Source organism: Brevibacillus sp. NL20B1 (assembly GCF_018195675.1).
GTDB classification, from domain to species: domain Bacteria; phylum Bacillota; class Bacilli; order Brevibacillales; family Brevibacillaceae; genus Brevibacillus; species Brevibacillus aydinogluensis.
In genome coordinates this window covers 57,672-114,723 of record NZ_JAGTPT010000007.1, presented here as the reverse complement: position 1 = coordinate 114,723, position 57,052 = coordinate 57,672, and the positions used below count along the sequence as shown (strand labels likewise).

The 57,052-nt window shown below is 57.3% G+C and carries 58 protein-coding genes, 1 tRNA gene, 2 pseudogenes and 1 other annotated feature (2 of these 62 only partly in view); of the genes and pseudogenes, 34 read left to right on the top strand and 27 right to left on the bottom strand.

The window, feature by feature from the left end:
• Positions 1–14 (bottom strand): annotated as a pseudogene (locus tag KDN35_RS06985) (sigma-70 family RNA polymerase sigma factor); its annotated part reaches 361 nt to the left of the window's first position; the annotation flags it as partial.
• 95 nt (positions 15–109) lie between these two features.
• The gene (locus KDN35_RS06980) at positions 110–886 is read right to left on the bottom strand and encodes an IclR family transcriptional regulator (protein ID WP_171565396.1); all 777 of its coding nucleotides are present in this window, start codon (positions 884–886) and stop codon (positions 110–112) included.
• A gap of 367 nt (positions 887–1,253) precedes the next feature.
• Between KDN35_RS06980 and KDN35_RS06975 the strand changes: the two genes are divergently transcribed.
• Positions 1,254–2,753, top strand: coding sequence for a recombinase family protein (locus KDN35_RS06975; RefSeq protein WP_171565395.1), 1,500 nt, complete (start codon positions 1,254–1,256; stop codon positions 2,751–2,753).
• Here KDN35_RS06975 and KDN35_RS06970 read toward each other — a convergent pair.
• The 10 genes from KDN35_RS06970 to KDN35_RS06930 form a co-directional block, all read right to left on the bottom strand.
• The gene (locus KDN35_RS06970; protein WP_171565394.1) at positions 2,741–2,950 is read right to left on the bottom strand and encodes a sigma factor; all 210 of its coding nucleotides are present in this window, start codon (positions 2,948–2,950) and stop codon (positions 2,741–2,743) included. The genes KDN35_RS06975 and KDN35_RS06970 overlap by 13 nt on opposite strands.
• Positions 2,913–4,553 (bottom strand): recombinase family protein, encoded by a 1,641-nt coding sequence (locus KDN35_RS06965; protein ID WP_212132425.1) that lies wholly within the window; start codon positions 4,551–4,553, stop codon positions 2,913–2,915. The genes KDN35_RS06970 and KDN35_RS06965 overlap by 38 nt, the downstream gene beginning before the upstream one ends.
• Positions 4,554–4,625: 72 nt before the next feature.
• A complete protein-coding gene (locus tag KDN35_RS20065; protein ID WP_256379863.1) occupies positions 4,626–4,760 on the bottom strand; it encodes a hypothetical protein in 135 nt (44 codons plus the stop codon).
• 416 nt (positions 4,761–5,176) lie between these two features.
• Positions 5,177–6,328 (bottom strand): ABC transporter permease, encoded by a 1,152-nt coding sequence (locus KDN35_RS06960; RefSeq protein WP_171565392.1) that lies wholly within the window; start codon positions 6,326–6,328, stop codon positions 5,177–5,179.
• Between the two features lie 25 nt (positions 6,329–6,353).
• Entirely contained in the window at positions 6,354–7,277 is a 924-nt protein-coding gene (locus tag KDN35_RS06955) for an ABC transporter ATP-binding protein (protein ID WP_171565391.1), read from the bottom strand.
• Between the two features lie 12 nt (positions 7,278–7,289).
• Positions 7,290–8,024, bottom strand: coding sequence for an ABC transporter permease subunit (locus KDN35_RS06950; protein ID WP_171565390.1), 735 nt, complete (start codon positions 8,022–8,024; stop codon positions 7,290–7,292).
• 13 nt (positions 8,025–8,037) lie between these two features.
• Positions 8,038–8,739, bottom strand: coding sequence for an ABC transporter ATP-binding protein (locus KDN35_RS06945; RefSeq protein ID WP_249178962.1), 702 nt, complete (start codon positions 8,737–8,739; stop codon positions 8,038–8,040).
• Entirely contained in the window at positions 8,729–9,127 is a 399-nt protein-coding gene (locus KDN35_RS06940) for a GntR family transcriptional regulator (RefSeq protein WP_171565388.1), read from the bottom strand. The genes KDN35_RS06945 and KDN35_RS06940 overlap by 11 nt, the downstream gene beginning before the upstream one ends.
• A 436-nt stretch (positions 9,128–9,563) precedes the next feature.
• Positions 9,564–9,773: a hypothetical protein gene (locus KDN35_RS06935; RefSeq protein ID WP_230076744.1), complete on the bottom strand. Its 210-nt coding sequence runs from the start codon at positions 9,771–9,773 to the stop codon at positions 9,564–9,566.
• 194 nt (positions 9,774–9,967) lie between these two features.
• Positions 9,968–10,150, bottom strand: a complete 183-nt coding sequence (locus KDN35_RS06930; RefSeq protein ID WP_171565387.1) for a hypothetical protein — start codon at positions 10,148–10,150, stop codon at positions 9,968–9,970.
• Between the two features lie 199 nt (positions 10,151–10,349).
• On the opposite strand from KDN35_RS06930, the gene KDN35_RS06925 reads away from it, so the two are divergent.
• Complete coding sequence (locus KDN35_RS06925) at positions 10,350–11,024, top strand: NUDIX hydrolase (RefSeq protein ID WP_212132423.1); 675 nt, start codon at positions 10,350–10,352, stop codon at positions 11,022–11,024.
• Between the two features lie 116 nt (positions 11,025–11,140).
• On the opposite strand, the gene KDN35_RS06920 is transcribed toward KDN35_RS06925, so the two are convergent.
• Positions 11,141–11,722 carry an LOG family protein gene (locus tag KDN35_RS06920; RefSeq protein ID WP_212132422.1) on the bottom strand — a complete coding sequence of 194 codons (582 nt, stop codon included), beginning with the start codon at positions 11,720–11,722 and terminating at the stop codon, positions 11,141–11,143.
• Between the two features lie 87 nt (positions 11,723–11,809).
• Here KDN35_RS06920 and KDN35_RS06915 point away from each other — a divergent pair.
• Both KDN35_RS06915 and KDN35_RS06910 read left to right on the top strand, forming a co-directional pair.
• Positions 11,810–11,994 (top strand): annotated as a pseudogene (locus KDN35_RS06915) (MazG nucleotide pyrophosphohydrolase domain-containing protein); the annotation flags it as partial.
• Between the two features lie 188 nt (positions 11,995–12,182).
• Complete coding sequence (locus KDN35_RS06910; protein WP_212132421.1) at positions 12,183–13,805, top strand: alkaline phosphatase family protein; 1,623 nt, start codon at positions 12,183–12,185, stop codon at positions 13,803–13,805.
• A gap of 97 nt (positions 13,806–13,902) precedes the next feature.
• Here the strand turns inward: KDN35_RS06910 and KDN35_RS06905 are convergent, their stop codons facing one another.
• From KDN35_RS06905 to KDN35_RS06885, 5 genes are all read right to left on the bottom strand, one after another.
• Positions 13,903–14,340: a GreA/GreB family elongation factor gene (locus KDN35_RS06905; RefSeq protein WP_171565383.1), complete on the bottom strand. Its 438-nt coding sequence runs from the start codon at positions 14,338–14,340 to the stop codon at positions 13,903–13,905.
• A gap of 247 nt (positions 14,341–14,587) precedes the next feature.
• The gene (locus KDN35_RS06900; protein WP_212132420.1) at positions 14,588–15,376 is read right to left on the bottom strand and encodes a FixH family protein; all 789 of its coding nucleotides are present in this window, start codon (positions 15,374–15,376) and stop codon (positions 14,588–14,590) included.
• Between the two features lie 239 nt (positions 15,377–15,615).
• The gene (locus KDN35_RS06895) at positions 15,616–16,083 is read right to left on the bottom strand and encodes a thioredoxin family protein (protein WP_171565381.1); all 468 of its coding nucleotides are present in this window, start codon (positions 16,081–16,083) and stop codon (positions 15,616–15,618) included.
• A 3-nt stretch (positions 16,084–16,086) separates the two neighbouring features.
• Positions 16,087–16,515 (bottom strand): disulfide oxidoreductase, encoded by a 429-nt coding sequence (locus KDN35_RS06890; protein ID WP_171565380.1) that lies wholly within the window; start codon positions 16,513–16,515, stop codon positions 16,087–16,089.
• A gap of 205 nt (positions 16,516–16,720) precedes the next feature.
• Positions 16,721–17,509 (bottom strand): metallophosphoesterase family protein, encoded by a 789-nt coding sequence (locus KDN35_RS06885; protein ID WP_212132419.1) that lies wholly within the window; start codon positions 17,507–17,509, stop codon positions 16,721–16,723.
• An 85-nt stretch (positions 17,510–17,594) separates the two neighbouring features.
• Between KDN35_RS06885 and KDN35_RS06880 the strand changes: the two genes are divergently transcribed.
• Together KDN35_RS06880 and KDN35_RS06875 are read left to right on the top strand one after the other, a co-directional pair.
• Entirely contained in the window at positions 17,595–18,323 is a 729-nt protein-coding gene (locus KDN35_RS06880; protein ID WP_230076747.1) for an NAD-dependent deacylase, read from the top strand.
• Positions 18,324–18,450: 127 nt separating this feature from the next.
• Positions 18,451–18,525: transfer RNA gene (locus tag KDN35_RS06875), tRNA-Thr, on the top strand.
• A 71-nt stretch (positions 18,526–18,596) separates the two neighbouring features.
• Here KDN35_RS06875 and KDN35_RS06870 read toward each other — a convergent pair.
• Positions 18,597–18,734 carry a hypothetical protein gene (locus KDN35_RS06870; protein ID WP_171565378.1) on the bottom strand — a complete coding sequence of 46 codons (138 nt, stop codon included), beginning with the start codon at positions 18,732–18,734 and terminating at the stop codon, positions 18,597–18,599.
• A gap of 63 nt (positions 18,735–18,797) precedes the next feature.
• Here KDN35_RS06870 and KDN35_RS06865 point away from each other — a divergent pair, with 63 nt between their 5' ends.
• From KDN35_RS06865 to KDN35_RS06850, 4 genes are all read left to right on the top strand, one after another.
• Entirely contained in the window at positions 18,798–19,550 is a 753-nt protein-coding gene (locus KDN35_RS06865) for an arginase family protein (protein WP_326838917.1), read from the top strand.
• A 271-nt stretch (positions 19,551–19,821) separates the two neighbouring features.
• Complete coding sequence (locus KDN35_RS06860) at positions 19,822–20,304, top strand: hypothetical protein (protein ID WP_171565377.1); 483 nt, start codon at positions 19,822–19,824, stop codon at positions 20,302–20,304.
• A 269-nt stretch (positions 20,305–20,573) separates the two neighbouring features.
• Positions 20,574–22,508: an ABC-F family ATP-binding cassette domain-containing protein gene (locus tag KDN35_RS06855; protein WP_212132440.1), complete on the top strand. Its 1,935-nt coding sequence runs from the start codon at positions 20,574–20,576 to the stop codon at positions 22,506–22,508.
• Positions 22,509–22,753: 245 nt separating this feature from the next.
• Positions 22,754–23,824 carry a branched-chain amino acid aminotransferase gene (locus KDN35_RS06850; RefSeq protein ID WP_171565375.1) on the top strand — a complete coding sequence of 357 codons (1,071 nt, stop codon included), beginning with the start codon at positions 22,754–22,756 and terminating at the stop codon, positions 23,822–23,824.
• Positions 23,825–23,979: 155 nt separating this feature from the next.
• Here KDN35_RS06850 and KDN35_RS06845 read toward each other — a convergent pair whose 3' ends face one another.
• Together KDN35_RS06845 and KDN35_RS06840 are read right to left on the bottom strand one after the other, a co-directional pair.
• Positions 23,980–24,966, bottom strand: coding sequence for a P1 family peptidase (locus KDN35_RS06845; protein ID WP_212132418.1), 987 nt, complete (start codon positions 24,964–24,966; stop codon positions 23,980–23,982).
• Between the two features lie 175 nt (positions 24,967–25,141).
• Positions 25,142–25,366 (bottom strand): hypothetical protein, encoded by a 225-nt coding sequence (locus tag KDN35_RS06840; RefSeq protein ID WP_171565373.1) that lies wholly within the window; start codon positions 25,364–25,366, stop codon positions 25,142–25,144.
• 313 nt (positions 25,367–25,679) lie between these two features.
• Here KDN35_RS06840 and KDN35_RS06835 point away from each other — a divergent pair, with 313 nt between their 5' ends.
• Both KDN35_RS06835 and KDN35_RS06830 read left to right on the top strand, forming a co-directional pair.
• Positions 25,680–26,822, top strand: a complete 1,143-nt coding sequence (locus KDN35_RS06835) for a virulence factor (protein WP_171565372.1) — start codon at positions 25,680–25,682, stop codon at positions 26,820–26,822.
• A 268-nt stretch (positions 26,823–27,090) separates the two neighbouring features.
• Positions 27,091–28,383: a phytoene desaturase family protein gene (locus KDN35_RS06830; protein WP_171565371.1), complete on the top strand. Its 1,293-nt coding sequence runs from the start codon at positions 27,091–27,093 to the stop codon at positions 28,381–28,383.
• Between the two features lie 80 nt (positions 28,384–28,463).
• Here the strand turns inward: KDN35_RS06830 and KDN35_RS06825 are convergent, their stop codons facing one another.
• On the bottom strand, positions 28,464–29,276 hold the full coding sequence (locus KDN35_RS06825; RefSeq protein WP_171565370.1) for a serine hydrolase: 813 nt from the start codon (positions 29,274–29,276) through the stop codon (positions 28,464–28,466).
• Positions 29,277–29,400: 124 nt separating this feature from the next.
• Here KDN35_RS06825 and KDN35_RS06820 point away from each other — a divergent pair, with 124 nt between their 5' ends.
• The 12 genes from KDN35_RS06820 (at position 29,401) to leuS (ending at position 41,171) form a co-directional block, all read left to right on the top strand.
• Positions 29,401–31,032, top strand: coding sequence for a peptide ABC transporter substrate-binding protein (locus tag KDN35_RS06820; protein WP_212132417.1), 1,632 nt, complete (start codon positions 29,401–29,403; stop codon positions 31,030–31,032).
• A 26-nt stretch (positions 31,033–31,058) separates the two neighbouring features.
• Positions 31,059–31,793, top strand: a complete 735-nt coding sequence (locus KDN35_RS06815) for a gamma-glutamyl-gamma-aminobutyrate hydrolase family protein (RefSeq protein WP_212132416.1) — start codon at positions 31,059–31,061, stop codon at positions 31,791–31,793.
• A 224-nt stretch (positions 31,794–32,017) separates the two neighbouring features.
• Positions 32,018–33,100, top strand: coding sequence for a DNA polymerase IV (locus KDN35_RS06810; RefSeq protein WP_212132415.1), 1,083 nt, complete (start codon positions 32,018–32,020; stop codon positions 33,098–33,100).
• Positions 33,101–33,231: 131 nt separating this feature from the next.
• Positions 33,232–33,756 (top strand): YqeG family HAD IIIA-type phosphatase, encoded by a 525-nt coding sequence (locus tag KDN35_RS06805; protein ID WP_171565366.1) that lies wholly within the window; start codon positions 33,232–33,234, stop codon positions 33,754–33,756.
• Positions 33,753–34,871 (top strand): ribosome biogenesis GTPase YqeH, encoded by a 1,119-nt coding sequence (yqeH, locus tag KDN35_RS06800; RefSeq protein ID WP_171565365.1) that lies wholly within the window; start codon positions 33,753–33,755, stop codon positions 34,869–34,871. Before KDN35_RS06805 ends, yqeH begins: the two co-directional genes overlap by 4 nt.
• Before the next feature lie 76 nt (positions 34,872–34,947).
• Positions 34,948–35,802, top strand: coding sequence for a shikimate dehydrogenase (locus KDN35_RS06795; protein ID WP_171565364.1), 855 nt, complete (start codon positions 34,948–34,950; stop codon positions 35,800–35,802).
• Positions 35,803–35,831: 29 nt separating this feature from the next.
• The gene (gene yhbY, locus KDN35_RS06790) at positions 35,832–36,122 is read left to right on the top strand and encodes a ribosome assembly RNA-binding protein YhbY (protein ID WP_171565512.1); all 291 of its coding nucleotides are present in this window, start codon (positions 35,832–35,834) and stop codon (positions 36,120–36,122) included.
• 3 nt (positions 36,123–36,125) lie between these two features.
• The gene (locus KDN35_RS06785; RefSeq protein ID WP_171565363.1) at positions 36,126–36,722 is read left to right on the top strand and encodes a nicotinate-nucleotide adenylyltransferase; all 597 of its coding nucleotides are present in this window, start codon (positions 36,126–36,128) and stop codon (positions 36,720–36,722) included.
• A complete protein-coding gene (gene yqeK / locus KDN35_RS06780; protein WP_171565362.1) occupies positions 36,706–37,296 on the top strand; it encodes a bis(5'-nucleosyl)-tetraphosphatase (symmetrical) YqeK in 591 nt (196 codons plus the stop codon). The genes KDN35_RS06785 and yqeK overlap by 17 nt, the downstream gene beginning before the upstream one ends.
• A complete protein-coding gene (rsfS, locus tag KDN35_RS06775; protein ID WP_171565361.1) occupies positions 37,296–37,652 on the top strand; it encodes a ribosome silencing factor in 357 nt (118 codons plus the stop codon). Before yqeK ends, rsfS begins: the two co-directional genes overlap by 1 nt.
• Positions 37,653–37,657: 5 nt before the next feature.
• Complete coding sequence (locus tag KDN35_RS06770; RefSeq protein ID WP_212132414.1) at positions 37,658–38,401, top strand: class I SAM-dependent DNA methyltransferase; 744 nt, start codon at positions 37,658–37,660, stop codon at positions 38,399–38,401.
• A gap of 46 nt (positions 38,402–38,447) precedes the next feature.
• Positions 38,448–38,687, top strand: a binding site (T-box leader).
• 66 nt (positions 38,688–38,753) lie between these two features.
• Positions 38,754–41,171 (top strand): leucine--tRNA ligase, encoded by a 2,418-nt coding sequence (gene leuS, locus KDN35_RS06765; RefSeq protein WP_171565359.1) that lies wholly within the window; start codon positions 38,754–38,756, stop codon positions 41,169–41,171.
• Between the two features lie 109 nt (positions 41,172–41,280).
• On the opposite strand, the gene comER is transcribed toward leuS, so the two are convergent.
• The 4 genes from comER to KDN35_RS06745 form a co-directional block, all read right to left on the bottom strand.
• Positions 41,281–42,114 (bottom strand): late competence protein ComER, encoded by an 834-nt coding sequence (gene comER / locus KDN35_RS06760; RefSeq protein WP_212132413.1) that lies wholly within the window; start codon positions 42,112–42,114, stop codon positions 41,281–41,283.
• A gap of 65 nt (positions 42,115–42,179) precedes the next feature.
• Positions 42,180–43,004, bottom strand: coding sequence for a helix-hairpin-helix domain-containing protein (locus KDN35_RS06755; RefSeq protein WP_212132412.1), 825 nt, complete (start codon positions 43,002–43,004; stop codon positions 42,180–42,182).
• A 166-nt stretch (positions 43,005–43,170) separates the two neighbouring features.
• Entirely contained in the window at positions 43,171–45,096 is a 1,926-nt protein-coding gene (gene asnB / locus KDN35_RS06750; RefSeq protein WP_171565356.1) for an asparagine synthase (glutamine-hydrolyzing), read from the bottom strand.
• Positions 45,097–45,320: 224 nt separating this feature from the next.
• Positions 45,321–45,752 carry a deoxycytidylate deaminase gene (locus KDN35_RS06745; protein ID WP_171565355.1) on the bottom strand — a complete coding sequence of 144 codons (432 nt, stop codon included), beginning with the start codon at positions 45,750–45,752 and terminating at the stop codon, positions 45,321–45,323.
• A 128-nt stretch (positions 45,753–45,880) separates the two neighbouring features.
• Here KDN35_RS06745 and KDN35_RS06740 point away from each other — a divergent pair, with 128 nt between their 5' ends.
• The 4 genes from KDN35_RS06740 (at position 45,881) to holA (ending at position 51,113) form a co-directional block, all read left to right on the top strand.
• Positions 45,881–48,265 carry a DNA internalization-related competence protein ComEC/Rec2 gene (locus KDN35_RS06740; protein WP_349290958.1) on the top strand — a complete coding sequence of 795 codons (2,385 nt, stop codon included), beginning with the start codon at positions 45,881–45,883 and terminating at the stop codon, positions 48,263–48,265.
• Between the two features lie 52 nt (positions 48,266–48,317).
• Entirely contained in the window at positions 48,318–48,866 is a 549-nt protein-coding gene (locus KDN35_RS06735) for an RNA polymerase sigma factor (protein WP_171565353.1), read from the top strand.
• On the top strand, positions 48,863–49,717 hold the full coding sequence (locus KDN35_RS06730) for a hypothetical protein (RefSeq protein WP_171565352.1): 855 nt from the start codon (positions 48,863–48,865) through the stop codon (positions 49,715–49,717). The genes KDN35_RS06735 and KDN35_RS06730 overlap by 4 nt, the downstream gene beginning before the upstream one ends.
• Before the next feature lie 349 nt (positions 49,718–50,066).
• Positions 50,067–51,113 (top strand): DNA polymerase III subunit delta, encoded by a 1,047-nt coding sequence (holA, locus tag KDN35_RS06725; RefSeq protein ID WP_171565351.1) that lies wholly within the window; start codon positions 50,067–50,069, stop codon positions 51,111–51,113.
• A 39-nt stretch (positions 51,114–51,152) separates the two neighbouring features.
• Here the strand turns inward: holA and rpsT are convergent, their stop codons facing one another.
• Entirely contained in the window at positions 51,153–51,428 is a 276-nt protein-coding gene (gene rpsT / locus KDN35_RS06720; protein WP_171565350.1) for a 30S ribosomal protein S20, read from the bottom strand.
• A 157-nt stretch (positions 51,429–51,585) separates the two neighbouring features.
• Between rpsT and gpr the strand changes: the two genes are divergently transcribed.
• From gpr to KDN35_RS06685, 6 genes are all read left to right on the top strand, one after another.
• A complete protein-coding gene (gene gpr / locus KDN35_RS06715) occupies positions 51,586–52,686 on the top strand; it encodes a GPR endopeptidase (RefSeq protein WP_171565349.1) in 1,101 nt (366 codons plus the stop codon).
• Between the two features lie 187 nt (positions 52,687–52,873).
• Positions 52,874–54,055, top strand: coding sequence for a stage II sporulation protein P (gene spoIIP / locus KDN35_RS06710; RefSeq protein ID WP_171565348.1), 1,182 nt, complete (start codon positions 52,874–52,876; stop codon positions 54,053–54,055).
• Between the two features lie 6 nt (positions 54,056–54,061).
• Entirely contained in the window at positions 54,062–54,370 is a 309-nt protein-coding gene (locus KDN35_RS06705; protein WP_212132410.1) for a DUF3679 domain-containing protein, read from the top strand.
• Between the two features lie 236 nt (positions 54,371–54,606).
• Complete coding sequence (locus KDN35_RS06695; protein WP_171565346.1) at positions 54,607–55,575, top strand: ABC transporter ATP-binding protein; 969 nt, start codon at positions 54,607–54,609, stop codon at positions 55,573–55,575.
• Positions 55,576–55,593: 18 nt separating this feature from the next.
• Positions 55,594–56,565 (top strand): ABC transporter ATP-binding protein, encoded by a 972-nt coding sequence (locus tag KDN35_RS06690; protein WP_304414454.1) that lies wholly within the window; start codon positions 55,594–55,596, stop codon positions 56,563–56,565.
• A 156-nt stretch (positions 56,566–56,721) separates the two neighbouring features.
• Positions 56,722–57,052: the beginning of an ABC transporter substrate-binding protein gene (locus tag KDN35_RS06685; protein ID WP_171565344.1), read on the top strand. 1,319 nt of this gene lie beyond the right edge of the window; only the first 331 of its 1,650 coding nucleotides appear in the window; its start codon is at positions 56,722–56,724; its stop codon lies beyond the right edge, outside the window.

The window sequence follows — 57,052 nt, the reverse complement described above, 5'->3', positions numbered from 1 at the left end:
TGCATCAGAATCTCGAGTTTACTGTCAAACGTATGCGGACCGTCGTATGTGGCAGCGGCGGGTGCCGCTTGTTGGCGTGCAATCCGTGACTGGTGTGTCTGTGTTGTGCTTATCTCCTCAACGTCACATTCTCTCGCCAGCCGAGCTCGTACGAAATCCGTCTGACAGTCTCCTTAAGCACCTGGATTAATTCAGGCAGCCGCTCGTCGCCGAATCGAACATCCGGACCGGCAATGCTTAATCCGGCACAGATGCGGCCGAGATGGTCAAAAATGGGCGCCGCCACCGCCGCGGTGTTTTCCTCCAGTTCCGAATAGCTGACGGTATAGCCGTTTTTCCGCGCTTCGGCGAGTACGTCCCGGAGCCGCTGCTTGTCCGTAATGGTTCCGGAAGCGTATGGAACCAGCGTGGTCGCGTTTATATACTGTTCACGTTCCTGTTCGTCCAGAAAGGCGAGGATGATGCGGGAACAGGCTCCCGCGTAGAGTGGGGATCTTCTGCCAATTTTCGTATAAAGCCGGACCGGATGCAGTGTGTCCAACTTCTCAATATACATGGCCTGGTCCCCGTCGCGAACGATCAGATTGACAGCCTCGTCCACCTGATCCCGCAAGGTTTTCATCAATGGCAACGCGATTTGGCGGATATCCAATCGCTCGGCCACCAATTGGCCGAACTGCAGGAATGTCAACCCCAGCGAGTAGCTGCCGTCTTCGTTTTTCTGTAAGAATCCCATCTCTTCCAGCGACCCTGTCATGCGGTGAATGGACGTTTTGGGCATGCCCGACAGTTCTACCATCTCATTGAGGCTTAGTTTCGCGTGTTGGAGAAACAGATTCAGCACTTCCATCGATTTGACAAGTGTCTTGTTCTTGTGTTGTACCATGAGCCCCTTGATCCTCCCCAGCCAATCAAAAGATGGACCCCAACGACTACGGGTGAAGATTTGGTCATGCACAGACCGCCGCAGAGTGGTGTTCCGTATTTCAGAACATTCATTTCAAAATTGTTACTATTATGATAGTATTTCGTAAATGAGAAAATCAACATGTACATTTTGAAAATGGACGAGGGCTGGCAGTCCAATTTCGCTTTGTTTGCCAATCCGCTACTTTTGACAAGCCCAAGCCGCATACCTTCTGACAGGGAGGGATGTGCGGTGCGTGTACAGCTCATACCTGGAGATTCTGCTCACAGTCTCCGATCCGCCTGTTATCAGTACTTGTCAGGAAAATACAGGAGGGAGAAGCTGAATGGTCGGGATTTACGCCAGGGTGAGTACGGAGGAACAAGCGAAAAGCGGATTCAGCCTCAACGACCAAATCAGGGAGTGCCGGAAGAAAGCGGGGACCTGCGAGGTGGTCGAATACGTCGATGACGTATCGGGTGAGTTTCTCGACCGGCCTGCCCTCACCAAACTGCGGCATGATGTAAAAGAAGGCTTGATTACAAAAGTAATCTGCCTGGACCCGGACCGGCTTTCGCGCAAGCTGATGAACCAGCTGATCATCACGGATGAATTTGACAAACGCGGGGTTGAGCTGGTGTTTGTCAATGGAGAGTACGCCAAAACGCCGGAAGGGCAGCTGTTTTACAGCATGCGCGGGGCCATCGCGGAATTTGAAAAAGCCAAGATCAATGAGCGGATGAGCCGGGGACGGAGGGAAAAGGCGCGGCAAGGTCGAGTGCTGCGGGATTTTAAAATCTACGGATACGGCTATGATCCCGCCACCGAGCAATTGGTGGTGAAAGAGGACGAGGCCGTGGTGATCCGGCTCATCTTTGATCTTTTCACACAGCCCAACGGCCTGGTGCAGGGCATCAATGGAATTGCAAAGTACCTGACGGACAAGGGAGTGCCGACAAAACGGGGAGCGAAAGTGTGGCACCGGCAAGTGGTTCGGCAGATTCTGATGAACGAAGCGTACATCGGGAAATTTTATCAAAATCGCTGGAATACGGAGGGGATGCTGGGAAACAGGTTTCGTTCGCCCGAGGAGAAAGTCCGGATGAGACAGCGGCCAAAAGAAGAGTGGATTTTACTCCCGTGCCCTGCGATTGTCGATGAATCCACCTTTGCGCTGGCACAAAAAATGCTGAAGGAAGCACGGAGGCGATGGGCCGGCAGACGGCTTCATTCCTATTTGTTAAGCGGGTTGGTCCGCTGCGGCGACTGCGGCAATACGATGACCGGGCGAAAGACAAAGCATTGGGGGAGGGACGTCTACGAGTACACGGACATCAAAAACACGGCGGGAGCCAAACACCGCGGCTGCGGGCGGCGCGTGAAGTGCGACGAGCTGGACCGGGAAGTGTGGGAAACCATCCGAACCTGGCTGAATCAGCCGGAGGAAATGGCGGCAGCCGTTGAGCAGCGCGACGAACCCTCGTTTGAGCAAGCTGAAATGGACCGGCTGACGAAAGAGTTGAACAAAACCAGAGTCGGCCGCAAGCGGTTGCTGAAGCTGTTTGCGTCAGGGGAAGATGCACTGGGAGAAGAGGAGCTTCGCCAGGAACTGCAAGAGCTGAAGAACAAAGAAGAGCGATTGGTGCAGCAGCTTGCAGAATGGCAGGAGCGGGTGAAACGCATGGAGGAAACGGGGGAGAACCGGAATGTCCTTTGGGAAGCGGCCAACTACTACTTGTCCAAGGCGCCTGAGGAGCTTACGTTTGAAGATAAACGGGAACTGATTCGCCATGTCGTACGCGAGGTCAAGGTCTTTCAGGATCACATCGCCGTCTACACCTTCTGATTCAGATGCATCCCGATTGACAGTAGGAGATCATTTTCAATGCAGCGGGCGGCATACGTCGCCAGTTTGGTCCCTTTTTCTACCTGGTAGCTCTCGATGGCTTTGATCAGTCCGATCGTCCCGATGGAAATCAGGTCTTCGCTGTCTTCGCCGGTGTTTTCAAACTTTTTGAGGATGTGAACACAATTCGATGCCATTTCCAGATGAAAGGAACTGCTGCCGCTTCAACTCGTCAAGGGCGCCGACGGCCGTGACTTGCACTTCGTCGCCATCAAAGCGGATCAGGATCTCATCAACCAACGTTTCCACGATATGGCGCTTATCCGCAAAGCTGAGTTGATCGCCGCCGCTCTCTACAAACGTTCGAATCGTTTGCGTCAGCTGAGCCGCTTGGGTGGCGGAAAGCTTTCTTTCCAACACTTCGGACAGTTGCTTTTCATAGCCGGAGAGTTCTTGCTTTAGCGACGTTAACCCGGCGTTGATGTGCCGCATTTCGTTGAGCATCTCTTGTTCGTCGATGACTTCTCGCTTGAACATGAGTTTAATCTTTTCTTTTTCCTTTTCTTTCTGCTCGATTTGCCGTTTGATATTCTCCGCAGCAGACTGCAGCTCCATATGAAGCTCTGTCGATCGGTTTTGCAACCGTTCGATGTAATCAGCGGGATTGGACAGCGTTTCCAGGACTAACCGCCATACGAAATCGTCGAGCATATCGGCGCGCAGCGTTCGGGTTGGACACTTTTCGACGCCTTCGCCATACCGCTTTGGAGTTTTGTTTGGACAACGATAACACGTGTAACGGATCTTTTCCCCTGTCTCTTTATGAGTTCGCCCGCTATACGTCGTTGCCTGCCACATCCGGCCGCAATGTCCGCAACGGATCATGGATTTTAACAAGTAATCATATTTGACGTTTCCCGATTTCTTTTTGTTTTTCTCTCTCCGCGACTGCGCCAGGGCGAAAACCTGCGGGTCAATGATGGGAGGAACCTCGACCAGAATCCAGTCATTTTCATCGCGGAACGTAACCGTTTTTTTGGGGTTCCCGTTCTTCGTTTTTTCTCCGCGGATTTTGCGTGTTTCCCGCCGATTGTAATAAAACCTGCCGATATACACTTCCGACGTTAACACGCGCCGAATGGAACTGGCACTCCAGTTCCGGCTTTCACCGCGTTTCGGCACGGCTCCGAGCGAATACAGACGTTCCCCGATCTCCCGCAGCGTATAATGATCATAGACATACCAGTGATACATTTTGCGGACAAATTCTGCTTCCTCCTCATTGATCACCAACGTATGCCCGCTCAGGTCATAACCGTACGGAGCCGTCCGCATCGGCATAATTTTTTTCTCTTTCTCCACCGCTTTGAGTCGGCCGCGCACCGTCCGTTTTTTAATCAACGACAACTCGTACTGGGCAATGGAGCTCATGAGATTGAAAAAGAGCTGTCCCTCCGGAGTGTTTCGGTACTCCGTATCCACGAAGATGATCTCAACATCGCTTCTCTCCAATTCTCGGCAGAGGATTAATTTATCGGTCAAATCTCTGGTCAATCGGTCGGGATGTGTAACAATCAATCGATTGATGATTCCCTGCGCGACATCCTGCCTTAAGTCATTCATCGCCGGTCGGTCGATGTCCTCGCCCGTAAAACCTTCTTCACGATATACCTTCAGCATATTTTCTGAAAGCCCCATGTCTCTCGCTTTTCGAATGCAAATCTCAACTTGCGCATCAAGACTGGTTCCCTCAGACGCCTGCATGCCCGTTGAAACCCTTGAGTAGATTGCGGTGTACATAATGAAACAGGCTCCCTTCAATTTTTGCTAATACAACCAATGACACCCGAAGCAACAAAAAAACCGGCTTATTCAGTCGGTTTTAAAAATCAATCGTTTTAAGATATAGTCGATAACTGCGTATTTGGCCTCGTTGGCGGATAAGGCGCTCGAGGGGGGGGGAACCGCAAAAGGCTGCGGCACATATACGATTTTGATGGTCGACATTCGTCCCATGCTCCTCACCTCAATACACCTTATTCCGCCGGTCGATTGTCCTAACACAACCGATCGATGTTTTCGACAAAGGTGCATTGCTCTTTCCTCAATAGGTCAGGGGAGCGGAGTTGCCGCGGATGGCGTTATCGGACGGAATGTCACAAACCTGTGCCTGTGTTGTGATAGCCGGAAAAAAGCTGCGCGTTGAGAATCTCATCCGCCAGGAGAAGATCACGGAAGCGTATCTGATCCGCCTGGTGGATGAAGTTTGCTGCCGGTTTTTTCGAGAAGAGCGCAAACGACATGCCAGTGTGGCAGAGGTGAACGGCAGGTGGGCAACGTTATTGGACTGGCTCCGCTCATGGTATAAAAAACCGGTAACACTCGTTTTTCGCGAGTTGTCACCGGTTTTTTCAAGGCACCGATTATCCGAGCGCCGTTTTCAGGAAAGCTTTAAATCGCAGCAGCGCTACCGCAAGTCCCGCCAACGCGACAGCCGCCAGTACGAGCAGCGATTGCCATATGTCTGCGGTGTGCATGCCGCGAACGATGATGTCCTGGAACGCCTTCTGCGCCCAGAATTGCGGCGTGAAATGACCGATCGCGCGCATCGTGGACGGCATAAGGTCGATCGGGAACCAGAGACCGCCGAGCACAGCCCCGCCCATCGTCAACAACTGCGTGAGTGCCATTCCCTGGTTTTCGCTCCTGACCAGCATTGACAGTGCGAGGCCAAGCCCCGTTCCGCACAGCGCAAGCGCGAACACCAGCAAGGCGATTGCAGTGATGTCGCCGAGCTGCAAGCCGTAAACCCAGTGTCCGAACAACAGCAGCACCGTGCATTGGATCAGCGCCACCGCGAGATAGGCCAGCCACATGCCCGCCAGGTAGCTGATCGGCTTGATCGTCGTGCTGCGCATACGCGCGATCATGCCCGATTCCTTGTCGCTCATAAACCGCCGAATCATCGAAATGATGACGAAGAAGACGAACATGACGGTATAGCCGGGTACATATTGCGAAATACTGCTGTTGGTCAAAGCGTTTTCCGGTCTGTCGTCGATGCGGAACGGCGCGGCCATGACCTGCTCCTGCCACGACTTGGACCGCCCCGTCGCCTGGAGAGCGGCTTTCACCTTGTTGTCCCGATAACCGTTCGCCAGGTTTTCAAGAATGGCGAGCAGGGGGCCGGCAGCAGCTTCGGCCGCGGCGTCGCGATAGACCGTTACCGATGTCTGCTTTCCTTCTTGGGACTCGATCCCTTGCCCGAATTTTCTTGGAATGACGAGCAGCACCGTTTCCTTGCCGTCGCGGATTTGTTGAATTTTGTCCGCCATCTCGCTCTCGACCGCCTCAACCATCTTGTAGCCGCCGGCGTCTTCGATTGCCTGAATGAACGCCCTGGAGGCGGTTGTCTGATCAAGGTCAATGTAGGATATCTTGAGGGACGTATTGCCGGCGCCGTTGAAGATGGTGCCAAACAATACGATAAAGGCAATCGGCAGTACGATCAGCCAGAAAAACAACCCTTTCTCTTTAAGCAGCAGCTTCCATTCTTTGCGTGCTACATTCCACATTGTAAGATCTCCTTTCAGGTTCCACTCAGGAATCGCGCAGCGTCGTTCCGGTCAACGCCAGAAACACGGTCTCCAACGATGGACGGACGACTTCCAGCCGTTTGACGTTGAGCGATCGCTCTTTGCATGCGGAAGCCCAGCAGGCGAGCGCATCGAGCGGCGCCGCCGTTTCCAGCAGCCAGCCGCGCCCTTGCGCCGCCGGTTCGTCGAAGCCCGGAAGCGCCGGCGGCCGTTCGCCTTCCGCCAGTTCCAGGTAGACGGCCTGTGATCCAAATCGGTCGAGCACCTCGTTCAATTCACCTTGGGCGATGACGCTGCCGTGGTCGATGATGGCCAAGCGATCGCACAATGCTTCAACTTCTTCCATATAGTGAGTGGAGTACAGCACCGTTACGCCCTCCCGCTTCAAAGAGCGAATCATTTCAAAAATGTGGTTCCGTGATTGCGGGTCGATGCCTACGGTCGGTTCGTCCATAATGATCAGCTTCGGTTTGTGCAGCAGTGCGGCGGCGATGTTGATCCGGCGTTTCATCCCGCCGGAGAAGGAAGCGATCGGATCTTTTGCCCGGTCTGCCAGGCCGACTTGCTCCAGAACCTCACGAATCCGTTTCTTCAGTTCGCCGCCCCGAACCCCGTACATTTCCCCGAAATAGGTCAGGTTGTCCAGCGAGTTCAACTTCTCGTACAACGTAATCGATTGCGGCACATATCCGAGCTTTGCCTTGATCCGGTCGCCGGAACGGCGAATGTCTTCGCCGAGCACCTTCACACCTCCCGCGTCGAATTCGAGCAGACCAGCCAAAATTTTCATCGTCGTCGATTTGCCGGCGCCGTTTGGACCGAGGAGACCGAAGCAGCTTCCTTCCCGGACGGTGAACGAAATGTCTTTGAGCGCCATTTTGCTGCCGTATGATTTACCGAGACCGTGTATTTCAATTGCAGGTTTCAAAGGAATTCCTCCTTAAAATCGTAAATGTCGGGAAACGATGCGAATTGCACCCGTTAAAGTCAGCCCTGCCAACGCCCAGACGAGCGGAATCGCCGGGTAGATCCATCCGGGCAAAACTGCTGACACCCAAGCATCCGGTTGCTTGGAGAGCACGTTTCCGGCCACCCATGTCAGCGTGTTGGCTGACAGACCGAACAGGATCCACAGAAGCGGCGTCAACACTACCCAGCGTGAATGGGCGACTGCCGCCGTCAGCAGGCCAAGCGCCAGCATGAACGGGGCCAAGCCCAACAGAACGGTCGCGAAGACTGCTTCACCAGCGAACAAGTTGTGCAGCGGCGCGGTTCCAAGCCCGTGAACCGCTGCGTTGTAAAGGACAAGAAGCGTCAGGCTTCCGAAAAACAGCACGTAGACGAGCAGCATGTGCAGGAATGCGGCGCCAAATTTGGCCAGCAGCAGTGTGGAGCGGGAATAGGGCAGCGTAATCCACCAGCCGACAGTCCCGTTTTTCCACTCCCGCAGCAGCACCCGGAACGAAATCATGAAGGTCAGGTAAGGAAGCATATAGGCCAAATACAACAAATACTCCGTCCGAAAACCTCCTCGTTCTTTCCAGACAGTCAATGCCGCCGCCAACAGCAGGACGATGACTCCGCCATACTTCGCCATCCATTTCTTCTGGAAAAACTTTCGCAATTCCAGGCGGAATTCGTGCCGAAGCAAATAACGAAACGTGTTTTCGCTCATATATCCGTCCCCCTTAATCACCGAACAGTTGGCGATAAATGTCCCGTATCGAGCCCCGCTGCGCCCGAAGCTCCTCCACTTCGCCGCACAATACGGCCCGACCGTCCTGAATGAACACCGCATAGTCGAACAGACTTTCCGTTTCTCCGATTTCGTGCGTGCTGATCAGCACTGTCTGCTTCCGTTCGCTGAAGGCATCGATCAGGGACAGCACGATCTGCTCCCGCGAGATCATGTCGATGCCCGAGAACGGTTCGTCCAGCACAAGCAGCGGCACGTCGCGAGCCAGACACAGCACGAGCATCAGCCGAGCCTCCTGGCCTCTGGACATGCCTTCGACTTCCAGTTCCACGTCCAGTTTGAAATCACTCACCAGTTGGTGGGCGCGATCCCGGTTGAATCCCGGAAGCAGCCGTTCTCCCCACTCCAAGGCGTCTGCCACCGTGTGGCCGCCGTACCATCGCGCCCGGTCGGGCAGGTAGGCGATCAAATGGTTACGCTCCCACCCGGGCTGCCGGCCAAACACGTTCACTGTCCCCTGATCGGGAACCGTCATTCCCGCGATGATGCGCATCATTGTCGACTTCCCGGCCCCGTTCGGCCCAAGAATCGCCGTGATGCTTCCTTCAGGAATCGCAAGAGTCAGTTCGTTCAGCCCGCGGCGTTTGCCGTAGTACTTCGTCAACCTGTCGAAGACAATCGCGTTAGCTGTCAAGCCCATCGTCCTCCTTCTCGTGCAACAAACGCAGTATTTCATCCTTTGTCAGTCCGAGACTTTTCATTTTGTTCAAAAAATCCGTCGTTGCCTGCTCCGCCAACATTTGGCGAACTTCCGCGACCCGATTCGCATTGTTTGTTATAAACGTTCCCTGTCCCCGCCGCGTCTCCGTCAACCCGTCACGCTCCAGTTCCTGGTAAGCGCGCAACACTGTATTCGGGTTGATTTTCAGCGCCTGCGCCAGTTCCCGAACGGAAGGTATTTTTTCTCCCAAAGCGATTTCTCCCCTTGCAATGGAATTGCGGAACTGTTCCAGCACTTGCTCATATAAAGGCTGGCTGTAGTCCAGCACAAACCGAATCGGACCGTACCGAAATTCATTCAAACGTCTCCCCCCCTTTCCGGTCGAAACGGCTGCAGCTACTCTAAGCAATCGTTCTGAGTGTATTATATCACTTAAGACACTTGAGTCAATAAAGAGATTTCTGGGACAAGCGTGTAACAAAGGAACTGATCATTCGAATGAATGTGACTCAACCGTGGAGAGGGGAAAGGGGAGAGAGGGAGAACAACGCAGACAAGACAGCTGAGGAAATCCGGTGGGAGAGCCTGAAGCAGCTGCGGATGAATGCTGCCGCAGGGGCCGAATTCATCAAGATGCCGGGAGCAAAAAAAAAGCAGCATTCACGTGATAACGCCGCCGCCCTCGACCTTTTCGCTGACCAGGGAGGAATATGTACGCATATACCGAATACAGGAGCAGATTGCAAACGGTTGAAGCAGCCGGCTGGCGACCTAATGCTCGTTTCCGAGGATCGTGTTTACAACGTGTTGACAATGTGGGCCACAAGCCGCAGATTGTGCTCGATCAGTTTGTTGCGCGCGTACGGGTCCCCTTCTGCCATCAGCTTCAGGTATTTTTCCTCTTCTGTATCGGGCAGTGGCTGGGGAAACGCGTTGTTCTTGACGTAGGCCACAAACAGCATGAGTTCCTTGAACAACAGGGAAAGCGCCGCTAAGATGCTGGACACGTCTGCCACCTCCACGTCTGGATGCTTACTCCTATCCATATGTGGGCGGCTGCCCATGCGTGCCTGTACGGGAAAAAGGACGGCGCGAACGGAACGGCTGGGGGAACCGTGATCGGCCAGGGGGTGATCTGAAGCCTTTAAGCCAAAGTGACGCCCCGGAACGCGTCGCCGGGGCTGGAAAAGGTGCATGCCGATCATTGGGCGTCGGTAATGCGCAGATAGGAAATGTTTTGCACGTTGATCACGATGTCATCGTATTGAAGCCACCCGTCGCTGAGGTTGGCAATCATCTGGACGATCTCTTCCGGTTCGCTCGACCGGATGGTAACGGATTCGCCTCCGGAAAAATAAAAGGTGATGTTTTTTACCGCCTTCATCTGTACCAGTCTCCTTTTCGCAGCTTGCCACTGAGGCAGGGTGTTCACGGGAACGAGGACTTTGGTTCAGGTGCCGCGCGCCTCCTTCCCTACACCTCATGTATCGGTAAAATCACGAAATTCTGAAAGTGCCGGTTGAGAAGGATTTCGTTGGTTTATGTGTTCGCGTCGCATTTGCCAGGATGCCGGAGACGATAGAATGGAATTGGATGGCTTGTTTATGAAAATCATGCAGGGAGAGGTTCGTATGAGTGATGTATTCCGTTACGTGCCCAATCATGCGGAGATTGGCGTTGGACTTGCGCTGCTGGATGAACAGGAAGACTATGTGTTCTTTCTAGCTGGAACAAGACACAAGTTCACTTCAAATGAATTATTTTACGCTGGAATTGGCGGTCATCTGGAACCAGGAGAAGATTTGCTGTCGTGCGGAAAAAGAGAAGCGATGGAAGAAATCGGAGCGGAGGTGCACATACAGTGTTCACCCGTAAATCCGGTGTACATCTCCAAAGACAAGGAAATCCGGGCCATTACCATGACAGATGAATGCAAACCGCTGGCCATTTATGAAATGATACATCCGAGCGGTAGTCCCAGGGAAGGGGAGATCTATTACCTGGTCATCTATCAGGCAACATTGAGATCGTCACTCACACACTTGAAAACAGATGAAGTATCCGGGGTCATTGCCATGAAGAAAGAGCAGGTAAAGAAAGGGGTTTTCCGCAGAGCCACCCTGCAAACGCTTGTGGACGAAGGGGCTCGCCTGATCGCAAGCAGTCCCCACATCCAGCCTGATGTGATTGTCTATCCGATCGGAACGGCTGAGGCATTGTCATACTACTTGAATTACATGGAAAGCAATCAACGTTGATGACCGTTTGTGTACTTTAAGGACTTCCACCATACCTTCCACATATGAACAAGAGCGTGAGTCGAGCCATGTCCGAATCGTGAAAATGGCTCGACTCCTTTTATTCTTTCATTTGCCTATTCGTCTTTTTGCCCCCACTTGTTCGACAGTTCCGGCCGTTGATAGGCGGCCAGTTTGTCCAGCAGGCGGGCCGGGTCGCTGTCGCTGACGAGCAGGTCGGCGTGGGAGGAGGGCATGAACCCGGCGCTTACGGCGTTCCCAATCATCTGCAGGAGCGGCGTGTAGTACCCGTTGACGTTGAGAATGCCCACCGGTTTTTGGTGGATGCCCAACTGGCACCAACTGACGGCTTCAAACAGTTCTTCCCACGTACCGTAGCCGCCGGGGAGGGCGATAAAGGCATCCGACAGCTCCGCCATTTTCGCTTTCCGCTCGTGCATGTCAGCCACTTCGTAGAACTGGCTCAATCCCGTGTGGGCCATTTCGCCGCGAAACAATCCGCGCGGCATCACTCCGATCGCTGTGCCTCCAGATTCCAGCACGGCATTTGCGGTGCAGCCCATCAGCCCCATGTTGGAGCCGCCGTAGACCAACCCCAGTCTCCGCCGGGCAATCTCTTGGCCAAGTTTTCGGGCCGTCTCGGCGTACACTGCATCGACGCCCGGATTGGAGCCGGCGTAGACACATACATTGTTCATGATTTCTCCCTCCTGTCTCTCTGATTGACTCTCTTTTCACCACCGTATAGTATACCAGCGATTGCAGAAAAAGGAAGGAAGAGGAGCATGACCATTGTCGAGCTTCAGCAATGGGTTTCCCGGTTTCACAGCAGTCGCTGCTGGACGGAGTACGGACCGTTTATCCGGACCGGTTTTTTAATGGAAGAGTGGGCGAGCTGGCACGAGCCGTCCGCGCCGCGGAAATCCGCCGGGATCGTCCGGACGAGTCGCCGAAACAAACTGCTGAACAGGTTTAACAGCCAGTCTGACAAAGCAGGCTCATAGCAGAAGCAGATGCCGCCGCATCGGTGGAGCTTGGTGTGGAACGATGTTACATTACCTCAGTCGGATGGGTGCCTTGCGGGGATAATCATGCGGGTGTGCGGGAAATGTAACCATATCGACAAGACTATTTCACGTTCGGTATGGAGGATCAATGGTGTTGCGAAAAACATGTGTCGCACTGCTTGTCACTGCCCTGATGTCCCTCTCAATTGTCTCCTGCGGCGGTCCGCATGCGGACGAGACGCCCCAGCCCCGGACAGCCCGTCTCCAAGCGACTGGCGATCGCCCAAAGGTCATCGTCCTGCTGGTCGATTCCCTGCTGTCCTCGTCAATCGACCGGCTGCTCGCCGCCAACAAGCTACCGGCGCTCCGGTTTCTCATCGAAAACGGCGTCTACAAGCGGGATGTCATCAGTTCCTTTCCCACCATGTCACTCACCGTCGACAGTTCGCTGTTGACCGGAACCTATGCCGACGGGCACGGAATTCCCGGACTGCTCTGGTATCATTCCGCGGAAAAGCGGATCGTCAACTACGGCGACGGCTCGCGTGTCGTGTGGCAGTACGGTCCCCGGCAACTGCTGACGGACAGCTTGTACAACCTGAATCAGCAGCATCTCTCCAAGCGGGTTGAGACGCTGCATGAAGAGCTGGATCAGGCGGGACTCACCTCCGCCTCCATCAACGGTCTGATCTATCGGGGCAACGTTCCGCACGAACTGATCCTGCCGGCCAATCTGGCCAAGCTCGTCCTGAACACACAGAAGATTTCCGTCAGGGGGCCGCATCTGCTCGGCTTCGGGACGCTGTCCAGTGTAACGCGTCAGCCACTGCCGGAGGGGCCGCTGCAGGCGTTCGGCTTTAACGATGCCTACACCGCGCAGAGCCTCGTCAGCCTGGTGGGTGAGGGCCGGCTTCCGGATGTGACCGTTGCCTATTTTCCCGACATGGACGGCCGGCTGCACAAAAACGGCCCCGATGATACGTCCGGCGTAGAAACCTTGGACCGGCAGCTGCAGATCATCCTCAATGCGTTCGGCGATTGGCGGCGGGCGCTGGAACACCATGTGTTTGTCGTCATCGGCGACAGCGGTGTGGCAGCGACGGCAGCGGACAGGACGGCTGCCGTCATCGAGCTGGACAAGAAGTTGACCGCAGCCGGGTATCGCGTCCTGCCGTTGGGAAGGCAGGCAGACACCCAAGACGATGTCGCAATTGCCGTCAACGGCCGGATGTGTTATGTATACGCCTTGTCGCCGCAAGCGACGCTGTCCGGGTTGCTCAACGCCTTGGGCAACGAACCGCGGATCGATCTGATCGCTTGGAAGGAAGGAGAGTGGGTACAGGTCCAACGCGGCGGCAGCGGCAACCGTCTGCGCTTCCGGCTTGGCGGAACGCACCGGGACCCGTACGGGCGCACATGGGACGTCGAGGGGGACTGGGCGGTGCTGGGCCTGGCCCGCGATGGCGTCACCGGGCGCATCCATTCACGGGCATACCCTGATGGCTTGAGCCGCCTGCATGGCGCGCTGCATTCGCATCCCGGCAAGTACCTGGTCGTGACGGCCGTTCCAGGTGCCGAATTTCACGCCAACGGATCGCCCAACCATCCGGGCGGAGGCAACCACGGGGGACTGCATCGCGAGGACTCCCTGGTTCCCTTCATCGCAGCGGGGAAAGGGAGGCTGCCCGCACCGCCCGCCCGCATCGTGGACGTGAAGGCGTACCTGCTGTCGCTCATTAAGGCGAACCGCGGGCAGATCAAAACAGGCCGTTGACGCGGAATGCACACGGAAAAGAAAAGCGGCCATCCTTTGCCGATGGCCGCAGTCTATGAACTGTATATACACGGCGGAAGTGCCGTTGTTTTCCACGTTACCAGTCGACGAAGCGGACGGCGCGCACGATCACCTCTGTCGTGCCCATGGGCATTTCCAGGCGCAGTGTGTCGTCTACGGCCTGCATCAGCAACTGTCGACCGAGGGGCGACAGGAACGAGATGCGTCCCGCATCCGGATCGGTCTGTTCCGGGAAGCAGATCGTCAACTGCTCCTCGTATCCATCTTCAACATAGTGCAGCGTTACTTGTGATCCGATCACCACTTTGGGCAGATCGGACGTTGTGTTCCCGGCTGTCTCTTGCAGCAGGGATTCCACTGTCGATACGTACAGATCCAGCCACTGGCTGGCTTTTTGGCGTTCGGCCGGTTTTCCGGCAAAATGCAAATCCAGGAATGGAGTGCGCTGTTCGTCAAAATAGACAAGCTGCTCCACCAGTCGGCGGTGCAGGGGGGTGAGGGTGCTATGGTTCACCGTAATCATCTCCTATTCGTATTGGAATGGACCACCGTTCAGCAAAGGTTGTGAGTCGCCAGGGCGTTCGCTTCATCTTCATACTGCAATCTCCTCCGAATAAAAGAATGTGGCCCCCTGCTCAAACGCATGGGACCTTGCTTCCATTTTACCTTATTTGAGGAAAAATACAACATGCTTTCCAGTGACACTTAGGACTTTGCCTGCAACACGAAAACCCTTGCACCTGCAAGGGTTTTCGCTGCGATTATCGGACGTGGAGGGTGTACTCCTTGTGGTCGTGGATCGTTTCGTCTTTTTCCACGTGGACGTTGACCGTGTAGTCACCGGAAGCGGGCAGGGTGACGGATGCGCTGTATACGCCCGGCTGCGTTTCCGCGGCGTCGACAAACTGATGGCGTTCTTCGCCTGCGCGCCAGTATTCAAAACGTACCGCGGCTTTGCTAAGCGGCTGGTTGTCTTTTGTCAGGCTGACGGTCAAAGCGGCCGTTTCGTTGGCTGTGAGCGTGTCAGCTGCTTGAAAGTGATAGTTGATGCCACTGGTGTGCTGGTGGTCCGCGCCGTGTTCACCGCCGTGCTCGTGATTGACGGCTTGTCCGTTGCCGTGACCGTCATGGTTCTCCGGTTGAGACGTGGGTTGGTCGCTGCCGGCTGCCTTGACCGTAAAAGGATGCTTCTGCATGTTGTGGAAGTCACGCGCGGTCACGTGGTACATCACGTAGTAGGAGCCGGGTTCGGCAAATGATGTTTGCGCCGTGTAGACGCCGTCTTTTGCCAGCGTCGCGGGGATCGTTGCGTGCTGTTCCTGCCCGTCTTTCCACAGTTCAAACTCCACGCTGCTGGCGTCGTTGACGGGAGCGCCGTCCTGTGTCACCGTGACCGCAAAGGTGATCGCTTCTCCGGCGACCGGTTCCTTCGGCGTGAGCGCCAGCACCACCTCCACCGGACTGGCGGACGGCACGGCTTCTTCCTGGCCGCCGCAGCCAGCGGCCATCAGAGCCAGTGCCCCGATCAACGCGGCTATGTATCGCTTCATGCTGAATGACCCCTCTTTCTTCCTGTTCCCGACGGGTTGTCAGACGCCGTCGGATGATCGCTTTTACTCAGAGACGAGGCTCGATTGAGGATGACCCACCTCCCTCAATTATAGGCAAGAACAGGGAAAAGCCTAATGGCTCGAACGGGCTATTTCCGGACAGATGGATGGATCGTTCACACAACTGCCATTTTTATGGCCAACAACACGGAAAAACCTCCCGCGGGGGGAGGCTCATGTCATTTCGTTTGCTCCTGGAACCAGGATTTCAGCTGCTCGCCGGTTTGTCCGCCGACGAGGCGGGAGACTTCCTTGCCGTCCTTGTAGTGGACCAGGGTAGGGGTATACTCGATGCCGTACGCGTCCCAACTGGCGCTGAATTCCAGCAGGTTGTGCTTTTTGACGTCCACGTTCAGCTCTTTGGCCACCGGCACCAGGACGGGCGTGGTAGCCCGGCAGTGCTCGCAGGTGGGGCTGTAAAAGTAGACGAACAGTTCCTCTTTTTCGTCCAGCTTTGCTTTCAGTTGATCCGGGAGAATCTGGTTGTCGTAAAGCGGATCGTTTAGTTGTTCGATCGTGGCCGGATGTAGGTTGGCTTTGCCGAAGGGATTGCCTTCCGCTGCCTTTTTGTTCGCGATGTCGGAGTAGACAATTGCGGCGATCAACAGGGCGGCCACAATGACTGAAAGAACAATGACCTTTTTCATGACTTAGCACTCCTTTTCGTATCTGCGAATGTAGATTTGCAGCACAGCAATCATGATGAAGGCGACCAGGGCGAGAAAAGGTATGGTGATAAAGCCAAACCAGTTGATATAGTCCGTGTTGCAGGGAATGATGCCGCAAGCATTACCCAGATCGTTCAGAGCGGGCACTTTTTGAATCAGATAGTGGTACAGGGAGATGCACCCGCCGATGACAGAAAGGATCAAGGCGTATGATGACATGCGGTAATCTTTTTTTACGGCGGCGACTCCCAACAGAATGACCAGCGGGTACATGAAAATCCGCTGGAACCAGCACAGTTCACAGGGAATGTATTTCATCACCTCCGAAAAAAACAGGCTTCCAGCTGTAGCGATGAGTGATACCACCCATGAACCGAACAGCGCGTATTCTTTTATTTGTTCTCGTCGCATATCAACACCTCGTCCTCATCTTATCACACATTACGAATGGGAAGTAACTTATTTAAAGTAATTTTTTTGAAAGACATTGATTGCCCAAAAAAGCGACGCCGGCAGTTGTCGGCGGCGGGATGGCTTGTCCCGGTTGCTGCCCTGTGCAGCGGATCAAAATTCCAAAGACACGCGCAAAAAAGCCGCCGAAATCATACGGCGGCAGCTAGCGAAGATGGATGCGCGGCGAGGGATACACCTCACGCACCGGTACGTACACGTAGCGAAGCGACGGCCACTCCACCAGCAAAATACCGCCCTGCCATGAGGCCGCGCCGCCGTCGATGCCGATCAGGTTGCCGCGCCGCCACACCCCGTTCCTGGTATAGCCGGGGAGCATGGAAACAGGCGTGTGGCCAAATACGATCACCGTTTCTCCCCTGTATGACTGGTAAAACGGCTGGCGGATCCAGAGGAGGTCTTCGGGCCGCTGCTGGTCGAGCGGGATGCCGGGACGGATGCCGGCGTGAACGAAGAGGGCGGCCGGAGCCCCGGATGCCGGATCGGCTGGCATTTCCACGTACAGCGGCAGGGAGGCGAGCGAAGGCAGCAGATAGGAATAGCGGGAGAGAATGTATCTGCGTGCCGATTCCTGATCGTTCAAAGCGGGAAGGCCGCCCAGGAAGGCGCGCCGCAGGGACTGTCGGCCGAGATAGGAGCGGATGGTGGCGTCACCGCCGTTGATCCGCAAGTAAAGGTTGGCGTCCCCCTTTCCTTCCAACCAATCCTGCAGCATCTGCTCGTGATTGCCCTTGATGAGAACGATTCGGTCCGGATAGGTTTGTCTCAAATTCAGCAGGTACTGCAGTGCCTCCCTCGACTGCGGTCCACGGTCCACCACGTCCCCCAGGACGTACAGGCGATCGCCCTGCTGCGGAGAAAAGCTGACGCGATCCAACGCTGTCCGCAGCACCTCATAGTGACCGTGAATATCCGACACCAAATAAATGGCCATGCCGACACCCCCTCGTATACAAACACAACGCTCTTCCTATACAATATGTGGAGGAGACGTTTGCGTGAAAAGGGGAGAGACGCAGATGAAGATGCTAGCGGAATGGCTCCGGGATGCCAGACAGGCCGTCGTGTTTACGGGAGCGGGCATGTCGACGGAAAGCGGGCTGCCCGATTTTCGTTCGGCGCAGTCAGGAATATGGCAGGGCAAGGACCCGACCCAACTGGCCAGCACTCAGGCGCTGCGGCACAATCGCGAGGGGTTTGCAGCTTTTTACCGGATGCGCATCGAAGGGCTTCTGGCCTGCCGTCCGCACGAGGGGCACGCCATTTTGGCCGAATGGGAACGTCGCGGGCGGATTCGCGGAATCATCACCCAAAACGTGGACGGCTTCCATCAGCAGGCGGGCAGCCGGAACGTGGCTGAATTGCACGGAAACCTGGGCACGCTGTGCTGTCTGGCGTGCGAGCGTACCTACCCGGCAGCGCGTTACCTGCAGCCGGACGGGACGGTATGCGACTGTGGCGGTTTTCTGCGTCCGACGGTCGTGCTGTTTGGAGAAGCGCTGCCGCAAGCAGCGCTGGCGAAGGCATCGGAGTGGACGGAACAAGCCGATCTGTTTCTCGTGTTGGGATCGTCGCTCGTGGTCAGCCCGGCCAACTGGTTTCCGCAGCAGGCAAAAGCAGCCGGGGCCAGACTGGTGATCATCAACCGAGAGCCCACCCCTTTGGACGATCTGGCCGACCTGGTGATCGGCGACGCATTGATCGGCACGGTGCTGAAAACAGTGGAAGCGGAGCTGTCGGGATACTGACAGAAAAAAGTGGAGGATTTTTTTCATTTTCCTCTTGATTTTTTGTGGAATGTTTACTAGAATAAAACCTGTGAGCGCGATCGATACAAAAACTGGTCGGTCGACCTGACTCACAAAAGAACATAATGCTGGTGTAGCACAGTGGTAGTGCAGCTGATTCGTAATCAGCAGGTCGGGGGTTCGAGTCCCTTCACCAGCACCATACACAAGGCAGGGGAGAGCAGTCCCCTGCTTTTTTCCTGTCTTTCCATCACTCCCCTAAGGAGATTGGCATCATTCATTTGTATAATGAACGTATTCACGTACTACTCCTCCGATCACTTGCATGGTGGTCGGCTCTTTTTTTATCTGCCTCCCGTTTTTCCCTCCCTGGCGTTTGTGTTGTATAATAAAGCCATCAACAAAGTTCATACCCGACACCTCATGAAAGGAACACCGTTGAGCACAATCTCGTTTTCGCAAGGAAAGGATTTGATGATCATGGGACTCCTTCATCATGACGTGACGTTGCTGAACTTTGACGATGCATACCCCTGGCAGCACAAGCTGTCCGATGTTGCCGACGAATGGATCGACCTGGCGGACATTGCGGAAGCCAACCTGTTTTGCGCAGAAAGGGCGCTGACAGAAATCAGCCGCAGGTTGTCGGCCCGGACCGGTCGCGGCATCACGTTTATCGGAAACGGCAATTATCACTATGTCACCTATCTTCTGCTGAGCGAAATCAATCGGCCGTTCAGCCTCGTCCTGTTTGACAATCACACTGATGCGAAGCGTTCGGACGACATGGCCGGGGTGTTGACGTGCGGTTCGTGGGTGGCCGAAGCGGCAGCACGTCTTCCTCACCTCAGGCGCGTGCTGATTGTCGGCGTTTCTGCGGAGCAAACGCTCTGCCTGTCCGATGCGCAGGGAAAAGTTGTACTTCGCCCGAACGCAGGCGATCCGCAGGAGCTGCTTTCCGCCATCGCGACCGAAGATGTGTACATCAGTATCGACAAGGACGTGCTGAATCGCGCCTTCGCCGTAACCAACTGGGATCATGGAAACATGCATCTGCGGGAACTGCTCGCATCACTCAAGGCGCTCGTTCGGCAGAAAAACGTACTCGGCATCGACGTCTGCGGCGAACTGCCGGTGACGCCAGTCGACGTCTGGCTGCACGCCGACCAGCTTCGGTTGAACGAACGGACCAACCTGGCCATCCTGCAATCAGTCATGTGCGCCTAGCCGGTTAGACAAACAAAACGCGGGCGGGGGACAGCCGGCGTTTAAGCGACGTATCCCGGCGAGTTTTCGCGCAACCGCTTTTTTCCGCTGCACCATTTCTGTCCATGCCTCCCTAGGGCTTTTGTCTCGACTTCCCCTGCGCAAATGCGCGTTCACTCGCCTGGATTCCTACTATCGTTCCAATCCGCGCTTTTCTTTCAGGACTGCAGTTACTCCTCGGCCTCCAGGAAATGGTTTATCATGGTAACAAACAAAAACAGAGGAGGAAAATATGTCAGCAGCGTTTCATGAACGGAAGGCGTTACAGATGACCTTGCAGTCATTGCTGGAACTGCGGGTATCCTTGAGACGCGAGTACGTTGATCGTGACAAAGAATTGGGGAGCGAGATCAAACAGGTTTTGCACCGAATCCGTGAGCTGGACGAGCAGTACGGCCTTCCTGCCGAGACACAAGAGCAGGAAGAGGACCTTGCGAGCTGGCAGGCGATGCCGCGAGAAGTGTTGGACAAACACGTAGGGAGACCCAGAAAGGCGTATCAGCACCACGATTATCCGGGAATCGCCAAGGATATTGAAGCGATTCTGGAGGAAGCGGCAGGACCGCTGACGCTTGCAGAGTTGTATGACAAACTGCAGCAGAAAAAGGGCGTTGAATGGCCAAGTCCATACATAATTGTGCAAAAGGCATTGAAGCATACCGATCGCGTTCGGGTATCGAAGGAAGGCAGAAAACTGCTGTTTTCCCTGCAGTAATTCCTGGAGCCTGGAGCGCGGGGGGCTGCGGTCTGTTTCTAAGATATCGCCATCGTCCGGTGCAGCTGACTGCTCCCGACAGGCCGTCCCCTTTGACGAAAGAAGCTGGGGTTTGCTACGATGAAACGGCGAGGTTTCCTCTTCGTGACGTCTAGCAGAACCAACCCCACCGGAAGAAAACGGGTGCCAGGGGAGAAGTCCCCTGGTTTTTTGCTATCTGTCTTCCGGAGCACGGGTTGATCCATCTTTCACAAATTTGGGTGACGACAATGCATATCCTATCAGTTGAACATCTCTCCAAGAGCTATGGGGAGAAAGTCCTGTTTGACGACATATCCTTTCATATCGCCGAACAACAGCGGATCGGGCTGATCGGCGTCAACGGCACGGGCAAATCCACGCTGTTGAAAATCCTGGCCGGACAGGAGACGGCAGACAGCGGACAGATCGTTCACGCCAAATCCTTTCGCGTGGAGTATTTGCCGCAGCATCCGGTTTTCGTGGAACGCTCCACCGAGCTGGAACAGGTGTTTTACGGCGACACGCCGCTCATCCAGTTGCTGCGCCAGTACGAGCAGGCCGTGGCTGACCTGCAGACCGACCCGCATGACGAGAAAAAACAGGCACGGCTGTACTCGCTGCAGAGCAGGATGGACGCGGCCGATGCCTGGGAGGCCAGCACTCAGGCCAAAACGATCTTGACGAAGCTGGGCATCCACAATTTTACCCAACAGGTGCACGAACTGTCCGGCGGGCAGCGCAAACGGGTGGCGCTGGCCCGCGCCCTGATTCAACCGGCAGACCTGCTCATCCTGGATGAGCCGACCAACCACCTGGACAATGAGACGGTGGAGTGGCTGGAAGATTACCTGTCCCGCTACAAAGGGGCGCTCTTGTTCGTCACGCACGACCGCTATTTTCTAAACCGCGTCACCACCCGCATCTGTGAGCTGGATCGCGGCAAGCTGTACAGCTATGAGGGCAACTACGCGGTCTTCCTGGAAAAGAAAGCGGAACGGGAAGAGCGCGAAGCAGCTGCGGAAAGCAAACGGCAAAATCTGCTGAGGCGGGAGCTGGCCTGGCTGCGCCGAGGGGCAAAAGCGCGGACGACCAAACAGAAGGCCCGCGTCCAACGCGTGGAGGAACTGCGCGACCGTAAAGTGGATGGACCGGTGCAAACGATCGAGATGTCGCTTGGGGCCAGCCGATTGGGCAAAACCGTGATGGAGATCCAGCACATCAGTAAAGGGTATGGGGAGCGCAAGCTGATTGACGATTTCAGCTACATCGTCCAGCCCGGGGACCGCGTCGGCATCATCGGCTCCAACGGCAGCGGCAAGTCAACCCTGTTGAACATGCTCGCGGGCCGTATCCAGCCGGACGCGGGCACCATCGTGGTGGGGCAGACGGTCAAACTGGCTTACTACACGCAGGAGAACGTGGAGATGGACGAAGGCATGCGCGTGATCGAATACGTCAAGGAAGCGGCCGAAGTGATTCGCACCAGCGATGGCCAGACGATCACCGCATCCCAGATGCTGGAGCGGTTTTTGTTTCCGCCGCATCTGCAGTGGACCCCCATCTCCCGGCTGTCGGGCGGGGAAAAACGGCGGCTCTACCTGCTGCGCACGCTGATGGGCGAGCCGAACGTCCTTTTCCTGGACGAGCCGACAAACGATCTGGACATTCAGACACTGAGCATCCTGGAGGACTATCTGGAACACTTCCCCGGCACTGTCATTACGGTGTCTCACGACCGCTACTTTCTTGATCGGACCGTTGACCACCTGTTTGCCTTCGAAGGGGATGGGAAAATTCGCCACTTCATGGGCAATTACTCGGAGTACCTGGACACGCGACGCCGGGAACAGGAAGCGGAAGCCCTGTCCAAACGGCGCGCGGACAAGGCGCAGTCTGCGGCGGCCGACTCCCGTGACGGAAGCGGAGCGGGCAGGGGAACCAACCGTCCGCGTCGACTTTCCTACAAGGAACAGAAAGAATGGGAGCAGATCGAGTCCCGGATCGCGGCGCTGGAGGAGCGGAGCGCAGCGTTGAAACAAGCCATTGCCGAAGCGGGCAGCGATTACGCCAAGGTGGAGAAGCTGTTTGCGGAAGAACAGCAGGTGTCAGCCGAGCTGGAAGCGGCAATTGATCGCTGGGCGGAACTGTCCGCGTTGATCGAGGAGATTGAACGCAGCAAATAGTCGGCAGCTTTAGGCACAGCTTTAGTTCGTATGGCAGGAGACCTCCCGGATGTTTCGGCTTCCGGGAGGGGCTTCATTTTGCGGAGGGCTTCTTTTTTGCGGGAGTGACCTCACACCCGCCATTGAACACAGCCGTAACAGCATGATCGTCATATTAATGTTCAGAATAGTTTTTCACTTCGGAACGGTTGTGCTATAGTTACGAGTAATCAGGATTTGTATCAAAGACAGGGAGATGAAAAGAAATGCCGTACCCGATCACCATCACGCAAACCGACCGCAAAAAAGAGAAGCCCGACAGCAGCTGTCTGGGCTTTGGCCGGTATTTTACCGACCATATGTTTGTCATGGACTACTCCGCAGAAATAGGCTGGCACGATCCGCGAATCGTTCCGTACGCGCCGCTCGCACTCGACCCGGCGGCCTTGGTGCTTCACTACGGACAGGCCATTTTTGAAGGCATGAAAGCGTATCGGACCAGTGACGATCGCATCCTGCTGTTTCGTCCCGAGAAAAACGCGCAGCGGTTGAACCTGTCTGCCGCCAGACTCAGCATGCCGTCGATTGACGAAGAACTGTTCCTGGAGGCGCTGCGAACCCTGATCAGCCTGGAAAAAGACTGGGTGCCGCGGGAACGGGGAACGTCGCTCTACATACGTCCGTTCATGTTCGCCACAGAGCCTTACCTGGGGGTCCGGGCGTCCGAGTCGTACAAACTGGTCATCGTCCTGTCACCTGTCGGCGCCTACTACGCAGGGGGAATGAAGCCGGTCAAAATCCATGTGGAGAGCCGCTACGTCCGTGCCGTCAGGGGAGGGACCGGCTTTGCCAAGGTATCCGGCAATTACGCGGCCAGCCTGAAGGCGCAGGAAGACGCGCATGCAAAAGGCTATGAACAGGTGCTGTGGCTGGATGCCATCGAGAACAAATACATTGAAGAAGTAGGCAGCATGAACGTGTTTTTCAAAATAAACGGGGAAGTGTGGACGCCTCCGCTGCACGGCAGCATCCTGGGCGGCATTACGCGGGACTCCGTCATCCACCTTCTGCGCGATTGGGGCATCCCCGTGCGCGAGGAGAAGCTGTCGATGGAAGACTTGTACGTCGCGTACACCAGGGGCGAACTGGAGGAAGCGTTCGGCACTGGGACGGCGGCGGTCGTATCCCCGATCGGAGTGCTGGGCTGGAACGATCACCACATGGTCATCAACCACGAACAGATCGGTGAACTGACGGCAAAGCTCTACGGCACCTTGACCGGCATTCAGTACGGAGAGATCGCCGACCCGTACGGCTGGATTGTGGAAGTCGAGTGAAAACGGGTATCGGCTCATAACAAAAAAGGCACAGGAATGGAGAAGCCCCTGTTCGGAACCTGTAAAAAACGCCCTCCGGCGGTTTGTCCAGCCGGAGGGCGTTTGTCGTGCTGCATGGCAGGTTTGCCACAAACGGCAAGCGAACTGCACCGACTTCAAGCCTGGGGGCGCAGATCGCGATAGGCCGGGATTCCCCCGGCGGTCTCGGCGGCAATGATCGCGTTGACGACCGCTTCGGCAAGCACGTCTGCCGACAGCGTGCCGACCAGATCGACGGAGGCGTCCACTCCGCCGGTGGCGGCTGCGAAAATGGTGTCGCCGTCGTGCATCGTGTGAACGGGAAAAATCGTCCGGGCCAGGCCGTTGTGAGCCATCTGCGCCACCTTGTTGGCCTGGGCCTTGGTAAAATTGGCGTTGCTCGCCACGATGGCGATCGTCGTGTTTGTTCCGGGCAGGATGGATGAAGTGCCCTGTTCGATCATCAGGGAGCGGATGTCGCGAATCTGTCCGTGCTCGTCCCGCACTCCGGCCAATACCTTGCCGGTTGCCGGATCACGCACTTCGCCTACGGCATTGACGGCAACGATTGCCCCGACGACCAAACCGTTCGGCAGGCGGCGGGAGGCGGAGCCGAGGCCGCCTTTCATCGCGTGGCGCACGCCGGCCAGCTTCCCGACTGTCGCACCGGTTCCCGCTCCAACGTTGCCTTGCTTGACCGGATGGGTGTTTGCCTGCTGGGCCGCTGTGTACCCCATTTGCTGATCGGGCCGCACCTTGGCGCTGCCGACGGACAGGTCAAACAGCACGGCAGCGGGCACGATCGGTACGACACCCACGCCGACGTCAAACCCGATGTTCCGCTCCTCCAACCAGCGCATCACACCGCTTGCCGCATCCAATCCGTATGCGCTGCCCCCCGACAGGCAGATGGCGTGTACCCGTTCGATCAGGCAGATCGGATGGAGCAGATCGGTTTCCCGTGTGCCCGGGGCAGAGCCGCGCACATCGACGCCGCAGACCGCCCCGTTTTCCATGACCAACACCGTACAGCCCGTCAGCGCCTCCGCGTCCTGCACCTGTCCCACCTTGACGCCCGGCACGTCCACGATGCTGCCGTATGCCTCGTGTTGTTCCCGCGTCACATTCTCACCGTCTTTCCTGGTGGTTTTCGCTAAGCCAACTGGCGGCTCTCCGGTCCCTGCCGGAATGTGCGAACCGTCGCCGCTCTCGCCATTTTATTGCCCGAAAATTCCGTCTGATGTGTCTTCATCATATACGATGGCCATTGCCCGATCAAGGGGTGGCAGGGCGCTTGATTTACAGAAAATCAGGATACCGCAGTCCGTCCCGGACAAACAGCGTTCGCACCCAGGCGTAGAGGCGAAGCGGGATGGACGGAAAGACGATGGCCAGTTCGCCGTCTTCCAGCACAGGCAGGTCCACGGGAGACTGGATTCGGTAGGGGACCCCCTTGGCGTTCAACAGCGTCTTGTACCGCTGGGCGTCGCGCCAGCTTACCGGGTAGTAAAACGATTTTTCCATCTGAACTCAACACACCTTTCCGGGGATTCCTGATTACCATTCTATGCCACAATCGTGAGATAAAAAAAGGCCGCCGTCCGGGGCCTTTTGTTTTGGGCCGCCAAACGAATGGAATGACGCAAACTTGCGTACGATACGGGAAGATTTCTGCGCTGATGCGAGCGGCCGGCCGGGCCGTCGGCAGTCTCGCAAGCGGCTGACGGAGACGCACGTCGAGGCAGCCAGGTGCAGTTTCGCGGGCCGCTGACATGGAAAGCAAGGGACAGTCGTGCTACGATAAACAGGAGTGATTGTGGCTGGAGGAGTGATTCATATGAAACTGTTGTCCATCGAGCCGACGCCCAGTCCCAACGTGATGAAGCTGAACGTGGACGAGCGTTTGCCTGACGGTGTACAGCGCGTATATACAAAAGAAACGACAGCGTCCCTTCCGGACCTGATCCGCAAGTTGCTGGCGATTGAGGGTGTGACGTCCATTTTCCACACGGCCGATTTTTTCGCCTTGGAGCGAAAGTCAACCGCTGACTGGCAGCGGATTCTGACGCAGGCCAGGGAAGCGTTTGGTCCTGATGGAGAAGTTGCACTGCCGGCTGTGGCGCAGGAAGCAGGCGATACCTGCTGGGGGGAAGCGCAGGTATACATTCAGATGTTCCGCGGCATTCCGATGCAGGTGAAGGTGACGATGGGAACGGAGCAGGTACGCACCGCACTGCCGGAGCGGTTCGGCAAGGCAGCCGTTCATGCGGGGTCAGCTTCGCCCAACCTGATTATGGAGCGGAAGTGGGTGGAACATGGCGTCCGCTACGGTGATTTGCGCGAAATCGGCGAGGTGGTGGCGCAGGAGATCGACGCCGCATATCCGCAGGAGCGGGTGGACGAGCTGGTGAAGCTGGCGATGCAGCAGGAGCCGGGAGAGGCGCCGCTGCAGCCGGAACGCCGGGAAACAAAAGTGGTTACGCTGGAGATGTTGGACGATCCCGACTGGCAAAAGCGGTATGCCGCCCTGGATGGGCTGGAGCCGACCGAAGCGGATTTGCCGGTGCTGATCAAGGCCCTGCACGATCCCAAAGCCTCCATCCGTCGGCTGGCGGTTGTCTACCTGGGGATGGTCGGCGGGGACGCGGTGCTGCCTCATCTGTTCGAAGCGCTGCGGGACGAATCCGTATCCGTCCGGCGTACGGCGGGCGACACCCTGTCCGACCTGGGGGACCCGCGCGCCATCGGCCCGATGGCAGAAGCGTTGAAAGACCCCAACAAGCTGGTCCGCTGGCGGGCGGCCCGCTTCCTTTACGAAGTGGGCGACGAGTCCGCGTTGGAGGCGCTGCGAGCGGCCCAGGACGAACCGGAATTCGAGGTGCGCCTGCAAATCAAGATGGCGCTGGAGCGGATCGAAAGCGGAGAAGCGGCCAGCGGCACGGTCTGGCAGCAGATGACGCGGCGAAACGAGCAGGGCTGAGATGCTTGTCGACGCATCCAATTTCCGTTTCCGATGTACGGCCCGATGTTCAGGTGCTGCTCCCGCTTAGGTGAATCACTTCGAGATATATCACCCGTCGGCGAAAGGTATGTGCGGTTGTAAAAAACTGGCGATATCAGCCAATAAATGGTATATCGAGTATAATATTAGACACAGTTCATTTTTAGTTGACTTCCACCTTGTCCATCCCTTATTATTCTATGAGGATTAGGAATCAACTTCGAGAGTGCGTAAGGGAGTTTGTTGTATGACTACCAATCACTATGACGTCGTCATTGTCGGCGGCGGACTGGCCGGATTGTCGGCTGCTGCCTATCTTTCGACCAAGGGCAAGAAAGTGGCGCTCTTGGAACGGGGTACCTTGGGCGGGCGAGCTGTCACGCTGAAACTCAAGGGCTTTAATTTCAACTTTGGCGCTCACGCCATCTACGGACGCGACACGTCCATTTTGAAAACGTTTGAAAAAGAGTTGGGCCTGCAGATCGACTGGCAGGATTTCAACCCCAACAAAGCCAAATACGACTTGGGAGACGACCTGACCGCCGTTCCGGCTAACGTGCAGGGGCTGTTCCGCACCAAGTTGTTGAAAGGGATTGACAAGGTCCTGTTTACCTTTGAAATCTTGAAAACGATGCTGAAGATGGAGACGGGCCATCCGCACCTGTCGATCCAAAAATGGATGGAGAAGAAAAACGTCAGCGAGGACGTGCGAGAAATGATGCTGACGCTGGCGTCTTCCAACTTCTTTACCCGGGAGCCGGAAAAAATCCCGTCCGACGTGTTTTTTACCTACTATCGCCGCCTGTTTACGACCAACAAGCCGGTGGCCTACATCGGAGGCGGTTGGCAGGCGTTGATCAACGAGTTTGTCCGCGTCATCGAGGCCAACAACGGCACGATTCTCACCAAGACCAGAGTGGAGGCGTTCCGCTGGGAAAACGACCGCGTGATCGCCGCCGTCACCCCGGATGCGGAGTATACGGCCGACGAGTTCGTCTGCTGCATTCCGCCCAAGGAAATGGTCAAGGTGTTCAAGGATACCAAGCTGGAGCACGCCATCGAACAGTACGCGTTGTACGAACCGACGGTCGTGGTGGTGTACGACATCGGCTTGAAAGAGCGGATCGACGTGCCCTACACCTATGTATACGACAAGCAGAACAACATTTTCATCACCGACATCTCTTACTACGACACCACCTGCGTGCCGGAGGGAGGCCAACTGCTGCAGGCGACAGCCTACCTGCGCCAATCGGAAGTTGGCAACAAGGAAGCGGTCGAACAGCGCAAACAGGAAATTGAACAGCTGTACGACAAGCACTTCCCGGGCTGGCGCGAACATCTGGTCGTCCCGCGCGTTTCGACGCGCGCCGTGGTGCAGGAGATCAAGTGGACCATGAACCAGAAGCCCATGCCGATCTTCCTGCCGGACTACCGTAACCTCTTCTTTGCCGGCGACTGGTGTGAAGGACAGGGACAGCTGTCCGAGCTCTCTTTCTCCAGCGCGTATGAGGCAAGCAAGCTGATTCTCGAAAAGTAGACACGCGATACAACAGAGGCGTCCTTCCCAATCGGGGAGGACGCCGTTTCATTGTGCGGCACCTGCCTGCACGGCATGGGTCAGGAGCGGCCCGCGTACAGGTCGTACACCATCCGTCCTATTTGTCCCATCACCTCACCGGCAGCCTTGGCATCCACGTTCTTCGACAGGGCGCAGATGATCACGGCGTGGCCGCCCACGTACAAAATGCCGGCGTCGTGCGTGATGTTGGTCACCGTTCCGGTCTTGTTCGCCAGCTCCCACTTGGGCAGCATGCCGATGACATCGCCTTCCGGATCGGGCAGGCGACACGGCAGCCGGTCGCGGTGCTGCTGCCGCTTGAGGATGTTGATCATCTGCAGACAGCTGTTGTACGAGATCGCTTTTCCCGTCGCCAAAAAACGGAAATGGCTGCCCATGTCGGCGGCCGTCACTTCGTTGTAGCCCTCCGGCTCCGCGGGCACAATCATCAGTTTGTTGTAAAACGAACTGTTGACCATTTCCGTACGGCTCATCGCGGTGCGAATGGCGTCCGTGCCGATCAGATCGATCAGCATGTTGGTCGCTGTATTGTCGCTTTGAATGATCATCAGCGTCACGGCGTCGTAGACGGTCAGTTCGGTGCCCGGGGTGAAGTGCTGAAGCACGCCGGCTCCGCCCACCTGATCCTCCCGACGCAGCCGGAGCTTGTCCGATAGGGCCAGTCTGCCGGCGTACGCCTCGGCAAACACTGCCGTCATGATCGGCACCTTGATCAGACTGGCAGCGTAGAAGCGCTGATGTTCGGCGATGCCGAGCCGTTCCCCTGTCCGCACATCCTCCAGGTAAATTCCCCATTGACCGCCGGTTTCTTCCGTTAATCTTTCAAGTGAAGGCCCGAGGGCAGAGAGCACCGCAGCCAACTCCTTTCGCGTACATTATTAATATAGGCAATAGACAAAATATTCATAAGATAAGATAATAATATGTACTCGTACTTGGCATAATCAAGAAAAAATGTTTCATGAGGGGGATGTTATGAAAACATTACAGAGACTGTCTCTATGCGCGGTTCTTCTGTCCAGCCTTGCGTTTGCCGGCTGTGGAGGGAATGGTGCGCAAGACGCGGCGAAACCTGCGGATACGCCAACCGAGCAGGGTCAGCAGGCATCCGCGCAAGAATTGCGTGTCAACCTGAATACGGGTGACCCCAGCACGATCGACCCGGGACTGGCGGAAGACATTCCGTCCATGTCAGTGGCCCGCGCGGCGTTTGACGGTCTGCTGCGCCTCGACGTAAACGGCCAGCTCAAGGAAGCAGTCGCCGAGAAGTACGAAGTGTCTGCGGACGGGCTGACCTACACGTTCCATCTGCGCGACAGCAAGTGGTCCAACGGCGATCCGGTCACGGCGCACGACTTTGAATACGCCTGGAAACGGGTGCTCAACCCGGAGACGGCATCGGGTTACGCGTACCAGCTCTACTATCTGAAAAACGGGCAGGCGTACAATGCGGGCAAGGCCAAGGCGGAAGACGTGGGGGTAAAGGCAACGGACGACAAGACGCTGGTCGTCACGCTGGAAAACCCGGCGCCGTTCTTCCCGCAGTTGGTCGCTTCCGTCACCTACTTCCCTGTCAACAAGAATGTGGTGGAGGCCAACGAAAACTGGGCGGGCAGCCCCGAGACGTACGTGGGGAACGGTCCGTTTGTACTGAAGAAGTGGGAACACAAGTCGGTCATCGAACTGGAGAAAAACGAGTCCTACTGGGACAAGGATGCAGTCAAGCTGTCCAAACTGACGATCAACATGATCGAAGACGCCAATACCGAGCTGTCCATGTTCGAAAGAGGGGAACTGGACTGGGCGGGTTCGCCGCTGGGCGACTTGCCGCTTGATGCGCTCAATGCGCTGAAGGACTCGGGCAAGATGCAAACCCAGGCGACCGCCGGTACGTACTGGTACGTGTTTAATACGTCACAGCCTCCGTTCTCCAACAAGAAAATTCGCCAAGCTTTCGCATACGCGGTGAACCGCAAGGATATCGCCGAGAATGTCGTGCCGTACAAGAGCACGCCGGCGCTCGGCATCCTGCCGCCGACGATGGCCTTCAATCCGGACGGCTATTTCAAGGACGGCGACGTGGAGACCGCGAAAAAGCTGCTGGCAGAAGGCATGAAGGAGCTGGGCATCTCCAAACTGCCGGAGATCACGTTGTCCTACAACACGACGGAAGTGAACCAGCGCATCGCAACCGTTATCCAAGACCAGTGGAGAAAGGCGTTCGGCATCGAAGTCAAACTGGTCAACAAGGAAAACAAGGTTCACCGCGAGCAGATGAAGTTGGGCAACTTCCAAATCGGCAGGGCAAGCTGGATCGGCGACTTCAACGATCCGATCAACTTCTTCGAGGTCTTCAAGGGCGGGCTGAACACGTCCAAGTGGGAGAACAAGGAATTCCTCGCCCTGCTGGAACAGTCGGCAAAAGAAGCAGACCCGACAAAGCGCAACGAAATCCTCAAAAAGGCGGACGCCATCGTCATGGACGAAATGCCGGCGATGCCGATTTACTACTTCACCTACGCGTGGGTGAAGCAGGACACGGTAAAAGACGTCGTGGTGGATCCGCTCGGTTTCATCGACTTCAAATACGCATCCAACGAAAAGTAATTACAGATTACAAGGAGTGACCGCATGTGCGTCCGATCATTGGTGTAGCGTGTACCAAAATGTACTTTCCCAACAACAATCTCGACCAGTTCTACTACGTGGGTACCAGCTATGTGGACGGGGTGGCCCGCACCGGCGGGATTCCGTTCATCCTGCCGCTGATGTCCATCCCGGATGCGCCGTTCCGCGCGATGGTGGAATCGCTGGACGGCCTGATTCTCACCGGCGGAGACGATCCCGCCCCCCATCTGTACGGAGAAGAGCCGCTGCAGGGGCTGGGGGACGTGGAGCACGAACGGGACCTGGCGGAACTGGCGGTGATTCGGCTGGCTCTGGAGCTGAAGAAACCGATTCTCGGCATCTGCCGCGGCATGCAAATCCTGAATATAGCCTGCGGCGGCACGCTGATCCAGGACATCCCAAGCCAGGTGCCAGGTGCCTTTCAACACGAGCAAAAAGGTTCGCGACAATACGGGGCGCACAAGGTCACGCTACAGCCGGGGTTTGTGGCGGAGGCATTGGGCAAGACGGAAATCCTCGTCAATACGTCGCATCATCAGGCGGTAAAAGACGTGGCCCCTGGCTTCAAGGTAACAGGGGTGGCTGCAGACGGGGTGATTGAGGCGATCGAAAGCCTCGACGGGCTGCACGTGGGCGTGCAGTGGCATCCGGAGCGCATGTGGGCGCACGACGACACGATGCTGAAGCTGGCGGAAGCGTTCGTCAACAAGGCGCGTCAGGTAAAGGCGCTGGCCCGGTAAGGCGTCGGCCACAGCATGCAATAAGGAAGACAGTCATACAAAAGAAAAAACAGCACAGGCCGCCCTTCGCTCGGGAAGGGCGGTTTTTTGTCACCATGAGGACGTTACCAGGCGGCTGACACGATGCAGGCGGCGACCGTACGCAGCAGGCGGCTGTATCTTGCATCCGTTTAAAAAAAGAACGATAATAGCCATATGAGAATGTATGTTTGGTGGTATCTCCTGTGAAGAAGATCCTGCATCTGGATATTGACGCGTTTTTTGCCAGTGTTGAACAGTTGGATCACCCGGAACTGCGCGGCCGGCCGGTGATCGTCGGCGGCACGGGAAACCGCGGCGTGGTATCCACCTGCAGCTATGAAGCGCGAAAATACGGGGTGCGGTCCGCGATGCCGATGGCGTTGGCCCGCAAAAAATGTCCGCACGGCGTGTTTCTGCCGGTTCGCTACGAGCGCTACGCGGAAAAATCGGCGGAGATCCGCGAGGTGTTTGCCGCCTATACGGATCGCTATCAAACCGTGGGACTGGATGAGGCGTACCTGGATGTCTCCGGATACGACAACGCCGTTCCCGTCGCCCGGGAGATCAAGCGGCGGATAAAGCGTGAGACCGGCCTGACCTGCAGCATCGGCCTCTCCTACAACATGTCCCTCGCCAAGATCGCCAGCGATTTGAAAAAGCCGGACGCCTTCGTCGTCATCCGACCGGAACAGGCGCTGGAGGTGCTGCGGCCGCTGCCTGTCGGAACGCTGCACGGCGTGGGCAAAAAATCGCAGGAATTGCTGGCGCGAAAGGGCATTCACACCGTGGAAGACTTTTGGCAGCTTTCCCTGGACGAAGTGGTGCAGTTGTTCGGCAAGTTCGGACGAGCGCTCTACCATCGGGCCCGGGGCGTGGACGACCGGGAAATCGTGACGGAGCGGGCTCCCAAATCGCTCAGCCGCGAGACGACGCTGCCGTTTGACCTATACGACCGTGAGGCGGTCAGCCCCATCGCTGCCGCCCTGCTGGAGGAGGCGGAGCAGGATGTGAGGCAGGAGGGTGTCATCCCGCAAACGCTGACGCTGAAAATCAAATACGCCGACTTCACCCTCAGGACCAAACAGCGCAAGGCCGCCCCCGGCGAAAACTGGGCTGACCTGCTGGAAGAGCTGTTGGACGCGTTTGACTACTCCCCGGGGGTGCGCCTCGTCGGTGTTGGTTTCTCCAACTTTGCGCCGCCGACGGAACAGCGGTACGAGCAGTTGACGCTGTTTTCGTGGGAGGGTTTTCATGAAGCGGACACGGGACATCGTCTCGGGCAGTGATGCCGTGCTGCCTCGCGGATTGTATTTGAATGCGGTTGAATGCGGATTGAAACTTTTGCAAGCCGGTGGCGGAGTGTGGTATAGTAAGTGCCGAAATCGCGGTTCTTTTCAGGCCGTGTTGGAGGTGCCCCGTGTTTCTGGAGAAGCTGATGCCGGATCAATTTGTGGAATCTATCCATCATATTGATATAGATCAACTGCGAAAAAGAAACATACGCGCGGTCATTACCGACCTGGACAACACCCTGGTGGAGTGGGACAGGCCACACGCCACTCCCGAGGTGGAAGCCTGGCTGAAACGGCTGAACGAGGCAGGCATCCAGGTGACGGTCGTGTCCAACAACAATCAGGAGCGGGTGAACCGCTTTTGCGCCCCGTTGGGGGTCCGGTTCATCTGCGCAGCGCGAAAGCCGTCCAGCCGCGCCTTTTTGCAGGCGGTCCGAGAGATGAACGTGACAATCGCGGAGACGGTTGTGATCGGCGACCAGTTGTTTACCGACGTGCTGGGAGGCAACCGGCTCGGGTTTCATACCATCCTCGTCGTCCCCGTTGCCCAGACGGACGGGTTTTGGACGCGGTTCAACCGCCGGATGGAACGGGTGGCGTTATACTGGATGCGCAAGAAAGGAATGATTTCGTGGAAGACAGAATCGTGAACGAACAAACACCGGAGACGTGCGCAGGCTGCGGCGTGGCCATTCAGACGGAGGACCCGAAACGGCCGGGGTACGCGCCGGCGTCGGCCCTCGCCCGGGAAACCGTCATCTGCCAGCGCTGTTTCCGGATCAAACACTACAATGAAGTGGCGCCGGTCAGCATGGAGGACGACGACTTCTTGCGGATTCTGCACGGCATTGGAGCGACCGACAGCCTCGTGGTGATGGTGGTCGACATCTTCGACTTCCAGGGGTCGTGGCTGAAGGGCTTGCCCCGTTTTGTCGGCAAGAACCCCATTTTGTTGGTCGGCAACAAGGTGGATCTGCTGCCCAAAAACATCAACCTGAACCGCGTTCGCAACTGGATGCAGCACGAAGCCAAAGAGCGTGGACTGCGCCCGGAGGACGTCATCCTGGTCAGCGCGCAAAAAGGCGTCAACATCGACGAGCTTCTGGCGCGCATTGGCCAATTGCGGCGCGGACGGGACGTTTACATCGTCGGGGTTACCAACGTCGGCAAGTCGACCTTGATCAACCGGATTTTGCACGACTACGGTTCGGCCGACTTGGAAATCACCACGTCTCCATTCCCTGGCACGACGCTGGACAAGATCGAAATTCCGCTGGAAGACGGCCGCTCCATTTACGACACGCCCGGGATCATCAACCGCGACCAGATCGGCCACATGGTGTCGCCGCAGGATCTGCGCAGGATCACGCCCACGGCGCGCATTAATCCCAAGGTATACCAGTTAAACGACAAACAGACGCTGTTTTTGGGCGGACTGGCTCGCATCGATTTTGTACGCGGCCAGCACCAGCCATTTGTCGTCTACGTGGCCAACAACCTGTACATTCACCGCACCAAGCTGGAGAATGCCGACGAGGTCATGGCCAAGCACCATGGGGAACTGCTTAGCCCGCCCACGGGAGCAGAGGCGGCTCAGGCGCTGCCCCCCTTTGTCAAGCATACGTTCAAGATCCCGCCTGCCGGCACGACGGACATCGTCATCTCCGGATTGGGATGGGTCAGCCTGCGGGGCAAGGAAGAGGCGCACGTCGTCGTGCACGCGCCCAAGGGCGTCAGCGTCGGGATAAGAAAAGGTCTGATTTAAAGCGGCAGTGCTGCTTCGCCTGCCGCCTACCCTGTCATATGCTACACAAAGAGCAGCAGAGGGGAAGGAGATCCGCATGATCACGAGCAAAACACAGTTGGTTGGTCTGTTGGGCCATCCGGTTTCGCATTCCCAATCGCCGTTGATGCACAACGCCGCCTTTGCCGAATTGGGGCTGGATTTTGCCTATGCCGCTTTTGATGTGGAACCGGAGCGCTTGGGGGAAGCAGTGGCCGGCATTCGCGCGCTGGGGATCAAAGGGGTCAACGTGACGATTCCCCACAAGGTGGCGATCATGCCGATGCTGGACGAAATCGATCCCCTGGCCCAGCGGATCGGCGCGGTGAACACGGTCGTCAACCGGAACGGCCGCCTGATCGGTTACAACACCGACGGGACGGGCTACGTCCGTTCCCTGGTGGAGGAGACGGGGATCGACTTGCGCGAGCATGTTGTCACGATGATGGGGGCCGGGGGAGCGGCGCGCGCTGTCGCGTTCACCCTGGCTGAACAGGGCGTGCGGGAAATCCGAATCATCAACCGCTCGCGTGAACGCGCCGCGCTCCTGGCAGAACACGTGGGAACGATCGTGCCCACTGCGGTGATCGATCCGGCGGACGGGAAAGCGGCGATCGCCGATGCCACGTTGCTGATCAACACCACGTCGATCGGCATGCACCCGCAGGTGGACGAAATGCCGGTGCAGGCGGACTGGCTGCACCCCGGTCTGATTGTCAGCGATCTGATTTACAACCCGCTCGAGACCCGTCTGCTGAAAGAGGCGCGGGCGTGCGGTGCGCGCGTTCATTCCGGCGTAGGCATGTTCGTCAACCAGGGCGCGCTCGCATTTGAACTGTGGACGGGGCAGACGGCTCCCGCAGGGACGATGCGGGACATTGTTTTGCAGCAGCTTACGAAGACAAGTTCATGACCATAGACGTAAAAGAAGGAGGCATGCCGATGCTCACCGGCAAGCAGAAGCGTTTTTTGCGGGCGCAGGCCCATCATCTCACTCCGATTTTTCAAGTGGGAAAAGGGGGCGTCAACGACAACATGATTGCACAGATCAAAGAGGCGCTGGAAGCGCGGGAACTGATCAAGGTGTCCATCCTGCAGAACAATCTGGATGACAAACACGAGGTGGCAAACGCCCTGGCGGAAGGAGCGGAGGCCGAACTGGTGCAGCTCATCGGCCATACCGTCGTGCTGTACAAGGAGTCCCGGGAAAACAAGACGATCGAGCTGCCGTAAGCCATGGAACAGCGCGACAAGCAGATCGGGATAATGGGCGGCACGTTTGATCCGATTCACTGCGGTCATCTCCTTGCCGCGGAGCAGGCCAGAGACCAGATGAGGCTGGACGAAGTCTGGTTCATGCCGGCCCGCATCCCGCCGCACAAGGCGAGGGCGGGCATCACGCCGGCGGAACACCGTCTGCGCATGGTGGAACTGGCTGTCGCGGACCATCCGGCCTTTCGCGTGACCGACGTGGAACTGCGGCGAGACGGGCCATCCTACACCTACGACACGATGCGTCAATTGGTCACCGCGTATCCAGACTGCCGCTTTTCGTTTATCGTCGGGGCCGACATGGTGGAGCTTTTGCCCAAGTGGCATCGTTTTGCCGAGCTGATCCGGCTGGTCCGGTTTATCGGGCTGGCGCGGCCGGGGACACGGCTGGACCGACAGGCGCACGAAGCGTATGTCAGCTTCGTCGAGATGCCGTCCTGGGACATCTCGTCCTCGCTGATTCGGGAAAAAGTGGCGGCGGGCAGAAGTATCCGCTACCTCGTCCCGCCGGCAGTAGAGCGTTATATAAAGGAGCACGGGTTATATGTACGGACTGGTTGATCGGGAGGCGCTGCTCGCGAAGGTGCGCGCCCAAATGCATGACAAGCGGTACCGCCACACCCTGGGCGTGGCGGAGTCGGCGAGGCGGCTCGCGGAGCGCTTTGGCGCTGATCCGGACAAGGCGGAGCTGGCCGGCTACCTGCACGACTACTGCAAATGCTGGCCGGTGGAGAAAATGCGCGACATCCTCGTCCGCCACGACATGCCGCGCGAGCTTCTGGAAGGGGAAAAAGAGCTGTGGCACGCATTTGCCGGTGCCATCGTCATCCAGACGGAACTCGGCGTGAGCGATCCGGAGATTTTGCAGGCCGTCCGGTACCACACGACCGGTCGTCCGGGGATGAGTCTGTTAGAAAAGGTGGTCTGTGTGGCAGACTATATAGAACCAAACCGGGATTTCCCCGGGGTGGAGATGATTCGCGCCCTGGCCGAGCAGGATTTGGACGAAGCGCTGGCGTGCGCGCTCGGGGGCACGATCCAGCATTTGATCGAAAAGCGGAAAACGGTGTATCCGTTGACGCTCTTGGCATACAACGATCTCGTATCCCGCAGGGATGCACAAGGAGGAGTTTGATGGTTAAAACGGTGGAAGATCTGGCACGCCTGGTGGTAAAAGCTGCGGAAGAGAAAAAGGCGGAAAACCTGATCGTTTTGGACATCAGCAAACAGTCCGTGATCGCCGACTATTTCGTGATCTGCCACGGCAACAACGAGCGCCAGGTTCAGGCAATCGTCAACGAGATTCGCGACCAGGCGCACAAACACGGCTACAACGTCCGCGGCATCGAGGGGGCGGACGAGGGACGCTGGGTGCTGATTGACCTGGAAGACGTGGTCATTCACGTGTTTCACCGCGAAGAACGGGAGTTTTACAATCTGGAGCGGCTCTGGGGAGACGCACCGGCAGTCTCCTTTGGAGAGCAGGGCTGACGGCGATGGCGTACGCGCATTTGGCGTCCGTCTACGATAAGCTGATGGCCGATTCCCCCTACGATCAGTGGCTGGATTGGCTGGAGCGGGTCTGGGAAAAGCGGGAAAAACCCCGGCAGGTAATCGACCTTGGCTGCGGAACGGGCAGTATCGCCATTCCGCTCGCCAAACGCGGTTACCGGGTGACGGGGGTGGATCTCTCGGCGGAGATGCTGGCGGTGGCTTATGACAAAATGAGGCGGGAGCAGGTTCAAATCACCTGGGTGGAGCAGGACATGCGGGAGTTGGATCTGCCCGCTGCCGACGCCGTCATTTCCCTGTGCGATTCGCTCAGCTATCTGACGGAAGAGGAAGACGTCAAGCAGACGTTTGAACGTGTCTATCAGCATCTGAATCCCGGCGGCACGTTTTTGTTTGACGTTCACAGCCCCTACAAGATGCTGCACGTGTTCGGCAATCAGACGTTTACGCTGGTGGATGACGAAGTTTCGTACATTTGGCAATGTTTCTGCGACCCGATTCGGCTGGAGGTGGAGCACCAGCTCACCTTTTTCCTGCGCCAACCGGACGGGCTGTACCAGCGTGTGGAGGAGGAGCACTGGCAGCGTGCGTACCAGCCGGTTCAGCTTTTGCGCTGGCTGGCGGACGCGGGGTTTGTCGACGTGGAGATCACGGCCGATTTTACCGGTCTTCCGCCGCACGAAACCAGCGAACGGCTGTTTTTTGCCGCGCGTCGACCCGAGCGTTGACACGGTTGGTACGGATTGTCTATAATCGGAATACAACCGCAAACATGAGTATGCGTTGAAGAGGAGTAGTACGAAAGACTCCCATGGCATCAGAGAGTTGACGGCAGGTGCGAGTCAACCTGGGACTTTCCGAACTCGCCTCGAAGCACTCCGCCCGAAGGCCGGCTGGTTTCGCCGGCTGCGTAAGGAGGAGCGTCTCGTCCGCGATAGGGACAACAAGCGGGTGAACGATACGTTCACCAAGTAGGGTGGTACCGCGGGAGTGCATAATCCTCTCGTCCCTTTCGGCAGTGCGCCAGGGGCGGGAGGTTTTCTTATTTTTGTCATCTTTTTACGATGGGAGTGCGTCACAATGGTTTTCAATCATCAGGAGATCGAAAAAAAGTGGCAGGACTACTGGGAGAAGAACAAAACGTTTAAAACCCTGGAAGACAAGAACAAGAAGAAGTTTTACGCGCTCGACATGTTTCCGTATCCGTCCGGCGCAGGACTGCACGTCGGCCATCCAGAGGGCTATACGGCTACTGACATCCTGTCCCGGATGAAACGGATGCAGGGCTACAACGTTCTCCATCCGATGGGATGGGACGCTTTTGGCCTGCCGGCCGAACAGTATGCGCTCGACACCGGAAACGATCCGGCGGAGTTTACGCAGCGCAACATCGACAACTTCCGCCGGCAGATCAAATCCCTGGGCTTTTCCTACGACTGGGATCGCGAGGTAAACACGACCGACCCGGCCTACTACAAATGGACCCAGTGGATCTTTACGAAGCTCTACGAGCATGGACTGGCCTACATTGATGAAGTGCCGGTAAACTGGTGCCCTGCGTTGGGAACTGTGCTGGCCAACGAGGAAGTCATCGACGGGAAGAGCGAGCGCGGCGGCCACCCGGTGGAACGCCGCCCGATGAAGCAGTGGGTGCTGAAGATTACGGCTTACGCTGACCGCCTGCTGGAAGACCTGGAAGAACTGGATTGGCCGGAAAGCATCAAGGAGATGCAGCGCAACTGGATCGGCCGTTCGGAAGGGGCGGAAGTCGTCTTTGGAATCGAGGGTCACGACGAGACCATCACCGTCTTCACCACCCGCCCGGATACGCTGTTTGGTGCCACCTATGTGGTGCTCGCGCCGGAGCACAAGCTGGTGAACACCATCACGACGCCGGAACAGAAGCAGGCGGTGGATGCGTACCTGGAGCAGACCAAACGGAAGAGCGATCTGGAGCGCACCGACCTGGCCAAGGAAAAAACCGGGGTGTTTACCGGCGCGTACGCGATCAATCCGGTAAACGGGGAGCGGCTGCCGATCTGGATCGCCGATTACGTGCTGGTCAGCTACGGTACAGGTGCCATCATGGCAGTACCGGCACACGATGAGCGCGACTACGAGTTTGCCCAGGCGTTTGGCCTGCCGATCAAGGAAGTGATCGTCGGCGGAGACGTGACCAAAGCGCCCTATACCGGCGACGGCGAGCACGTCAATTCCGGATTCCTGAACGGGTTGAACAAGGAGCAGGCGATCAACAAGATGATCGAATGGCTGGAGGAAAACGGCAAGGGAGCGCGCAAAGTCTCCTATCGCCTGCGCGATTGGCTGTTCAGCCGTCAGCGCTACTGGGGTGAGCCGATTCCGATTATCCACCTGGAAGACGGTACGATGAAAGTGGTGCCGGAAGAAGAACTCCCCGTCGTCCTGCCAAAGACCAAGGAGATCAAACCGTCCGGCACGGGCGAATCGCCGCTTGCCAACATCACGGAATGGGTCAACGTCGTCGACAAGGAAACAGGATTGAAGGGACGCCGCGAGACCAATACGATGCCGCAGTGGGCGGGAAGCTGCTGGTACTACCTGCGCTATATCGATCCGCACAACGACCAGCAGTTGGCCGACCCGGAAAAGCTGAAGGAATGGCTGCCCGTTGACATTTACATCGGCGGTGCGGAACACGCCGTTCTCCACCTGCTCTACGCCCGCTTCTGGCACAAGTTCCTGTACGACATCGGTGTCGTGCCGACGAAAGAACCGTTCCAGAAGCTGTTCAACCAGGGCATGATCCTCGGCGAGAACAACGAAAAGATGAGCAAGTCCAAAGGAAACGTGGTCAATCCGGACGAGATCGTGCAAAGCCACGGCGCCGACACGCTCCGCCTTTACGAAATGTTCATGGGGCCGCTGGACGCCTCCATCGCCTGGTCCACCAAAGGGCTTGACGGAGCGCGCCGTTTCCTCGACCGCGTATGGCGCTTGTTCGTTGACGACAACGGCCGCTTGAATGAAAAAATCAAGGATAACTGCGAGTCGGCCGCACTGGAGCGCGTATACCACCAAACCGTGAAAAAGGTGACGGAAGATTACGAGGCGCTCCGCTTCAACACGGGCATCTCCCAGTTGATGATCTTCATCAACGAAGCCTACCGGGCGGACGTGCTGCCGAAGAAATACATGGAAGGCTTCGTCAAGCTGCTGTCGCCCATCTGCCCGCACATCGGCGAAGAACTGTGGGAAAAACTGGGCCACACCGATACGATTGCGTACGAACCGTGGCCGGAGTACGATGAATCCAAACTGGTGGAAGACGAAGTGGAAATCGTGCTGCAGATCAACGGCAAAAACCGGGAAAAACTGCGCATCCCGGCCGACGCGACCAAAGAGCAGATGGAAGAATTGGCCGTCAGCAACGAGACGATCAAGGAGCTGACCAGCGGCAAAACGATCGTAAAAGTGATTGCTGTCCCCGGCAAACTGGTCAACATCGTGGTCAAGTAACAGATCCGCATCGATTCAGCACGTTTTAATCGGCAGTAAAAGATACAGGAGACAATTGCATCAACCAAATGAGGCGCGTTCCGGCAGGGAACGCGCCTTTTATTTGGTGTCAGTCGGGCGGCGTCTCAAGATGGCGGGCCATGTGCTCGCGATCTTCGGCAAATTTGGCGTGCGTGCGTTCAAACACCTGCCGAAACATGCCAGGCACGGCTTCGCGCAGGGGGATCAGCCCTTCGCCGGTGATGCCGCCTGGTACGCAGACCCGCTCCTGCAGCGCGGACAGGGTAAACATCTCCTGTTTCAGCAGGTCGGCCATGCCAATGAGCATCTGAGACGTCAGATAAGCGGCGGCTTCTTCGGAGATGCCGGTTTTTTCGACGGCGGCATTGATCATCTCGCGCAGGATATAGCTGACAAAGGCTGGGCCGCAGCTGGCGATGTCGGACGCGATGCGCAAAAACGGCTCCGCTACTTCCACCGGATTGCTGATCTGGGAGAAGAGGTCCAGTATGCCTTCCCGCGTGTCACTGTCGATTCTTGACCCAAATTCAAACAGGCTGACGCCGCTGCCGGCTGCATTCGTAATACTGGGCACCATACGGGCAACGGCGCAGGGGACGAGCGATTCCAGCTGTTTCAAACTGACGGGGCTGGTGATCGTCAGCAGGGTGTGTTCCGGCGTAAGTGCCGGAAGAGTCTGTTCCAATGCTTGCCTGTATTCGAACGGTTTGACGCACAGCAGCAGCACACGGGCACCGCGGGCAACGTCGGCGTTGCTGGCAGCTACGGTCAGTCCGGGGTGACGTTCGGCCAACCATTCCGCTTTGGCGGGGGTGCGATTGCTCGCAATGATCTGGCCGGGAGACAGGGCTTTGGCCGCGAGCAGGGCTTCGATCAGCATGCTGCCCATGTTGCCCGTGCCGATAAACCCGATCCTGTCCATGTCCATTCCTCCCTCGCTGGTTCTCTCCCCATTGTATGTGTACAGGAGACGGAACATGACCATCACTAGCGGACGCGGATGTGATCCTTCAGGCGCTGGTACATCTTGTCGCCGATGCCGCTGATTCGTTTCAATTCCTCCGGCGAACGGAACGCTCCGTGTTCTGTCCGGTAGGCCAGGATTGCCTTGGCCCGCGCTTCGCCAATTCCGGGCAGCGTCATTAATTCTTCCAGACTGGCAGTATTGAGATTGACGGGCTGTGCGCCGCCAGCCTTTCCGCCCCCGGAAGCGCCGGTCGAACTCCCCGCGGCTGCGCTGCCGAGCGAACTGCCCGTTCCCACTGTTTCCACGATTGCGGAGTGGGCCGCCGCCTGGCCGCAGGGAGAGGCCGGACTGCCTTTGGCCGGCACCAGGACAGCGCTGCCGTCCGTCAGCGGTTCGGCCAGATTGATCTGCTCCACGTCGGCATCCGGCGCGGGTCCTCCTGCCCGGGCAATGGCGTCGGCGACCCGAGCCCCGGCCTCAAACTGGTACAGCCCGGGCTGCTTTACCTTACCTTTGACGTCCACGAACAGGGGAGGAGCGCCTGTATCGCGCGGCTGCCCCTGATGTGCCACGTCCTGCCGAGGAGCAGGAACGGCCCCGACCGCGCCTGGTGGATCGGACAAGTGTTGTTGTGTACCGGCAGTAGAAGGCGGCTCGACCGAAGCGGACGTTTCGCCCGATGCAGATTGGCCGTCCCCGACAGAGGCAAACGCTTCCTGCAGCGGCAGGTCCGCTGTCGTCCCAGCCTGCTGCGCACGGTACAGCCAGATGCTGATGCCCACAAACAGGATGACGGCTGCGGCGATCGCGATGCGCCGGTATCGTTCCCACCATTCGTACAGCATAAAAAAACCCCCTTGCGTCTCGTCCGGCATGCCGTGAAGGCGTCATAAGGCTCTCTATCCGGATGCTACAAAAAGACAGCAGGGGTGTGCAAATGATATGCAAACCATTGAAAAACGGCCCCGCCCGGATCATCTTTGGGCGAAGCCGTTTGGTCAGGTGTTGGTGTTATCCCAAGTTTTGCAGCGATTCTTTTTTGCGGCGAATTTCCACGCTGGGGCTGACATACGGTCCAAAGTTGTATTTCTGCTCGATAAAGATCTGATGCCACAGCATGAAGATCAAAATCGTCCAGATTTTGCGGCTGTAGTCGGCGTTGCCTTCGCGATGCTCATCCAGCATGTACAGGACGTACGCCTTGTTGATCAAATCGTCCACCTTGGATTCGAAGATGATCTCCTTGGCCCACTTGTAAAAGTGGTTTTTCAGCCAGTGGCGCGTCGGCACAGGAAAGCCCAGCTTTTTGCGCGTCTTGATTTCCGGCGGGAGAAAATCTTTCATCGCTTCACGAAGCACGTGCTTGGTGGTGCCGTTGGCGATCTTGTACTTGGTCGGGATGGTTGCGGCAAATTCGAACACCTTGACGTCGATGAACGGAACGCGCAGCTCCAGCGAGTTGGCCATCGTCATCTTGTCCGCTTTCATCAGGATGTTGCCGCGCAGCCAGGTGTGAATGTCCAGGTACTGCATTTTGGTGACGTCGTCGTACGCACTCGCCCGTTTGTAGATCTCTTCCGTGACCGTCCACGGGGAACGGTACTCCTCGGAGCGGCGAATGTCGGCCATGACGACTCGTTCCTTCATCTCTTCGGTAAAGATCAGGGCGTTGCCAAAGAAGCGTTCTTCCACCGTCTTCGAACCGCGGATCAGGAAGTTTTTGCCCTTGACCTGTTCCGGCAGCTTTTCTGCAAGATAGCGGATGGAATGGCGCATCCAGCCGGGCATCCGGGAGAACATGCGCAGCGAGTGCGGTTCGCGGTAGATGTTGTAGCCGCCGAAAAATTCGTCGGCGCCTTCTCCGGAGAGCACCACAGTGACGTGTTCGCTGGCCATTTGCGCGACGAAATAGAGAAGGATGGCGGACGGGTCGGCCACCGGTTCGTCCTGGTGCCAGACGAGACGGGGAAGTTCGTCCATGTAGCGCTGCGCGTTGACGACCAGTTCGTGGTGTTCGGTGCCGAGATATTGGGCGGTACGGCGGGCGTAATCCAGCTCGCTGTAACCGGGGATGTCAGAGCCGACGGAGAACGTCTTCACCGGTTCAAACGTACGCAGCATGCCGACAATGCTGCTGGAGTCGACGCCGCTGGACAGAAATGCGCCGCGCGGTACCTCGCTGACGCGGTGTTTGTCGACGGATTCGAGCAGAATGCTGCGCGTGCCTTCCACAAAGTAGGAGAACGGCTTGCTTTCGTCCGGCTTGAACTCGACATCCCAGTAGCGCTGCAGTCGAATCTGGTCGTTCTCAATCACGAACGAGTGGGCGGGCGGGATGCGGTAGATGCCCTGGTACATCGTTTCCGGATCGGGCACGTATTGAAACGTCAAGTAATGATAAAACGCGGTGTGGTTTACTTCCCTGCTGACTCCGGGCAGTTCCAGGAGGCTCTTGATCTCGCTGCCCACGGCGATCGCGTCATTCGTCTCCACGTAGTAGAGCGGCTTAATGCCGAAGTGGTCGCGTGCGCCGAAAAGCCGCTTGTTACGGGAGTCCCAGATGGTGAAACCAAACATCCCGCGCAGGTGTTTCGGTGCATCCATTCCCACCTCTTCGTACAGGTGCAGAATGGTTTCGATATCGGAATCGGTATGGAAAACGTGTCCGCACCCCTTCAACCAGTGCTGCAGTTCCTTGTAGTTGTAGATTTCGCCGTTGCCGATAATCCAGATGTCACGCGTCTCGTTGAACAGCGGTTGATGGCCGCCTTCCACGTCAATGATGCTCAAACGACGAAAGCCCAGGGCGATGTTGTCTTCCAGGTGAAAGCCATCATCGTCTGGACCGCGGTGCAGGATGACACGCGTCATCGCGCCGATCGTCTCTTGGGCGACGGGCGCTTGGCGCTTGTTGTAGATTGATACGATTCCACACATATGAAATGACTCTTCCTCTCACTGATTGCTCTAGCTAACTCTATCATGGATTGACGGTCAACGCAATCGCTCCGAATGCCCAAGCTGACTCCGCAGCAAGTGCAGTCCCCGAGGGTACCGTGACTCAGACACCACGCGTGACTGAAAACGGGCAGGTCGTGTACGCCGCCCGGTTTTTCGGACGGGAGCTTGGGGCGGGAAATGCCTCGCTTCATCCACGAGCGTCAATTACTCTGCACCGGTTGCGGCGGCATGTGGACGACTTCCAGATCCTTGAGAAAGTACCGGTTCCATTTGTTTGGGTAGGCATGGCGGTAGACAATTCGCTTGATGCCAACCTGGGCCAGGATTTTGGAGCAGTTTTCGCACGGTTCATGCGTCACGTAGGCGGTGGCACCCTTGAGGCTGTCCCGGTCTGCGTGCAGGCAGGCGTTTGTCTCAGCATGGATCGTCCGATGGCAGCGGTTGTCGTCTCCCAGAAGACAGCCTGCGTCTTCGCAGTGATCGTGTCCGTGGATGGAACCGTTGTAGCCGGTGGCGATGATGTGCTTGTCCTTCACGATAACGCAGCCGACGTGAAGTCTGTTGCACGTGGAACGGGCTGACACCTGCTCGGCAATGTCCAGGAAGTATTCATCCCAACTTTTCCTCGTCATGACTGTCCTCCCTCTGAGCGAACCATGCGGGTCTGTTATTGCTGGCACGCTTTTTTTGCACTGTTTTTTTGTCCCATCCCCCTTGTGTACACTCGATGTCTCAGACACGTGACACGGGGGTGTCGTTGGTGAGTGTTTTTACCGTGAGCCTTGCGGCAGTCTGCGGGCTGCTGGCGGGGGCCTGCCTGCAAACCGCCTGGCTGGCACTATTAGCCGCCGCTGCGTCGGCAGTGTGCCTCTTTCTGCCCCGCCCGCATCGCACGCGGATGCTTTATCATTCTCTCATTTGTATTCTAGCAGGTCTTTACTTTCAAGGGTACGACTATCTCCAGCGTTCGACGCTGCTGCCGTTGGCGGAGGACGGCGAGTCGATCGCGGTCGCCGGTGTCATTGATTCGCCAGTGAAGCGCGACGGCGATACGGCCCGGTTTTTTCTGTCGGTCGAAACATGGGGGAAAACCGGGCGGCAGATGACCGACATGGCGACAGCGGAGAGGATCGCCCTGCGGGTCCGCTTGTCCCGAGAGCCGGAAGCGCATGAGGTGGAACGGTGGATGCAGGGCAGCCGCCTGTCGGCTACGGTCCGGCTGTCGCTGCCGTCGTCGGCCCGCAACCCCCATGCGTTTGACTACGCCCGCTATCTGCGGTGGCAGGGCGTGCGTATCGTGGCGGAAGCGGAGTACGGCGACGTCCGGATGGAGCCGGCCGAGTCGGGTGTAATGATGCTGTTTCGGCGGTGGCAGACGACAGCTGCCGACCGCATTGCCCTGCTGTTTCCAGACCAGGAAGCAGCCGGTTACATGCAATCGCTGCTGTTGGGCATCACGGACGGGGTGTCGCCGGCAACGGAAGAGATGTACGACAACCTTGGCTTGAGTCACGTGCTGGCCATTTCCGGGCTGCACGTGACGCTGGTGAGCGGGATGTTCGTGTGGATCGCAGAGCGGGCGGGGATGCCGCGCCGGACGGCCCTGGTGCTGACGACAGTGCTGCTTGTCGGCTATGTCCTAATCGTGGGGGCCAGTGCCTCCGCGGTGCGCGCCGGCATCATGGGAGCGATCGGCCTGCTCTGTCAGGCTGGAGCCCGGCAGACGGAGGGAAGGCAGGTGTGGGGGTGGGCGCTGCTGTTGATGCTGGCGTTCAATCCGTACTACTTGTGGCACCTGGGGTTCCAGCTCTCGTTTGGCGTGACACTGGGGCTGATTGTGCTCGTGCCCGTCGGCCGCCAGTTTTTCACGCGGGGGCCCGAGTGGCTGCGCACGTCGTTGGCCGTCACCTTTGCCGCGCAGGCTGTCTCGTTCCCGTTTCTCATTTACCATTTTCATCAGTTTTCACCGCTCTCCTGGCTGGTCAACCTGCTGGCCGTGCCGCTGCTTTCAATGGTGGTGCTGCCTGCAGGCTACCTCGCGCTATTGCTCGGACTGATTCACCCGGCGCTGGCCGTGCTGCCCGCCCAGCTGGCTTCCGCGCTGCTGGACTGGCTGCACGGGCCGCTGTTTTGGCTGGAGGCGCAGACCGTGCCGTTTTCCCATTGGCCGCATCCCCAGTGGTGGTGGATCGTGCTGTACGGGCTTTTTCTCGCGGCACTGCCTGTATTGTGGTGGCGAGGCTACCATCGTCCGAGGGACCGCTGGCTGTATGCGGGCCTGTTTCTGTTGCTGCTCGTGGCCGCGAGACAGCCGTTCGCCGGCGGGGACGAAGTGCGGATCACGTTTCTTGACGTCGATCAAGGAGATTCTATCGTTGTCGAAGTTGGTAAAAAGAAGGTATACTTAATAGATGCGGGTGGAACACCCCGGTACCCAGCCAGGGAATCCTGGCGGGAGCGACGTGATCCGTTTGATGTGGGGAAAGACGTCGTGTTGCCTTTTTTGCGAGCGCGGGGGATCGAACGGATCGACCATGTGGTAATGACGCACGGGGATCACGACCACATCGGAGGGATGGCAGCGCTGGTGCCGCACTTTACATTTGGCTCGGTGCTTGTCAACGGTTCACCTCCCCGTGACGAGGAAGCCGCGATTCTCGAACGTTTCCGCGCAAAACGCGTACCTGTCCTGACCGGAAGGCCTGGGCAGACATGGACGGATGTACCCGGTGTGGAGTGGGCCTGGCTTCACCCGGACGGAGATTTGACACATACGGGCAACGATGCTTCTGTCGTGCTTCGTCTTACCGCTTATGGCACGACTGTTTTGTTTACTGGCGATATTGAACGGTCAGGGGAAGAGCGGCTGCTTGCCCGCAGCCTGCTGTCGCCCGTCGATGTATTGAAAGTGGCGCATCACGGCAGCAGCACATCCAGCTCTCCCGCTTTTCTGGCCGCAGCAAAACCGCGAGCCGCCGTCATTTCGGCCGGCCGAAACAACCGCTACGGGCATCCCTCGCCCGTCGTGGTCAAGCGTTTGATGGATACAGGGGCAAATGTTTACCGAACGGATCTGCATGGGGCAGTCACCCTGGTCATACGCAGGGGAGCGGTGCACTGGCAAACGCAAATTACCGATACATAAATGCTTGCAACCTTTTTCAGCAGCGCCCCGTCTGTAGGAGGGAGAGGAGATTATGCGAGAGGCAGAGCTGATCAGGATGGCGCAAGCCGGGGATCACGACGCGCTTGTCGAGCTGCTCCGATCGATTGAGGCCTCTGTTTACCGCAGCGCTTATTATATCCTAGGAAATGAACAGGACGCTCTCGATGCCTCCCAGGAAGCGTTGATCCGGATTTATCGAAAGCTGGACACGTACCAGGAAAAGGCAAGGTTTTCCACATGGGTGCAACGGATCGTCAACAACGTTTGCATGGATAAATTTCGCGCCATGAAGGAAACGGTCTCGATTGACGAGCATGAGCTCATCATCCCTGATCGAAACAACGTAGAAGATGAAATCCTTCTCACCAGTTTGTCGAGCGATATTCAGCAGGCGATCAAAAAACTGCCCAATCAGTACCGCATGGTGGTGGTGCTCCGCTATCTTGAGGATTTGTCCTACCAAGAGATTGCCGAGACATTGGATCTGCCGCTGAATACGGTCAAGTCGTATTTGTTTCGGGCCAGACAACAACTGCAGGAGTTGTTGCACGACTATCAGAAAGGGGGGATCGGTAGATGATAGATGAAGAAGTCTGGGAGTGGATGCAGCGGGATATGGATGGGGACCTCTCACCGGAAGAGCGGGAAAAGCTGTTTGCCATGCTCCGGAACAATCCCGATCTGCAGCTTGCGTACGACCGTTTGAAACGAGTCTCTGAGCAGTTGGAACAACTTCCCCCTGTCACACCACCATACAGCCTGGTGGACGCGATCCTACCGCAGTTGGAGTCAGAATCGGTCCGGCCGGCAGAAGCATCATCCCCTAAGCGGGAATCTCTGCCCAAGCTGGAGGTGAAGCAGGCGGCGTCTGCCACCGAGAAATCGTCGAAGTGGCGGCGGGCGTACGTCTGGATGGCCCGGATCGGAAGCGGTGCAGTTGCCGCCTGTCTGCTCGTATTTCTGCTCTTTATGGGCAGCAGCGATCAGCAGCAGAACTCGGACGATTACCAGCAAGGTTCGACGGCTGGCGAAGAAACGCCTGAGGTGGCGCCTGCCGTGTTTGGTCCGCCTGTGCCCCCAAAGAGCACTCATTCATCATCAGTAACAACAACGGGGGAGCAGCAGACGAAACCGGCGAAGAAGGTAAAATCGCAGACGACAGAGAAAAAAGAGCAAAAGACCAAGACAGAAACTAAAACGCCACCTGCAAAGCAAACCGTCCAACCGAAAAAGCAGGTGGAACCCAAACCGCCCGTAAGGCCAGTCATCGATCCGCAGGAAGAAAAGCCGGTGTTTCCGATTGGCCTGGAAGAAAAGGACGACAGCAAGTCGGACAGAAACGAAAAAAAAGTGCGTGATGACGACGACCGCGACGAAGATGATGACGACAAGTCCGGCGGCAACAGAGGGAAATCGCGCGACAGAGACTGACGCCCCCCTTTGCGTGTGCAGTGTTCGTGCGTTCGTGACAAACGCGCTTTTTGCAATTGGACCGGCACCGGCAGGGAAGGAACTGCGTATATTGCAGTATCCAGCACCCCCTGCTTACCGTTTCAGGAGAAGGCATCCCGGGACTTCTCCCAGAACGTTTACATAGAGGTGCCCATATGAAAAACCGCAGCGATCCAGGCTGCGGTTTTTCGTTTCGCTCTGCAGGAGCGCGTCGCCTTGAGAAAAAACGGGCCTTTGTCCGCCCATGCCGGTGATCGAGACATCCGCGGTGCCCGTTGCGCGCATCTGTGCTATAATAACCCAGGAATACGAAGGAGGAGGAGAAGCCATGCCGCTGCTTTCGGCCATCCGGGAGATCAGACAAAAGCAGTTTGCGCCGGTGTATGTTCTGTACGGCCCGGAGTCCTTTCTCGCCGAAGAGTTTCTCGCGGCGGCCCGCCGGGAGATGATTGACCCGGCCTTCGCCGATTTGAACCTGAGCGTGTACGACTGCACGGAAACACCGCTCGCCGAGATCGTCCAGGATGCGGAGACGCTGCCGTTTCTGGGGGAACATCGCCTGGTGATTGCCCGGCAGGCGTACTTTTTGACCGGCAGCAAGCCGGCGACGAAGGTAGAGAGCGATCCCGACGCGCTGCTTGCCTATCTGGAGCAGCCGCCGACCTACACTTCGCTCGTGCTGCATACGGAGGCGGACAAGCTGGACGAGCGAAAAAAACTGGTCAAGATCCTTCACCAAAAGGCCAAAGTGATACCGTTTCAGCCGCTGCGAGACGCCGATCTGTACGCGTGGGTGGAGCGTCAGGCGGAGAAGTACCACGCTGTCATTGAGCGGCCGCAGGCAGTGAAGCTGGTGGAGCGCGCAGGAGGCGACCTGCGCCTGCTGGACAAAGAGCTGGAAAAGATGGCGCTGTTTGTGGGGGGAAGCGGAGCGGTCATCACGGATGAGGTGATCGAAACGCTGGCCTCGCGCACGCTGGAACAAGACGTGTTTGCCCTGATTGAGCATACCGCCGCAGGCAGGCTGGACAAAGGCCTGCGGATGCTGTACGACTGTCTGAAAACGGGCGAAGAACCAATTCGCCTCGTGGCGCTGCTGGCCAGGCAGTTCCGCTTGCTGCTGCACGTGCGGCAGTGGGCGCCGCGGGGGTATTCGCAGCAGCAGTTGGCCGGCATGCTGAAAGTGCATCCGTACGCGGTAAAAAAAGCGATGGAACAAGCGCGTCACTTTTCCGAAGCGGCGCTGCGAAGGCTGTTGGCCGTATTGGCCGAGGAAGACTACCGGATGAAGTCCGGACAGGTGGACAAGCGGCTGGCCCTGGAACTGTTCATGACGCGCGTCTACGAGGAACGGACCAAAGCAAAAAACCCGTGAACCAGGTGTTCGCGGGTTTTTCTGATGTACCGATTACTCTTACGCTACCGGAGCGGTCAGAGCGTTGAACTTTTTCATCAAGCGGGACTTTTGACGGTTTGCTGCGTTTTTATGAATGAGACCTTTCGTAGCGGCCTTGTCCAGCTTTTTCACAGCCACCAGAAGAGTGGATTTCGCCAGTTCGACATCGGAAGCAGCGACCGCTTTCTCAAAGTTCTTCATTGCAGTACGCAGGTCGGACTTTTGAGAAGCGCGTTGTGCGCGGCGCTTTTCGATTTGTTTGGTGCGCTTGATCGCGGATTTAATGTTTGGCATGTGTGTCACCTCCTTAGACGACCATAGGCATGCAGGAAATACAACAAAACTTATTCTAGCACGCAGACTTGCCATTTGCAAGAAAGGATTCGGAATAAAAAACGGGGTTTCAAGCAACCTAACAGCAGGAACAAAATGGAGAAGGGAGCAAGTACAGATGGAGCACAATCTCGATTTGTCCGGTTATTCCATCCGGACCGACCTGGCCCTCGAAGCACATGAACTGGCCCAGCAGCAGCAAGGCGGCCAGATCCCCGGTGTCAGGATCGAGACGGACGATTCGGAAGAGGGGATCAAGGTAACGCGCCTGGCTGTGGAAAACGAGGAAGCGGGCAGGCAGATTGGCAAGCTGCCTGGCCACTACATCACCATCGAAGTGCCGAAGCTGCGCAACAACGACACGGCCGTCGAAGAACGGGTAGCCCAGCGGTTCGCCCGTGAATTTGCCCGGTTTCTCAGCGAACTGGGAATTACGGAAGAAAAGAAGGCGCTCGTCGTCGGCCTCGGCAACTGGAATGTGACGCCGGACGCGCTGGGACCGATGGTGGTGGAAAACCTGCTCGTCACCCGTCATTTGTTTACGCTCGCTCCCGAGACTGTGGAAGACGGGTACCGCGAAGTGAGCGCCCTCTCGCCGGGGGTGCTGGGGATCACCGGCATCGAGACGAGCGAGATTATCTTTGGGGTGGTGGAAAAGAGCAAACCCGACTTCGTCATCTGCGTCGACGCGCTGGCCTCCCGTGCGCTGCACCGTGTCAACACCACGATCCAGATTTCTGATACGGGAATTCATCCCGGCTCCGGCGTCGGCAACAAGCGGAAGGCAATTGACGAAAAGACGTTGGGCATTCCGGTGATCGCGATCGGCGTGCCGACGGTCGTGTTTGCCTCCACGATTGTCAACGACGCCATCACCTATCTGCTCGGCCACTTCGGCCAGTCAATGAAGGAGAGCAACCGGCCCGCCAACAAGCTGGCGATGAGCAGTCTGCCGGAGCGGAAAGAGCCGTATACGGAAGATGATCTGCCCGACATGGAGGCGCGCAAGACGTTTCTGGGCCTGGTGGGGTCGCTGCCCGAGGAGGAAAAACGGCAGCTCATTCACGAGGTGCTGCGGCCGCTGGGACAAGACCTGGTGGTGACACCCAAGGAAGTGGACGACTTTATCGAAGGGGTGGCCAACGTGCTCGCTACCGGGTTGAACCAGGCGCTGCACCGTGCCGTCAACAGTAAGAACAGCGCGGCCTACACCCACTGATGGCTGCCGTCCTGGCCGTCTGCCGGTGAGCGCTCCTCACTGACACCGCAGACGGAAAAACTAGCGGTGAGAGAAAAGGTAGAAAAGGGTTCTATCGTCTCTATGACGCTCATAGGCTAAAGCATAGACAAGCGTTCGGCGATTGCTAAGTCCGCTGTCAATGCAAACAGCATGAGGAGGGAGACAGATGGCAACCCTGATTCAGCGCCAATTTGTCGCGCTTTCCATTATCACGGCCTTCCTGTTCATCGTCACCAGTGTGATGGCGATGCACGGCAACCGCGTCATGATCGCCTCGTCGGCTGTGCAGCAGGCGGCGACCCGCGTGTCCAGCCTGGCTTTGCTCACATGGATGGGACAGGAGATTCCCACGCTGACACAGACGGTACAGGCCTCTACAGAGCGAGGCGTCAACAGCATATCCGGTTTTTTGTTTCAGGTGGCCACCGGCATCCAGCCTGGTGACCTGCGCAGCCTGCTGGGAAGGGAGCTGCCCGGCATGCTGACAGCGGATGACGCCCGCTTTGTCGTCGCCGGCAGGGACTCCACGCTGGCCGACCTGTACGTGGAATACCCCGCCTATCCGCATCAGGTGAACGATGCGGCGCCGTCTGGCAATACCGGTGAAACGGCAGCAAACGATGCACAGCCGAAGCCGGAGGAGAACAAGGCGGCACCGCAGCCCAACCCGACCACCGGCGGCAGGAAAATTGTCTACGTCTACAGCACCCACAACCGCGAGTCCTGGTACAGTGAAACAAAGCCCGTCGGGACATCGGTGGACCACCCTAAGCGCAACATCTCGCTGGTCAGCAAGCGGCTGGCGGAAGCGCTGAACGAACGAGGCATCGGCACGGAGTACAATGAGGAAGACATCTACCAAAAGCTGTTGGACAAAAAATTGGACTACGCCCTCTCCTACGCCGAATCGCTGCGGGCGGTCAAGGCGGCGACGCAGCGGAACCGGGAGCTGTATTACTTCTTTGACCTGCACCGCGACACTGCGCCGCGCAGCAAAACCACCGTCACCATCAACGGCAAGACCTATGCCCGCGTCTTGATGATCATCGGGAAGCGAAACAAAAACTACGAGAAAAACGAGCAGTTTGCCACCGAACTGCACCACCTGATGGAAAAGATGTATCCCGGCCTGTCCCGCGGCGTCATGGAAAAAGGGGCGAAAACCGACCATGGCGAGTATAACCAGTCCATCTCACCGGGAAGCCTTTTAATGGAAATCGGCGGAACCAGCAATACGCTGCAGGAGTCGTTGAACACGGCGGAAGCGCTGGCAGACGTGTTCGCCGAATACTACTGGCAGGCGGAAAAGGTGGGCAAACCGCTGACCAGCGAGCCTGCCAAGAGGTGAAGAGGCATGAACGTGACGGTGAAGCTGGCGGGGATGGTAGTGATCCTGTTGATCGGCGTGGCGTTGGGGCTGCAGACAGCAGAGCGCGGCATCCACAAGGTGAGCGGAACGCCGGAGCAGCAGCCGCAGACGTTTTACATCAAAAAGTTGGACAAGGGGCAGATGGAGATCGCGGTGATGGGTACACAGGTGCAGGCGGCGGCGCCGCGCGAGATGGTCAACTACGTGAGCAGCGCGGGCCAAACGCTGGGGCGGCTGGTGAAAGAAGGGACGAAGTCGGCCGTTGAGTGGGTGGCCAGGATTTTTGCCCCATGAGCGGTCGTTTATAGACAAATCAATGCAGGCAAACAGTCAGGTATTAATCAGGCCCGCTGCACATGCGGGTCTTTCTCGTTCGTTCGTATTGGTTCGCACAGGAGAATATTTTGTTTGTTTAGTCAAGTTATAATTATGTGAATTTAATACGTTGCCAAAAAATTGGATTAATGGCATAATTGATCACAGTTAGGCGTCTTGTCCTATGGAATATATCGGTAAGAGAGGTGCACGGCGTGTCACAGCCTTTGCTTGAGATCGAAAACCTGCAGACGCACTTTTTCACGGACCGCGGACAAATCCCGGCCGTCGACGGCGTTTCCATCAAGGTAAACAAAGGAGAAGTGGTCGGCATTGTCGGCGAATCCGGGTGCGGGAAAAGTGTGACCTCGCTTTCCGTGATGAGACTGGTCCCCAATCCTCCTGGCAAGATTGTCGGCGGCTCCATCCGGTTTAAGGGGGAAGAGCTGGTCACAGCCAGCGAAAAGCGCATGAGGGAGCTGCGCGGCAATGAGATTGCGATGATCTTTCAGGAGCCGATGACCTCGCTCAATCCCGTTTTCACGATCGGCAACCAGATTGGGGAAGTGATTCGAATACATACCAACGTGACGAAAAAAGAGGCCAGGCAGCGCTCGATTGACATGTTGAAAAAAGTGGGCATCCCGCGCGCGGAAGCGATCGTGGACGAATACCCGCACCAATTGTCCGGCGGCATGAGGCAGCGGGTCATGATTGCCATGGCGATGGCCTGCAATCCCCAGCTGTTGATTGCGGACGAACCGACGACGGCGCTGGACGTGACGATTCAGGCGCAGATTCTCGATCTGATGCGGCAGCTCAATCGCGAGTCGGAAACGGCGATTATGATGATCACCCACGACCTCGGGGTGGTTGCGGAGATGTGTGACCGCGTTGTCGTGATGTACGCGGGCAACGTGGTGGAGGAAGGCGACGTCCGCTCCATCCTGAAAGAGCCAAAACACCCGTACACGGTCGGGCTGCTTAATTCCCTGCCCAAACTGGCGGGGGAGCGGAAGCGGCTGTACTCCATCCCCGGCAACGTGCCCATCCCCGGATCGCTCACCGTAGGCTGCCGATTTGCCCCGCGCTGCGAGCACGCGACCGACAGGTGCAGGGCAGAGATGCCGGAACTGAAAGCGGCAGGACCGAATCGACGCACTCGCTGTTGGCTGTACGATTAACCCGAAAGGAGCATGCAGGTGGCTGAAGATCTGCTGATTGTCAAGAATCTGAAAAAATACTACTCCATCACAGGCGGCGTTTTCGGGAAAGAGGTTGGCGTAGTCAAGGCGGTGGACGACGTATCGTTCACGGTCAAGCGGGGGGAGACGCTCGGCCTGGTGGGCGAGAGCGGCTGCGGCAAGTCGACGACCGGACGCTCTCTGCTGCGGCTGATCGAACCGACCGCCGGAGAAGTGATATTTGACGGCGTCAATGTCACCGCGCTCACAGCGGACGAGATGCGCAGGATGCGCCGCCACATGCAGATTGTCTTTCAGGATCCGTTCGCCTCTCTCAACCCTCGTCACAATATTGAAAAGATTTTGGAAGAACCGCTCGTGGTGCACGGCATCGGCACGCCAGACGAACGGAAAAAGCGGGTGCGGGAGATGCTGGAAGTGGTCGGTTTGAGCAGCGCCCACGCACAGCGCTATCCGCACCAGTTCAGCGGCGGCCAGCGGCAGCGGATCGGCATCGCCCGGGCCCTGATGCTCAACCCCAAACTGATCGTGGCAGACGAACCGGTGTCGGCGCTGGACGTATCCATCCAGTCGCAGGTGCTCAACCTGATGCAGGATCTGCAGCAGGAATTGGGGCTCACCTACCTGTTCATCGCCCACGATCTGAGCGTCGTACGCCACATCAGCGACCGCGTCGGCGTGATGTACCTGGGGCGACTGGTGGAACTGGCCGACAGCGAAACGCTGTACGACCAGCCGCTGCACCCGTACACGCGCGCGCTGCTGTCAGCCGTGCCGTCGCCTGATCCGGATGCCGTGCGGGAACGGATCATCCTGCAGGGAGATGTGCCCAGCCCGGCCAATCCGCCCGGCGGATGCACATTTCACACCCGCTGTCCCCATGTGACCGAAGAATGCCGCAGCGTGCGTCCCGCATTTCAGGACGTTGGCGGCGGCCATTTCATCGCCTGTCATTTGTACAAGACGTGAGTCACGAGGGGACCGGGGAGGAGCGAAAAGCACCCGCACGGTCGGGAGCAACGCTGCCTGTTCCCAGGCAAAGGGGGGGATGCGGAAAAACGGTGACGATCCAAATCTTTCGAATAATGGCGTGAAGAAAAACGGAGGAAAAGGGGGCACTCATCCATGAAGAAGAACGTGCTTACTGCTGCAATGGCCAGCCTGTTGGCGCTCTCCATGGCGCTGGCAGGATGCAGCGGCTCGCAAACGGCTCAGCAGCCGGCTGACCAATCGGGGCAACAACCGGCGCAGACGGCGACGGAACCGGCCAACAACGGTCCCAAGCAGTTGATCATCGGCCGCGGCGCTGATACGAAAAGCCTTGATCCCATCCGGGAGACCGACGGTGAAACCTTTAAGGTGACGGAAAACATATACGAAACGCTGGTCAGCTATGAAGACACCAGCACCAAGGTCATTCCCGGATTGGCGGAGAGCTGGGAGATTTCACCGGACG

Coding starts and splice junctions, on each gene's coding strand:
- KDN35_RS06980 (WP_171565396.1), bottom strand. CDS start 886: ATGGTACAACACAAGAACAAGACACTTGTCAAATCGATGGAAGTGCTG.
- KDN35_RS06975 (WP_171565395.1), top strand. CDS start 1,254: ATGGTCGGGATTTACGCCAGGGTGAGTACGGAGGAACAAGCGAAAAGC.
- KDN35_RS06970 (WP_171565394.1), bottom strand. CDS start 2,950: ATGGCATCGAATTGTGTTCACATCCTCAAAAAGTTTGAAAACACCGGC.
- KDN35_RS06965 (WP_212132425.1), bottom strand. CDS start 4,553: ATGTACACCGCAATCTACTCAAGGGTTTCAACGGGCATGCAGGCGTCT.
- KDN35_RS20065 (WP_256379863.1), bottom strand. CDS start 4,760: ATGTCGACCATCAAAATCGTATATGTGCCGCAGCCTTTTGCGGTTCCC.
- KDN35_RS06960 (WP_171565392.1), bottom strand. CDS start 6,328: ATGTGGAATGTAGCACGCAAAGAATGGAAGCTGCTGCTTAAAGAGAAA.
- KDN35_RS06950 (WP_171565390.1), bottom strand. CDS start 8,024: ATGAGCGAAAACACGTTTCGTTATTTGCTTCGGCACGAATTCCGCCTG.
- KDN35_RS06930 (WP_171565387.1), bottom strand. CDS start 10,150: ATGAAGGCGGTAAAAAACATCACCTTTTATTTTTCCGGAGGCGAATCC.
- KDN35_RS06925 (WP_212132423.1), top strand. CDS start 10,350: ATGGAATTGGATGGCTTGTTTATGAAAATCATGCAGGGAGAGGTTCGT.
- KDN35_RS06920 (WP_212132422.1), bottom strand. CDS start 11,722: ATGAACAATGTATGTGTCTACGCCGGCTCCAATCCGGGCGTCGATGCA.
- KDN35_RS06900 (WP_212132420.1), bottom strand. CDS start 15,376: ATGAAGCGATACATAGCCGCGTTGATCGGGGCACTGGCTCTGATGGCC.
- KDN35_RS06895 (WP_171565381.1), bottom strand. CDS start 16,083: ATGAAAAAGGTCATTGTTCTTTCAGTCATTGTGGCCGCCCTGTTGATC.
- KDN35_RS06890 (WP_171565380.1), bottom strand. CDS start 16,515: ATGCGACGAGAACAAATAAAAGAATACGCGCTGTTCGGTTCATGGGTG.
- KDN35_RS06885 (WP_212132419.1), bottom strand. CDS start 17,509: ATGGCCATTTATTTGGTGTCGGATATTCACGGTCACTATGAGGTGCTG.
- KDN35_RS06880 (WP_230076747.1), top strand. CDS start 17,595: ATGAAGATGCTAGCGGAATGGCTCCGGGATGCCAGACAGGCCGTCGTG.
- KDN35_RS06870 (WP_171565378.1), bottom strand. CDS start 18,734: ATGAACTTTGTTGATGGCTTTATTATACAACACAAACGCCAGGGAGGG.
- KDN35_RS06865 (WP_326838917.1), top strand. CDS start 18,798: ATGATCATGGGACTCCTTCATCATGACGTGACGTTGCTGAACTTTGAC.
- KDN35_RS06860 (WP_171565377.1), top strand. CDS start 19,822: ATGTCAGCAGCGTTTCATGAACGGAAGGCGTTACAGATGACCTTGCAG.
- KDN35_RS06855 (WP_212132440.1), top strand. CDS start 20,574: ATGCATATCCTATCAGTTGAACATCTCTCCAAGAGCTATGGGGAGAAA.
- KDN35_RS06850 (WP_171565375.1), top strand. CDS start 22,754: ATGCCGTACCCGATCACCATCACGCAAACCGACCGCAAAAAAGAGAAG.
- KDN35_RS06840 (WP_171565373.1), bottom strand. CDS start 25,366: ATGGAAAAATCGTTTTACTACCCGGTAAGCTGGCGCGACGCCCAGCGG.
- KDN35_RS06835 (WP_171565372.1), top strand. CDS start 25,680: ATGAAACTGTTGTCCATCGAGCCGACGCCCAGTCCCAACGTGATGAAG.
- KDN35_RS06830 (WP_171565371.1), top strand. CDS start 27,091: ATGACTACCAATCACTATGACGTCGTCATTGTCGGCGGCGGACTGGCC.
- KDN35_RS06820 (WP_212132417.1), top strand. CDS start 29,401: ATGAAAACATTACAGAGACTGTCTCTATGCGCGGTTCTTCTGTCCAGC.
- KDN35_RS06795 (WP_171565364.1), top strand. CDS start 34,948: ATGATCACGAGCAAAACACAGTTGGTTGGTCTGTTGGGCCATCCGGTT.
- yhbY (WP_171565512.1), top strand. CDS start 35,832: ATGCTCACCGGCAAGCAGAAGCGTTTTTTGCGGGCGCAGGCCCATCAT.
- KDN35_RS06785 (WP_171565363.1), top strand. CDS start 36,126: ATGGAACAGCGCGACAAGCAGATCGGGATAATGGGCGGCACGTTTGAT.
- yqeK (WP_171565362.1), top strand. CDS start 36,706: ATGTACGGACTGGTTGATCGGGAGGCGCTGCTCGCGAAGGTGCGCGCC.
- rsfS (WP_171565361.1), top strand. CDS start 37,296: ATGGTTAAAACGGTGGAAGATCTGGCACGCCTGGTGGTAAAAGCTGCG.
- KDN35_RS06770 (WP_212132414.1), top strand. CDS start 37,658: ATGGCGTACGCGCATTTGGCGTCCGTCTACGATAAGCTGATGGCCGAT.
- leuS (WP_171565359.1), top strand. CDS start 38,754: ATGGTTTTCAATCATCAGGAGATCGAAAAAAAGTGGCAGGACTACTGG.
- comER (WP_212132413.1), bottom strand. CDS start 42,114: ATGGACAGGATCGGGTTTATCGGCACGGGCAACATGGGCAGCATGCTG.
- KDN35_RS06755 (WP_212132412.1), bottom strand. CDS start 43,004: ATGCTGTACGAATGGTGGGAACGATACCGGCGCATCGCGATCGCCGCA.
- asnB (WP_171565356.1), bottom strand. CDS start 45,096: ATGTGTGGAATCGTATCAATCTACAACAAGCGCCAAGCGCCCGTCGCC.
- KDN35_RS06745 (WP_171565355.1), bottom strand. CDS start 45,752: ATGACGAGGAAAAGTTGGGATGAATACTTCCTGGACATTGCCGAGCAG.
- KDN35_RS06735 (WP_171565353.1), top strand. CDS start 48,318: ATGCGAGAGGCAGAGCTGATCAGGATGGCGCAAGCCGGGGATCACGAC.
- KDN35_RS06730 (WP_171565352.1), top strand. CDS start 48,863: ATGATAGATGAAGAAGTCTGGGAGTGGATGCAGCGGGATATGGATGGG.
- holA (WP_171565351.1), top strand. CDS start 50,067: ATGCCGCTGCTTTCGGCCATCCGGGAGATCAGACAAAAGCAGTTTGCG.
- rpsT (WP_171565350.1), bottom strand. CDS start 51,428: ATGCCAAACATTAAATCCGCGATCAAGCGCACCAAACAAATCGAAAAG.
- gpr (WP_171565349.1), top strand. CDS start 51,586: ATGGAGCACAATCTCGATTTGTCCGGTTATTCCATCCGGACCGACCTG.
- spoIIP (WP_171565348.1), top strand. CDS start 52,874: ATGGCAACCCTGATTCAGCGCCAATTTGTCGCGCTTTCCATTATCACG.
- KDN35_RS06705 (WP_212132410.1), top strand. CDS start 54,062: ATGAACGTGACGGTGAAGCTGGCGGGGATGGTAGTGATCCTGTTGATC.